Annotated in this window: 54 protein-coding genes and 3 pseudogenes (2 of these 57 cut by a window edge); 31 read left to right on the top strand and 26 right to left on the bottom strand. The window is 62.5% G+C overall.

Annotated features, from left to right (window positions below; genetic code table 11):
* The 7 genes from OGV19_RS10645 to paaY form a co-directional block, all read right to left on the bottom strand.
* On the bottom strand, window positions 1-127 hold the 5' portion of the coding sequence (locus tag OGV19_RS10645; RefSeq protein ID WP_264313927.1) for a TonB-dependent receptor. Its footprint begins 2264 nt before the window's first position; 127 of the gene's 2391 nt are visible here — the first part of the coding sequence; its start codon is at window positions 125-127; the stop codon falls past the left edge of the window.
* A 114-nt stretch (window positions 128-241) separates the two neighbouring features.
* A complete protein-coding gene (locus tag OGV19_RS10640; protein WP_264313342.1) occupies window positions 242-1090 on the bottom strand; it encodes a FecR family protein in 849 nt (282 codons plus the stop codon).
* A complete protein-coding gene (locus OGV19_RS10635; RefSeq protein ID WP_264313341.1) occupies window positions 1087-1608 on the bottom strand; it encodes an RNA polymerase sigma factor in 522 nt (173 codons plus the stop codon). Before OGV19_RS10635 ends, OGV19_RS10640 begins: the two co-directional genes overlap by 4 nt.
* Before the next feature lie 88 nt (window positions 1609-1696).
* Window positions 1697-2911 carry a type II toxin-antitoxin system HipA family toxin gene (locus OGV19_RS10630; protein WP_264313340.1) on the bottom strand — a complete coding sequence of 405 codons (1215 nt, stop codon included), beginning with the start codon at window positions 2909-2911 and terminating at the stop codon, window positions 1697-1699.
* A complete protein-coding gene (locus tag OGV19_RS10625) occupies window positions 2911-3255 on the bottom strand; it encodes a helix-turn-helix domain-containing protein (RefSeq protein ID WP_264313339.1) in 345 nt (114 codons plus the stop codon). The genes OGV19_RS10630 and OGV19_RS10625 overlap by 1 nt, the downstream gene beginning before the upstream one ends.
* A 134-nt stretch (window positions 3256-3389) precedes the next feature.
* Window positions 3390-4313 (bottom strand): phenylacetic acid degradation operon negative regulatory protein PaaX, encoded by a 924-nt coding sequence (paaX, locus tag OGV19_RS10620; RefSeq protein WP_264313338.1) that lies wholly within the window; start codon window positions 4311-4313, stop codon window positions 3390-3392.
* A gap of 77 nt (window positions 4314-4390) precedes the next feature.
* Entirely contained in the window at window positions 4391-4990 is a 600-nt protein-coding gene (paaY, locus tag OGV19_RS10615) for a phenylacetic acid degradation protein PaaY (protein ID WP_264313337.1), read from the bottom strand.
* 354 nt (window positions 4991-5344) lie between these two features.
* Here paaY and paaF point away from each other — a divergent pair, with 354 nt between their 5' ends.
* The 15 genes and pseudogenes from paaF (at window position 5345) to paaZ (ending at window position 20851) form a co-directional block, all read left to right on the top strand.
* Complete coding sequence (paaF, locus tag OGV19_RS10610; protein WP_264313336.1) at window positions 5345-6118, top strand: 2,3-dehydroadipyl-CoA hydratase PaaF; 774 nt, start codon at window positions 5345-5347, stop codon at window positions 6116-6118.
* 34 nt (window positions 6119-6152) lie between these two features.
* Complete coding sequence (gene paaG / locus OGV19_RS10605) at window positions 6153-6944, top strand: 2-(1,2-epoxy-1,2-dihydrophenyl)acetyl-CoA isomerase PaaG (RefSeq protein ID WP_264313335.1); 792 nt, start codon at window positions 6153-6155, stop codon at window positions 6942-6944.
* Window positions 6945-6946: 2 nt separating this feature from the next.
* A complete protein-coding gene (paaH, locus tag OGV19_RS10600; RefSeq protein ID WP_264313334.1) occupies window positions 6947-8464 on the top strand; it encodes a 3-hydroxyacyl-CoA dehydrogenase PaaH in 1518 nt (505 codons plus the stop codon).
* Entirely contained in the window at window positions 8457-8897 is a 441-nt protein-coding gene (gene paaI / locus OGV19_RS10595; RefSeq protein WP_264313333.1) for a hydroxyphenylacetyl-CoA thioesterase PaaI, read from the top strand. Before paaH ends, paaI begins: the two co-directional genes overlap by 8 nt.
* A complete protein-coding gene (gene pcaF / locus OGV19_RS10590; RefSeq protein ID WP_264313332.1) occupies window positions 8890-10110 on the top strand; it encodes a 3-oxoadipyl-CoA thiolase in 1221 nt (406 codons plus the stop codon). Before paaI ends, pcaF begins: the two co-directional genes overlap by 8 nt.
* Before the next feature lie 111 nt (window positions 10111-10221).
* A complete protein-coding gene (gene paaK / locus OGV19_RS10585; RefSeq protein WP_264313331.1) occupies window positions 10222-11541 on the top strand; it encodes a phenylacetate--CoA ligase PaaK in 1320 nt (439 codons plus the stop codon).
* 256 nt (window positions 11542-11797) lie between these two features.
* Window positions 11798-12787, top strand: coding sequence for a 1,2-phenylacetyl-CoA epoxidase subunit PaaA (paaA, locus tag OGV19_RS10580; RefSeq protein ID WP_264313330.1), 990 nt, complete (start codon window positions 11798-11800; stop codon window positions 12785-12787).
* 25 nt (window positions 12788-12812) lie between these two features.
* Complete coding sequence (paaB, locus tag OGV19_RS10575) at window positions 12813-13094, top strand: 1,2-phenylacetyl-CoA epoxidase subunit PaaB (RefSeq protein WP_004374528.1); 282 nt, start codon at window positions 12813-12815, stop codon at window positions 13092-13094.
* A gap of 8 nt (window positions 13095-13102) precedes the next feature.
* The gene (paaC, locus tag OGV19_RS10570) at window positions 13103-13861 is read left to right on the top strand and encodes a 1,2-phenylacetyl-CoA epoxidase subunit PaaC (RefSeq protein WP_264313329.1); all 759 of its coding nucleotides are present in this window, start codon (window positions 13103-13105) and stop codon (window positions 13859-13861) included.
* Complete coding sequence (paaD, locus tag OGV19_RS10565; protein WP_264313328.1) at window positions 13848-14381, top strand: 1,2-phenylacetyl-CoA epoxidase subunit PaaD; 534 nt, start codon at window positions 13848-13850, stop codon at window positions 14379-14381. The genes paaC and paaD overlap by 14 nt, the downstream gene beginning before the upstream one ends.
* 15 nt (window positions 14382-14396) lie before the next feature.
* Window positions 14397-15473: a 1,2-phenylacetyl-CoA epoxidase subunit PaaE gene (paaE, locus tag OGV19_RS10560; protein ID WP_264313327.1), complete on the top strand. Its 1077-nt coding sequence runs from the start codon at window positions 14397-14399 to the stop codon at window positions 15471-15473.
* A 166-nt stretch (window positions 15474-15639) separates the two neighbouring features.
* On the top strand, window positions 15640-15948 hold the full coding sequence (locus OGV19_RS10555) for a DUF485 domain-containing protein (RefSeq protein WP_264313326.1): 309 nt from the start codon (window positions 15640-15642) through the stop codon (window positions 15946-15948).
* A pseudogene (locus tag OGV19_RS10550) lies at window positions 15939-17507 on the top strand (cation acetate symporter); the annotation flags it as partial. The gene OGV19_RS10555 and the pseudogene OGV19_RS10550, both read left to right, overlap by 10 nt.
* 32 nt (window positions 17508-17539) lie before the next feature.
* Window positions 17540-18772: an OprD family porin gene (locus OGV19_RS10545; protein ID WP_264313325.1), complete on the top strand. Its 1233-nt coding sequence runs from the start codon at window positions 17540-17542 to the stop codon at window positions 18770-18772.
* Window positions 18773-18796: 24 nt separating this feature from the next.
* Entirely contained in the window at window positions 18797-20851 is a 2055-nt protein-coding gene (gene paaZ, locus OGV19_RS10540; RefSeq protein WP_264313324.1) for a phenylacetic acid degradation bifunctional protein PaaZ, read from the top strand.
* Between the two features lie 54 nt (window positions 20852-20905).
* Here paaZ and OGV19_RS10535 read toward each other — a convergent pair whose 3' ends face one another.
* The 3 genes and pseudogenes from OGV19_RS10535 to OGV19_RS10525 all read right to left on the bottom strand — a co-directional run.
* Window positions 20906-21175, bottom strand: a complete 270-nt coding sequence (locus OGV19_RS10535; protein WP_077068408.1) for a DUF6555 family protein — start codon at window positions 21173-21175, stop codon at window positions 20906-20908.
* A 137-nt stretch (window positions 21176-21312) separates the two neighbouring features.
* Entirely contained in the window at window positions 21313-21864 is a 552-nt protein-coding gene (locus OGV19_RS10530) for an ATP-dependent Clp protease proteolytic subunit (protein ID WP_264313323.1), read from the bottom strand.
* A gap of 46 nt (window positions 21865-21910) precedes the next feature.
* A pseudogene (locus tag OGV19_RS10525) lies at window positions 21911-22081 on the bottom strand (low affinity iron permease family protein); the annotation flags it as partial.
* Between the two features lie 145 nt (window positions 22082-22226).
* Here OGV19_RS10525 and OGV19_RS27785 point away from each other — a divergent pair.
* The 4 genes from OGV19_RS27785 to OGV19_RS10505 are packed head-to-tail and all read left to right on the top strand — an operon-like array spanning window position 22227 to window position 25340.
* Complete coding sequence (locus tag OGV19_RS27785) at window positions 22227-22412, top strand: PIN domain-containing protein (protein ID WP_413470154.1); 186 nt, start codon at window positions 22227-22229, stop codon at window positions 22410-22412.
* Window positions 22409-23194, top strand: coding sequence for an endonuclease/exonuclease/phosphatase family protein (locus OGV19_RS10515; protein ID WP_264313322.1), 786 nt, complete (start codon window positions 22409-22411; stop codon window positions 23192-23194). Before OGV19_RS27785 ends, OGV19_RS10515 begins: the two co-directional genes overlap by 4 nt.
* Window positions 23191-24393 (top strand): cardiolipin synthase ClsB, encoded by a 1203-nt coding sequence (gene clsB, locus OGV19_RS10510; protein WP_264313321.1) that lies wholly within the window; start codon window positions 23191-23193, stop codon window positions 24391-24393. The genes OGV19_RS10515 and clsB overlap by 4 nt, the downstream gene beginning before the upstream one ends.
* Window positions 24393-25340: a lysylphosphatidylglycerol synthase domain-containing protein gene (locus tag OGV19_RS10505; RefSeq protein WP_264313320.1), complete on the top strand. Its 948-nt coding sequence runs from the start codon at window positions 24393-24395 to the stop codon at window positions 25338-25340. The genes clsB and OGV19_RS10505 overlap by 1 nt, the downstream gene beginning before the upstream one ends.
* Before the next feature lie 135 nt (window positions 25341-25475).
* Here the strand turns inward: OGV19_RS10505 and OGV19_RS10500 are convergent, their stop codons facing one another.
* Window positions 25476-25937 carry a phosphotransferase system, HPr-related protein gene (locus tag OGV19_RS10500; RefSeq protein WP_264313319.1) on the bottom strand — a complete coding sequence of 154 codons (462 nt, stop codon included), beginning with the start codon at window positions 25935-25937 and terminating at the stop codon, window positions 25476-25478.
* Between the two features lie 206 nt (window positions 25938-26143).
* Between OGV19_RS10500 and ligD the strand changes: the two genes are divergently transcribed.
* Genes ligD through OGV19_RS10475 form a run of 5 tightly spaced genes read left to right on the top strand, consistent with a single transcriptional unit; the run spans window position 26144 to window position 31693 of the window.
* Window positions 26144-28636: a DNA ligase D gene (gene ligD, locus OGV19_RS10495; RefSeq protein ID WP_264313318.1), complete on the top strand. Its 2493-nt coding sequence runs from the start codon at window positions 26144-26146 to the stop codon at window positions 28634-28636.
* The gene (locus tag OGV19_RS10490; protein WP_264313317.1) at window positions 28636-29679 is read left to right on the top strand and encodes an acyl-CoA dehydrogenase family protein; all 1044 of its coding nucleotides are present in this window, start codon (window positions 28636-28638) and stop codon (window positions 29677-29679) included. The genes ligD and OGV19_RS10490 overlap by 1 nt, the downstream gene beginning before the upstream one ends.
* Window positions 29676-30425 carry a PIG-L deacetylase family protein gene (locus OGV19_RS10485; protein WP_264313316.1) on the top strand — a complete coding sequence of 250 codons (750 nt, stop codon included), beginning with the start codon at window positions 29676-29678 and terminating at the stop codon, window positions 30423-30425. Before OGV19_RS10490 ends, OGV19_RS10485 begins: the two co-directional genes overlap by 4 nt.
* A gap of 9 nt (window positions 30426-30434) precedes the next feature.
* Entirely contained in the window at window positions 30435-31034 is a 600-nt protein-coding gene (locus OGV19_RS10480; protein ID WP_264313315.1) for a class I SAM-dependent methyltransferase, read from the top strand.
* Complete coding sequence (locus tag OGV19_RS10475) at window positions 31031-31693, top strand: glycosyltransferase family 2 protein (protein WP_264313314.1); 663 nt, start codon at window positions 31031-31033, stop codon at window positions 31691-31693. Before OGV19_RS10480 ends, OGV19_RS10475 begins: the two co-directional genes overlap by 4 nt.
* 68 nt (window positions 31694-31761) lie before the next feature.
* Here the strand turns inward: OGV19_RS10475 and OGV19_RS10470 are convergent, their stop codons facing one another.
* The 9 genes and pseudogenes from OGV19_RS10470 to OGV19_RS10430 form a co-directional block, all read right to left on the bottom strand.
* Window positions 31762-32604 (bottom strand): non-homologous end joining protein Ku, encoded by an 843-nt coding sequence (locus OGV19_RS10470; protein WP_264313313.1) that lies wholly within the window; start codon window positions 32602-32604, stop codon window positions 31762-31764.
* A 112-nt stretch (window positions 32605-32716) separates the two neighbouring features.
* The gene (locus OGV19_RS10465) at window positions 32717-33298 is read right to left on the bottom strand and encodes a 5'-methylthioadenosine/S-adenosylhomocysteine nucleosidase family protein (RefSeq protein ID WP_264313312.1); all 582 of its coding nucleotides are present in this window, start codon (window positions 33296-33298) and stop codon (window positions 32717-32719) included.
* 52 nt (window positions 33299-33350) lie between these two features.
* Window positions 33351-34496, bottom strand: coding sequence for a carboxylate-amine ligase (locus OGV19_RS10460; RefSeq protein WP_264313311.1), 1146 nt, complete (start codon window positions 34494-34496; stop codon window positions 33351-33353).
* A 6-nt stretch (window positions 34497-34502) separates the two neighbouring features.
* Window positions 34503-35456: a methyltransferase gene (locus tag OGV19_RS10455; RefSeq protein ID WP_264313310.1), complete on the bottom strand. Its 954-nt coding sequence runs from the start codon at window positions 35454-35456 to the stop codon at window positions 34503-34505.
* The gene (locus OGV19_RS10450; protein WP_264313309.1) at window positions 35456-36790 is read right to left on the bottom strand and encodes an iron-containing redox enzyme family protein; all 1335 of its coding nucleotides are present in this window, start codon (window positions 36788-36790) and stop codon (window positions 35456-35458) included. Before OGV19_RS10450 ends, OGV19_RS10455 begins: the two co-directional genes overlap by 1 nt.
* A gap of 67 nt (window positions 36791-36857) precedes the next feature.
* A pseudogene (locus tag OGV19_RS10445) lies at window positions 36858-36977 on the bottom strand (general stress protein); the annotation flags it as partial.
* A 222-nt stretch (window positions 36978-37199) separates the two neighbouring features.
* Complete coding sequence (locus OGV19_RS10440) at window positions 37200-38483, bottom strand: NTP/NDP exchange transporter (protein ID WP_264313926.1); 1284 nt, start codon at window positions 38481-38483, stop codon at window positions 37200-37202.
* Window positions 38484-38487: 4 nt separating this feature from the next.
* The gene (locus OGV19_RS10435) at window positions 38488-39396 is read right to left on the bottom strand and encodes an aldo/keto reductase (RefSeq protein ID WP_264313308.1); all 909 of its coding nucleotides are present in this window, start codon (window positions 39394-39396) and stop codon (window positions 38488-38490) included.
* Window positions 39397-39484: 88 nt separating this feature from the next.
* On the bottom strand, window positions 39485-40366 hold the full coding sequence (locus OGV19_RS10430) for a Dyp-type peroxidase (protein ID WP_264313307.1): 882 nt from the start codon (window positions 40364-40366) through the stop codon (window positions 39485-39487).
* Window positions 40367-40563: 197 nt separating this feature from the next.
* Here OGV19_RS10430 and OGV19_RS10425 point away from each other — a divergent pair, with 197 nt between their 5' ends.
* Window positions 40564-41463 carry a bile acid:sodium symporter family protein gene (locus OGV19_RS10425; protein ID WP_264313306.1) on the top strand — a complete coding sequence of 300 codons (900 nt, stop codon included), beginning with the start codon at window positions 40564-40566 and terminating at the stop codon, window positions 41461-41463.
* Window positions 41464-41475: 12 nt separating this feature from the next.
* Here the strand turns inward: OGV19_RS10425 and OGV19_RS10420 are convergent, their stop codons facing one another.
* Window positions 41476-41943, bottom strand: coding sequence for a sterol desaturase family protein (locus tag OGV19_RS10420; RefSeq protein ID WP_264313305.1), 468 nt, complete (start codon window positions 41941-41943; stop codon window positions 41476-41478).
* A gap of 414 nt (window positions 41944-42357) precedes the next feature.
* Between OGV19_RS10420 and OGV19_RS10415 the strand changes: the two genes are divergently transcribed.
* Together OGV19_RS10415 and OGV19_RS10410 are read left to right on the top strand one after the other, a co-directional pair.
* The gene (locus OGV19_RS10415) at window positions 42358-43071 is read left to right on the top strand and encodes an MgtC/SapB family protein (protein ID WP_264313304.1); all 714 of its coding nucleotides are present in this window, start codon (window positions 42358-42360) and stop codon (window positions 43069-43071) included.
* A 37-nt stretch (window positions 43072-43108) separates the two neighbouring features.
* The gene (locus OGV19_RS10410) at window positions 43109-43615 is read left to right on the top strand and encodes a GNAT family N-acetyltransferase (RefSeq protein WP_264313303.1); all 507 of its coding nucleotides are present in this window, start codon (window positions 43109-43111) and stop codon (window positions 43613-43615) included.
* A 16-nt stretch (window positions 43616-43631) separates the two neighbouring features.
* On the opposite strand, the gene OGV19_RS10405 is transcribed toward OGV19_RS10410, so the two are convergent.
* From OGV19_RS10405 to OGV19_RS10385, 5 genes are all read right to left on the bottom strand, one after another.
* Window positions 43632-45200, bottom strand: a complete 1569-nt coding sequence (locus OGV19_RS10405) for a sensor domain-containing diguanylate cyclase (RefSeq protein WP_264313302.1) — start codon at window positions 45198-45200, stop codon at window positions 43632-43634.
* 43 nt (window positions 45201-45243) lie between these two features.
* Window positions 45244-46038: an exodeoxyribonuclease III gene (xth, locus tag OGV19_RS10400; RefSeq protein WP_264313301.1), complete on the bottom strand. Its 795-nt coding sequence runs from the start codon at window positions 46036-46038 to the stop codon at window positions 45244-45246.
* Between the two features lie 103 nt (window positions 46039-46141).
* Window positions 46142-47119: a DNA-binding protein gene (locus OGV19_RS10395; RefSeq protein WP_264313300.1), complete on the bottom strand. Its 978-nt coding sequence runs from the start codon at window positions 47117-47119 to the stop codon at window positions 46142-46144.
* 319 nt (window positions 47120-47438) lie between these two features.
* A complete protein-coding gene (locus tag OGV19_RS10390) occupies window positions 47439-49139 on the bottom strand; it encodes an ATP-binding response regulator (protein WP_264313299.1) in 1701 nt (566 codons plus the stop codon).
* Between the two features lie 202 nt (window positions 49140-49341).
* The gene (locus tag OGV19_RS10385) at window positions 49342-49923 is read right to left on the bottom strand and encodes a response regulator (protein WP_264313298.1); all 582 of its coding nucleotides are present in this window, start codon (window positions 49921-49923) and stop codon (window positions 49342-49344) included.
* Window positions 49924-50131: 208 nt separating this feature from the next.
* On the opposite strand from OGV19_RS10385, the gene bcsQ reads away from it, so the two are divergent.
* The 4 genes in view from bcsQ to bcsZ are tightly spaced (at most 54 nt apart) and all read left to right on the top strand, a layout consistent with a single transcriptional unit that may run on beyond the window.
* Window positions 50132-51097, top strand: coding sequence for a cellulose biosynthesis protein BcsQ (gene bcsQ, locus OGV19_RS10380; RefSeq protein WP_264313297.1), 966 nt, complete (start codon window positions 50132-50134; stop codon window positions 51095-51097).
* A complete protein-coding gene (gene bcsA, locus OGV19_RS10375; protein WP_264313296.1) occupies window positions 51094-53244 on the top strand; it encodes a UDP-forming cellulose synthase catalytic subunit in 2151 nt (716 codons plus the stop codon). Before bcsQ ends, bcsA begins: the two co-directional genes overlap by 4 nt.
* A gap of 54 nt (window positions 53245-53298) precedes the next feature.
* The gene (gene bcsB / locus OGV19_RS10370) at window positions 53299-55569 is read left to right on the top strand and encodes a cellulose biosynthesis cyclic di-GMP-binding regulatory protein BcsB (RefSeq protein WP_264313295.1); all 2271 of its coding nucleotides are present in this window, start codon (window positions 53299-53301) and stop codon (window positions 55567-55569) included.
* 13 nt (window positions 55570-55582) lie between these two features.
* A protein-coding gene (gene bcsZ, locus OGV19_RS10365) for a cellulose synthase complex periplasmic endoglucanase BcsZ (protein WP_264313294.1) crosses the window boundary here: on the top strand, window positions 55583-56255 show its 5' portion. The gene runs 521 nt beyond the window's last position; 673 of the gene's 1194 nt are visible here — the first part of the coding sequence; the start codon lies at window positions 55583-55585; its stop codon lies beyond the right edge, outside the window.

The following is a 56255-nucleotide window of genomic DNA, read 5'->3' as shown; positions in this document are numbered from 1 at the left end:
CACTGGAAAACAGCACTTGAGAGCCTGCCTGGCGAGCCACTGCATTCAGCGAGCTTTCCAGCGTTGACGTGGGAACATTGAATTCGACAACCATCGACGCTTGCGCGAAAGCCCCTTGGCTGGCCATCAGGGTGCTGGTCAAAATCGACACGTGCCAAGGTGCACGCAGGAAGAGCTGACTCACTTTTATTCTCCAGAAGAGGGGGTACTGAGTGATAGCCGCTTCTCAGCGCACGCAACCCTACCTCGTTGGAGAATTATTTTTTGCGCCGCGGGAGTGAATGCGTACGGTTGCGCCTTCCGTGGTCAGCGTCACCGGAAGAATGTCGGGCAGCAGTGCCAGCAGGGTTTCGGCCTGATCGGTATTGAAAACCCCTGAAACCGGTAAGCGCCCTACTTCCGGGCCGATCAGCTCGATCGGTTGGGCGTAATAGCGTTGAAGTGCCGCAACGACTTCTTCCAGCGGCGTGCCGGCGAACACCCACCGGCTTTTTTGCCATGCGGTTGCATCTTCGGCAATGCCCGCGACGACTTCATCCGGGATGCCGTGATGGACGAGCAACTGCTGCCCTGCCTGAAGCTGCGAGGTTCGGTCCAAGGCCCGCCCTTTGACTTCCACCTTGCCTTGCGCAACGCTCACGCGGACGTCGTCAGCGTACTTGTTGACGTTGAATCGCGTGCCGACCACACGTATGTCCGCGTTGCCTGCATCGACCAAAAACGGTCGATAGAGCATGGGCGAAACGTCGAATAGTGCCTGACCGCGCACCAACACCACTTGCCGGCTGAGCAAATGCCAGCTCACGCGTACCTCACTGCCCCCGTCCAGCTTGATCCGGCTGCCATCGGCCAACTGCACTGACTGCCGCTGCCCAATCAGCGTGACAAAATGCTCGTTACGGTACGCAGGGTTCTTCCACGCCACACCCGCGACCAGAGCCAACAATACAAGCGATACTGCCTTGCCGCGAGTTCGGGGTTTTCTGGCAGGTGCTCGCTCGGGTAAAGGGAAGCGCCGCTTCAGGTCCTCGCGACATGTGGCCAGCGCTTCATCGACTTCGGCATTGTCTTCAGTGCGTGGACGGCTCACGGCGCCACCTCGGTTTGCAGGTATTCACGGCAAGCGATCATACCTACACGCAAATGCTTTTCTACCGTTTTCAGGGAGATGCCCAGCCGCTCGGCGACTTCGGCCTGCGGTATCTCGTGCAGCTTGTGCATGATGAATACTGCCTGGCAGCGAGGTGGCAAGTGGGAAATGGCAGCAGCCAGCCTGTCCAGCGTCTTCGCGGCGTCGACCTGGCGCTCCTGGGATGCGGTGTTGCAGGCGACTTCGGGCAGCTCCGCCAGCGTGACGATCAAACTGCTCCGCCGACGCTCGCGACGGCAATACGAGATGGCATTGTCGTGAGCGATCTTGCGCAATAGCGCCAAGGGCTGACGCACCCCTTCTCGCTCGTCATTCTCCAGCAACTGAACGCAAAGGTCGTGAACGACTTCGCGCGCGAAAACCCGTTCACCGAAGCGTCGGCGTACATGATCGACCAGGTCGTCGTAATGACGGATCAAGGTGGCGAGCAAAGAGGGTTTTGGAGGGTCTGCCTGCACGATAGCGATAACAGAGAGGGAATGAGATGCAAGTATAAATGGGAATGCATGTCATTAGAAAGCGGTGTTACCTGCCATCGCCCTACCCTTAGCTGAGCATACGCACCGAGCTCACCGCAGCAACCGCCATCTCCAGATCGCTCCCCGCCAGCAGCTGCGCGTAATGCGCCTTCAGTTCGTGCTCCCACCCCGCCACTTCCGCCAGCAGATGCTCGGCATGCTCGCGCGTAAGGGCAAAGTGGGCGTGATGGCTGAGCAGATTTGCGCGGCTGATCTGGCTGCCCTCTCGGCCAACCGCCATGGCCAACGTCTGTGCGGGCCCTTCTTCAAGCATGGGCAGCACATCGTACATGGGCGACAGGCGCCACCCGCCGTCAAGCCAGATCACCGCATGATTGCGCGGATGATCGTCGGAGTTGCCGACCAGGGCGTTGTAGCACATGCGTTTGAACAGCTCCTGCAGATCGGCATCGGGCACACCCCGACGGCGCATTTCATCGGCCACGGCGGCATAGCGCCAATCTCGATGATGCGCCCCGTTCCACTCCGAATCCAGCAAGGTCAGCGCACTGAGCATAGGCATGCGCCGGGCGCCCTGCGCGATGGGCGTGCGGTCGAAACGTTCGATCAGCAAGGTCGAGGGGGTTTCGGCATGCAGCGCGGTTTTTGCCACGTTCAAGCCCTTCCCCGCCGCAAAGGTCATGCAGGCGTATTCAATCGAAGGCAGGTCGTAATGGTCGAAGCGATCACGCGGCTTGGCCAGAATCAGCATGCCGTTATCCTGCAACGTACGTTTTGGCCGTGCGCCGCCCAGGGCGGAACGCTGTTGGCGCACGTTGAGGGTTGCCACCGACTCGGCGTCGAGCTGGCCGTCATACACCGCCTCACATGCAGCAACGAATTTCGCCAGGCCTTTCAAGGTTGGCACCGTGCCATCGCCAAGGCCGGGAGCAGGCGTTGTTGCACCTCCTGCCATGAGGTTGCCAACGCGGTCGTTGTTCGGTGACTTGAGTAGGAAGTCGAGGGTGCCAAGCTCCTTGCCGTAAGCCCGGTGCAGCAATCTTTCGCCCCAGCCATCAGGCATGGCGTCATTGATGAAGCCGGGTATGCCGCGGTTCTTGGCGATGCCGGTGTAGGCCTCGGCGCGTAACGGGTAATTGATGGGGTCTGGTACCCAGCCGCCACGCGCGACGTGGTCAGGCGCATAGAGAAACTCGCCGAGTTTGCCTTTGAGAGTCAATCGACCAAGGGTGACGACTTCACCTGTATCCGGTTGCTCCATATAGATGTAGGCACGTGACATCAGAACGCCTCAAACTTGGGTTTCGCCAGCCGCACGCGGCGGGATGCCAGGCTTTGGTGGGCATCATCGTCATCACTGAATCGAGTGATCTGGGAGGTTTGCTCTATGCCTTCCAGCGAGGCGAAAACCGTGTCGCTGATACCCAGGCGCCACAGCACCAGCATGAACGAACGCAGGTCCACCAGTTCGGAGCCGCTTTCAATCTTGCGAAGGGTATGCGCGGAAACGCCGGTTGCCGCTGTCAGGTCAGCTTGGCGCAGTCCGAGCGCCAGGCGCCGTGCCTTGACCAAAAGGCCGATTTTACTGAGCGTATCGGCGCAAGCGACTGGGAAATAGGTCGTCATAAGACTCGCCAAGGTTAACTTTAACTAGGTTAAGGTTAACCATAGCACACTTAAAGAATATTTATAGCCAACATAATACTCACCCAGGTGAGCATTAGACACGATAAGGCTCACCTGGGTGAACCTTAAAATACCTAGGCAAGACCACCAAATCGCTTGTAGAAGCTTTCATTCACATCAGGCAATGGGCCGTCAGCCGTTTCGAGTGCACTGTTCAACCACTCTTCGGCCTTGGCAAACACCAGGCGATAGAGGTTGCGACACAGCTGGCGTGCTGCCCTGCCCTCCCAATCCCCAGGCAGCAACTCATCGGGCAACTGCGGGTCACGCAGTAGCAGCCGCCGGTACTCATGAATCAAGAGCGTGCGCGCCAGGAAGCAATCCTGGGCATCGAGTTGCGGCTGCTCTTTAAGACCCTGCCATAACGGCCTGAACAGCTGGATGAATTCACTGTACTGCTGCCCCAACTCATCGATACGCCAGCTCTCGCGCACTTGCGCGCGCATGGCCTTTGAGGCGAGCACTTCCTGGGTGTGCGTTTCAAACACGATACTGTCGTCACTGGCTTCCAGCTCGCGCAAAGTCGCAGCCAAATCGGCGCGGTCAGCGCGTGGGCACCCCATCACGTTGGGCGCCATCACGCCGAAGCCCTGCCACTCCAGCTCTTCACGCAGGGCTTTACGCTTGCCACCCTCCAGTTGCGACAGCAGCACCAGGGTCCAGGCACCATCCCATGCGGGTTGGCTGGGGCTGTAGACACGTTTGAAGGCTTTTTCGAAGCGCCGACGGCCAGTCCCGGTAAGGCTGTAATAGCTGCGTCGGCCGACCTTTTCGGCGGTCAGCCAGCCTTCTTTGGTCAAGCGGAAGATTGAGGTGCGGATCAGCCGTTCGTTGATGCCAATCGGCTCCAGCAGGTTGATCAGGCTGCCCAACCACACCGTGCCACCATGCGGTTCGATGGCATCGCCGTACAGGGTGATGATCAGCGAGCTGGCGCGGATCGGCGTCTGTTCCTGAAAACGAGTGATCAGGTTGTTCAGTGGGGCAAGATTGCTCATGGAGGAACTGTGCGCGGGGAAAGCCCCGACTATACCCGCGCGGCGGGTCACCTGGCCATTGCGTGACGCTGACAGGCTCATGCCGGGGCCTTGCCTTTGGGCCTGATGCCAGAGTCACCCATGCGCGGGCGGCCAGGCTCGGCCTCGGCCAGCGGCGGGCACTCGACCAGTGCAGTCATGCAGCGCTGGGTCAGGTGCTGGTACTCGGCAGTGCCGCGCTGCTTCCAGGCCAGTTCTTGGTCTGTGAGTGGGCGCTTGACCTGCGCCGGGGAGCCCACCACCAGGCTTTGTTCGGCGCATTCGAACCCCGCCTTGACGAATGCCGTGGCGGCAACGATGCAGCGCGGCGCCACGTGGGCACCGTCCATGACCACTGCGTTCATGCCAATCAGGGCATCTTCCCCCACCCGGCATCCATGCAGCACCGCACCGTGGCCAACATGCCCGTTGCGCTCGATGACCGTGTCGCCTCCCGGAAAACCATGCATCACGCAGGTGTCCTGCAGGTTGGCGCCTTCCTCCAGCACGATGCGGCCAAAGTCGCCCCTTAGCGAAGCCAGCGGGCCGACGTAACAGCGAGGGCCAATGATGACATCGCCGATCAGCACCGCGCTCGGGTGTACATAGGCGGAGGGATGAACCACGGGCGTCAGGCCGTCTAGCCGGTAGCAAGGCATGGCAAAGCTCCTGAAATGATTTGAAATGTGAAGTCAACTTGTATCATAAAAATTATGATCGTCAATCTTGAGTTCAACTGTATCGCTTTAGCGTTGTGCATATCTGCGTGCAAATCTGCTAGAAAACAGCGTAAATCGTGAAGATTAATCGTTAAATCACGAATCTGAATCAGCAATGAGTTTTGCGGATCCCCGACAAAAGGGATACGTCAAACATTTTTGTATGTTGATTTTGTGTATCACGTAAGGCATATACTGTTGGCACCTGGACGTGGGGCAGCCCTCGCCCCTGCAAACAATTCCAAGAAATGCCGGCCAATCGATGTGCCGTGCGTGCAGCCAGAGGAACCCGTTATGCCTCGTTATCTCGATGCGCAGGCGCCGGAACACGGCGTACGGCTCATTACCCTGCAACGGCCAGAAGCGCTTAACGCCCTGTGCACCGAACTGCTGGTGGAGCTAGCCACCGAACTGGACGCCGCCGAGCGCGATGATCAGACCTTCGCCGTGGTGATCACCGGCAACCGCAAGGCATTCGCTGCCGGTGCCGACATTCGCGAGATGGCCGAACGCGATCTGGTCGGCATCCTCAATGACCCTCGCGTCGCCTGTTGGCAAACAATCGCAGCCTTCTCCAAGCCCCTGATCGCCGCCGTGAACGGCTACGCCCTGGGTGGCGGTTGCGAGCTGATGATGTGCGCCGACATTGTCATCGCCGCTACCGATGCCCGTTTCGGTCAGCCGGAGATCAACCTTGGCATCATCCCCGGGGCTGGCGGTACCCAGCGTCTGATCCGCGCCGTGGGCAAGCCGCTGGCGATGCAGATGGTGCTGACCGGTGAAGCCATCACTGCCCAGCACGCCTTGCAAGCCGGCCTGATCAGTGAAATCACCCAGCCGGAACTGACCGTCGAGCGCGCCTTGCAAGTGGCCCGCAGTGTCGCTGCCAAAGCGCCGCTGGCGGTACGCCTGGCCAAAGAGGCGCTGCTCAAGGCCGGTGATATCGACCTTGCCAGTGGCCTGCGTTTCGAGCGCCACGCGTTCACCCTGCTCGCCGGTACCGCTGACCGCGACGAGGGTATCCGCGCCTTTCAGGAAAAGCGCCAGGCCCGGTTCAAAGGCCGCTGATCACCTTCCCATCGACTGACCAAGCGAGTCTGCCATGACCTTCGAACACATCCTGTTTTCCATCGAGGACGGCGTTGCCCTCCTGTCACTGAACCGCCCGGAGCAGCTGAACAGCTTCAATACGGCCATGCACCTGGAAGTGCGCGAAGCATTGAAGCAAGTACGCCAGAGCAACCAAGCGCGGGTGTTGCTGCTGACCGGTGAAGGCCGCGGCTTCTGCGCGGGCCAGGACCTGTCCGATCGCAATGTCGCCCCAGGGGCGCAGCTGCCTGACTTGGGCGAATCCATCGAAAAGTTCTACAACCCGCTGGTGCGCACCTTGCGCGATTTGCCGCTGCCGGTGGTCTGTGCGGTCAACGGCGTGGCTGCGGGCGCCGGTGCGAACATACCGCTGGCCTGCGACCTGGTGCTGGCCGCCCGTTCGGCCAGCTTCATCCAGGCCTTCTGCAAGATCGGCCTGGTCCCGGATTCAGGCGGCACCTGGCTGCTGCCACGACTGGTCGGCATGGCGCGGGCCAAGGCGCTGGCCATGCTGGGTGAACGCCTCACGGCCGAACAGGCTCAGCAATGGGGGCTGATCCACCGCGTGGTCGACGATGCCGCGCTACGCGACGAAGCCCTCACCCTCGCCCGCCATCTTGCCAGCCAGCCAACCTATGGCCTGGCCCTGATCAAACGCAGCCTCAACGCCAGTTTCGACAACGGTTTCGACCAACAACTGGAGCTGGAGCGTGACCTGCAGCGCCTGGCCGGCCGCAGCGAGGACTACCGCGAAGGCGTGAGCGCCTTCATGAGCAAGCGCACACCTGCGTTCAAGGGGCGTTGATCATGAGCGCACTTGACCGCAATACCCAGGTGGCCGTGATCGGTGCGGGCGCCATGGGTGCTGGTATCGCTCAGGTGGCCGCGCAGGCCGGCCACCCGGTGAAACTCTACGACAACCGCCCAGGTGCCGCTGCCCAGGCCGTCGCGGGCATCGCCCGTCAGCTCGCCCGCCTGGTAGAAAAAGGCAAGCTGCCAGCGGGGGAGCGTGAAGCGATCATCGCGCGCCTGTGCCCAGTGGACACCCTCGACACGCTGGCCGATGCCCGCTTGGTCATCGAGGCCATTATTGAAAACCTGCCAGTGAAGCAGGCCCTGTTTCACGAGCTTGAAGCGCTGTGCGCGGACGACTGCATCCTGGCCAGCAACACCTCGTCGTTGTCGATCACCAGCCTGGCCGCTGGCTTGAAGCGGCCACAGCAAGTGGTTGGCATGCATTTTTTCAACCCGGCACCGCTGATGGCCCTGGTCGAGGTGGTTTCGGGCCTGGCTACCGCCCCCGCCGTCGCCACCTGCCTTTACGACACCGCCAGTGCCTGGGGCAAACAACCCGTGCACGCCCGTTCAACGCCGGGCTTTATCGTCAACCGTGTCGCCCGGCCGTTCTATGCCGAAAGCCTGCGCCTGTTGCAGGAAGGTGCGGCCGATTGCGCCACCCTGGATGCACTGTTGCGCGACGCCGGTGGCTTTCGCATGGGGGCGTTCGAGCTCACCGACCTGATCGGCCATGACGTCAACTATGCCGTTACCTGTTCGGTATTCGAGGCGTTCTATGGCGATTTTCGCTTCCAGCCCTCGCTGGTGCAGAAGGAGCTGGTGGATGCCGGGCGTCTCGGCCGAAAAACCGGCCAAGGCTTCTATAGCTACGCCGAGGGCGCCGAGCGCCCGCTGCCGGCAGAACTGCACAGCACGGCACAGCCTGAAGGCTGTGTGGCCGAGGGGCACCTGGGCGTCATGCAGCCCTTGGTCGAGCGCTTGCGCCACAGTGGCATCACCGTGACCGAGCGTGCCGGCAGCGGCGTGATCCAGGTGGGCGATGCCACCCTGGCACTTTCCGATGGCCGCCTGGCTACCCAGCGTGCGCGCGAGGAGGGTCTGCGCAACCTGGTGCTGGTTGACCTGGCCCTGGACTACAGCAAGGCATCGCGAATCGCCATCAGCTGGTCTGCCGATACCACAAGCGACGCCCGGGATCACGCTGTCGGCTTGTTACAGCGCGCCGGGCTGAAAGTGACCGCAGTTGCCGACCTGCCCGGGCTGGTAGTCCTGCGTACTGTCGCGATGCTGGCTAACGAAGCAGCCGATGCCGTCTTGCAAGGCGTTGCTTGCGCCACCGATATCGACCTGGCCATGCGTGCAGGCGTGAACTACCCCTGCGGCCCATTGGCCTGGGCCACACGCATCGGCATTTCCCAGACCTTGCGTGTACTCGACAACCTACAAAGCAGCTACGGCGAGAGCCGCTATCGCCCTTCCCTGCTGTTGCGCCGCTGCGAAGCCCAAGGAGGCAATCTGCATGAATGAGGTCGAGCTGGCACACGCCTGTGCCGATGCGATGTTTTCCCGCGATCAGGCTACCCAGGGGCTGGGCATCAGCCTGCTCGAAGCCGGCCCTGGCCGGGCTTGCCTGCGCATGCCGGTACGCGCCGACATGATCCAGGGCCACGGCACCTGCCACGGCGGCTTCCTCTTTGCCCTGGCCGATTCGGCCTTTGCCTTTGCCTGCAACAGTTACGACCAGGCCACCGTGGCCCTGGGCTGCAGCATCGATTACCTGGCGCCGGCGCTGCGCGACGATGTGCTGACCGCCACGGCCAGCGAAGTCAGCCGCAAAGGGCGTACCGGCCTGTATGACGTACGCATCGAGAACCAGCACGGTGAGCTGGTGGCGGTGTTCCATGGCAAATCCTACAAAGTACGCGGCACGGTGCTCGCGCTGGAGACACAAGATGAATGAACACACCCTGGCCGATGCGCTGATCATCGACGCCGTGCGCACGCCGATCGGTCGCTACGCCGGCGCCTTGAGCAGCGTACGGCCCGACGACCTGGCCGCTATCCCGCTCAAGGCCCTGATCGCGCGTCACCCGGAGTTGGACTGGGCCGCAGTGGACGATGTGATCCTCGGCTGCGCCAACCAGGCCGGTGAAGACAACCGCAACGTCGCCCACATGGCCAGCCTGCTAGCGGGCCTGCCGATCGAGGTGCCGGGCACCACCATCAACCGCCTTTGCGGCTCTGGCATGGACGCCATCGGCAACGCTGCGCGCGCCCTGCGCTGCGGTGAAGCCGGGCTGATGCTGGCCGGTGGCGTGGAGTCGATGTCGCGGGCGCCGTTCGTCATGGGCAAGTCGGAACACGCCTTTGGCCGCGCGGCCGAACTGTTCGACACCACCATTGGCTGGCGCTTCGTCAACCCGTTGATGAAGGCCGAACATGGCACCGATTCGATGCCCGAGACGGCGGAAAACGTCGCCGCCAGGTTCGGTATCTCCCGCGAAGACCAGGACACCTTCGCCCTGCGCAGCCAGCACAAGGCCGCCGCCGCCCAGGCCCGAGGCCGCCTGGCACGGGAAATCGTGCCGGTCGAGATCCCGCAGCGCAAAGGCCCGGCCAAGCGGGTCGAGCATGACGAACACCCGCGCGGCGACACCACGCTGGAGCAACTGGCCAAGCTGGGCACGCCGTTCCGTGAGGGTGGCAGCGTTACGGCTGGCAATGCATCCGGTGTCAACGATGGCGCGTGTGCGCTGCTGCTGGCCAGCCCGGCAGCGGCCCGTCGGCATGGCCTCAAGGCCCGAGGCCGGATTGTCGGCATGGCTGTGGCCGGGGTCGAGCCGCGCATCATGGGCATTGGCCCGGTACCGGCAACCCGCAAGGTCCTCGAACTCACCGGGTTGTCACTGGCCGACATGGACGTCATCGAGCTCAACGAAGCCTTCGCCGCCCAAGGCCTGGCGGTATTGCGCGAGCTGGGCCTGGCCGACGACGACAAACGGGTCAACCCGAACGGCGGTGCCATTGCCTTGGGGCATCCGCTGGGCATGAGTGGCGCGCGCCTGGTCACCACCGCGCTGCACGAACTGGAAGAAACCGCCGGCCGCTACGCCCTGTGCACCATGTGCATCGGGGTTGGCCAAGGCATCGCCATGGTCATCGAGCGCCTCTGACCAACGGCTTGTTACCGAACACAACGCAGCCGGTTATGCTGCGCCCATGACACTCACGGTCCGGCTGCGAACCAGCGCCGGCCGGCGTACAAGAACAATTCGAGTGAAGCCATGAACATGTACCATGATGCCGATCGTGCCCTGCTTGACCCTATGGAAACCGCCAGTGTCGATGCCTTGCGCCAGCACCAGCTGGAGCGCCTGCGCTGGAGCCTGAAGCACGCCTACGACAACGTGCCGCTGTACCGCAAGCGTTTCGACGAATGCGGCGCCCATCCCGATGACCTCAAGTCGCTCGAAGACCTGGCCAAGTTCCCCTTCACCGGCAAGAACGACCTGCGTGACAACTACCCGTACGGCATGTTTGCCGTGCCCCAGGAAGAAGTCGTGCGCCTGCATGCCTCCAGCGGCACTACGGGCAAGCCAACCGTGGTCGGCTATACCCAGAACGATATCGACACCTGGGCCAACGTGGTCGCCCGTTCGATCCGCGCGGGCGGTGGGCGCAAAGGCGACAAGGTGCATGTTTCGTACGGTTATGGCCTGTTTACCGGCGGCCTCGGCGCGCATTATGGCGCCGAGCGGCTGGGTTGCACGGTCATACCCATGTCCGGTGGCCAAACCGAGAAGCAGGTGCAACTGATCCGTGACTTCCAGCCCGACATCATCATGGTCACGCCCTCCTACATGCTCAACCTGGCCGACGAGATCGAGCGTCAGGGCATCGACCCGCACGACCTCAAGCTGCGCCTGGGCATCTTCGGCGCCGAGCCCTGGACCGACGAGCTACGGCGCTCCATCGAGCAGCGCCTGGGCATTCAGGCCCTCGACATCTATGGCCTGTCGGAAATCATGGGGCCGGGCGTGGCGATGGAATGCATCGAAACCAAGGACGGCCCGACCATCTGGGAAGACCACTTCTACCCTGAGATCATCGACCCAGTCACCGGCGAGGTGCTGCCGGACGGGCAACTGGGCGAGCTGGTGTTCACCTCGCTGAGCAAGGAAGCCCTGCCAATGGTGCGCTACCGAACCCGCGACCTGACCCGTCTGCTGCCGGGCACCGCGCGGCCGATGCGGCGGATCGGCAAGATCACCGGGCGCAGTGACGACATGCTGATCATTCGTGGGGTCAATGTGTTCCCGACTCAGATCGAAGAGCAGGTGCTAAAAATAAAACAGCTTTCAGAGCTGTATGAGATTCATCTGTATCGTAATGGCAACCTGGACAGCGTTGAGGTGCATGTGGAGTTGCGTGGCGAATGCCAGGCGATGGATGAGGGCCAGCGCAAGCTGCTCATCGGTGAGTTGACCAAGCAGATCAAGACCTACATCGGCATCAGCACCCAGGTGCGGCTGCAGCCTTGCGGTACGCTCAAGCGTTCTGAAGGCAAGGCTTGCCATGTGTACGACAAACGGTTGGCCAGCTGATTTTTCAGCTGCCTTTTGCAGCCCCGGCTCAGCCCGGGGCTTTTTTTTGCGTTGAATCTGAAGGCCTCTTCGCGGGACAAGCCCGCTCCCACAGATCTCTCGGCAAGCCTGAGATCACATGAATCCTGTGGGAGCGGGCTTGTCCCGCGAAAAGGCCAGCATGTGATACACAAAACTCATTCGATACACATAAAACAGTTTGACGTTATGTTTTGTATCGCTTACAAATGACTCATGCCTTAGCAGGAGTCGGAACATGTACGCACAGCTAGTGGAAACCGGAGTCAAACGCGTCAAGTCGCTGGACGAGATGTCGCCCGAAGAACGCAACTTCCAGGAAAAGATCGACGCCGAGATCAAGATCGAAGCCAAGAACTGGATGCCCGAGGCCTACCGCCAGACCCTGATCCGGCAGATCTCCCAGCACGCCCACTCGGAAATCGTCGGCATGCTGCCCGAGGGCAACTGGGTCACCCGCGCCCCGAGCCTGAAGCGCAAACTGCAGCTGATGGCCAAGATTCAGGACGAAGCCGGCCACGGCCTGTACCTGTACAGCGCCATGGAAACCCTCGGCGCCGACCGCGACGAAGAAATCGCCAAGCTGCACAGCGGCAAGGCCAAGTACTCAAGCATCTTCAACTACCCGACCCTGAGCTGGGCCGACATGGGCGCAGTGGGCTGGCTGGTCGATGGCGCCGCGATCGTCAACCAGGTGGTGCTGCAGCGCACCTCCTACGGCCCCTACTCCCGCGCCATGATCCGCATCTGCAAGGAAGAGAGCTTCCACCAGCGCCAGGGCTACGAGCTGCTGCTGACCATGATGCGCCAGGGTACCCAGGCGCAGAAGGACATGGTCCAGGACGCCATCAACCGCCTGTGGTGGCCGTCGTTGATGATGTTTGGCCCCAGTGACGAGCACTCCCCCAACAGCGCCCAGTCGATGGCCTGGAAGATCAAGCGCCAGACCAACGATGAACTGCGCCAGCGCTTCATCGACCAGACCGTGCCACAGCTCGAACTGCTCGGCTGCACCGCGCCCGACCCGCACCTGAAGTGGAACGAAGCCCGCGGCCACTACGATTTCGGCGAAATCCAGTGGGACGAGTTCTACGAAGTCATCAAGGGCAACGGCCCGTGCAACCTGGAACGTGTCGCCACCCGGCGCAAGGCCATCGAGGACGGTGCCTGGGTACGCGAGGCCGCCGTGGCCTATGCGCGCAAGCAACAGAACAAGAACGCCGCCTGAGCGGCGATTGATGCGGAGATCGAAAATGTCTGTCTGGACCCTCTACGAAGTGTTCGTGCGCAGCAAGCACGGCCTGAACCACAAGCATGTCGGCAGCGTACATGCCGCCGATGCCGCCATGGCCATCGAGAATGCCCGTGAGCTGTACACCCGCCGCAGCGAAGGCGTGAGCCTGTGGGTGGTGCCTTCGGCGCTGATCACCGCCTCCTCCCCTGACGAGAAAGACCCGCTGTTCGCCCCCTCGGACGACAAGGTCTACCGCCACGCCAGCTTCTACGAACTGCCCGACGAAGTCGGACACATGTGAGGTTGGCCATGCATAACGAAGCGCTTATCCCCTACTTGCTGCTCCTGGGCGACAGTGCCCTGGTGCAGGGCCAGCGGCTCTGTGAATGGTGCGGCCATGCGCCGGCCATCGAAGAAGAACTGGCCTTGATGAATGTCGGTCTCGACCTGGTCGGCCAAGCCCGCAACTGGCTGGAGTACGCCGCCGAGCTGCTCGACGACGGCCGTGATGCCGATGCCCTGGCATTTCGCCGTGACGAACGTGCCTACCGCAACCTGCTGCTGGTCGAGCAACCCAATGGCGACTTCGCCGTGACCATGACCAAGCAATTTTTTTACGACGCCTGGCATTTCGCGGTGCTGCAGGGCCTGGCCGCGTCCAGCGATGAGCGTATCGCCGGCATTGCCGCCAAGGCGCTCAAAGAGGTCACTTATCACCTGCGTCGCTCCGGCGAGTGGGTGCAGCGCCTGGGCGGCGGTACCGACGAAAGCCGTCGCCGCATGCTCGACGCGATCCCGGCGCTGTGGCGCTTCACTGTCGAATTGACAGCGGGCAGTGACAACGAAGTTCGTCTGGCCGAGGCCGGTATCGCTGCCGACCCGCACAGCGTCGGCGCAGCCTGGCTCAAGCAGGTGTCAGCAATTTTCGATTCGGTCGAACTGCCGCTGCCCAAAGCGGCCAGCCATTTCTACCTGGACAGTCGCAAAGGCCTGCACACCGAGCACCTGGGGCTGTTGCTGGCCGAAATGCAGTTCCTGCCACGGGCCTACCCCGATGCAACCTGGTGAGCTGATCGCCAGCGACCTCGGCGCCCGCGCGGCCCGTGGCGACGACCTGGCCCGGGCGTGGGCGGTGCTGGAGCAGGTCATGGACCCGGAAGTGCCGGTGGTCAGCGTGGTCGACCTCGGCATCGTCCGCGACCTGGACTGGCGCGCCGGCCACCTGCACCTGGTGGTCACGCCGACCTACTCCGGTTGCCCTGCGACCGAGGTGATCGAGGCCGACATCCGTGACGCGCTGCAACAGGCCGGTTTTGCTGCCCCTGCTGTGGAGCGGCGCTTGACCCCGGCCTGGAGCACCGACTGGATCAGCGACCTGGGTCGCCAGCGTTTGCGGGCTTACGGTATCGCGCCACCCGAGGGCAGCACCAGCAAGCGCAGCCTGCTCGGCGAGGCGCCCCAGGTGTGCTGCCCGCAGTGCGGCAGTGCACACACCGAGTTGCTCAGCCAGTTCGGCTCCACGGCCTGCAAGGCGCTGTACCGCTGTCGCGAGTGCCTGGAGCCGTTCGATTATTTCAAATGCATTTGAGCCGTGGAGAACACCATGAGCCAGTTTCACAGCCTGACCATCAAGCAAGTGCGCAACGAGACCCGCGACGCGGTGTCCATCGTCTTTGACGTACCCGAGCACCTGCAGACGCAATTCCGCTTCACCCAGGGCCAGTACCTGGTCATGCGTACCCAGCTGGATGACGAAGAAGTGCGTCGTTCCTACTCCATCTGCAGTGCCGTTCAGGACGGCGAGCTGCGTGTGGCGGTCAAGCGCGTGCCAGGCGGGCGTTTTTCCGCCTTTGCCAATGAAGTGCTCAAGGCCGGCCAGCAACTGGAAGTGATGCCACCGTCCGGCAGTTTCTTCGTGCCGCTTGACCCTGCCCGCCAAGGCCATTACCTGGGCGTTGCCGCAGGCAGCGGCATCACGCCGATCCTGTCGATCATTGCCACCACCCTGGCAAGTGAGCCGCACAGCCGTTTCACCCTGCTTTACGGCAACCGCTCAAGCTCCGGCGCGCTGTTTCGCGACAAGCTCGAAGACCTGAAAAACCGTTACCTGGATCGCCTGAACCTGATTTTCGTGTTCAGCCGCGAACAGCAGGATGTCGACCTCTACAACGGCCGGATCGATGCCGACAAATGCGGCCAGCTGTTCTCCCGCTGGCTGGATGTCGACACGCTGGACGCTGCGTTCATTTGCGGCCCCCAGGCCATGACTGAAACCGTGCGTGACAGCCTGCAGGCCAACGGTATGGCCAAGGACCGTATCCACTTCGAACTGTTCGCCGCCGCAGGCAGCGAAGCGCGCCGCGAGGCCCGTGAAGCCGCGCGTCAGGTGGATTCGGCGCTCAGCCATATCACCGTGATCAGCGATGGCCGGGCGCTGAGCTTCGACCTGCCGCGCAACAGCCAGAACGTGCTGGACGCCGGTAACGCCATCGGTGCCGAGCTGCCCTATTCGTGCAAGGCCGGCGTGTGCTCGACCTGCAAGTGCCGGGTGATCGAGGGCGAAGTGGAGATGGACAGCAACCATGCGCTGGAAGACTACGAAGTGGCCGCCGGCTATGTGCTGTCGTGCCAGACCTACCCGGTGAGCGACAAAGTGGTGCTCGACTTCGACCAGCTCTGAAACACAGGTGCCTTCTTCGCGGGGCAAGCCCGCTCCCACAGGCACCGATCCCTCCGCTGCCGATCCGGTACCTGTGGGAGCGGGCTTGCCCCGCGAAGAGGCCCTGAGCACCGCCGCAATACCTGTGTGACCTCAAAACAACTACAACACCAAGAGATCGCTTGCCATGACCCCCGAACGCATAGAGAGCATCGCCAACCACCCCGATTTCCAGCACCTGGTCCGGCGCAAACGTCGCCTCAATGGCACCCTGACCCTGGCCATGCTGGTGATCTACTACGGCTTCGTCCTGCTGGTGGCGTTCTCGCCCAGCACCCTAGGCCAGTCGCTCAACGGCGGCGTGACCACCGTCGGCATGCTGGTGGGCGTGATCATGGTGCTGTTGTCGTTCGCCCTCACCGGCATCTACGTGCACCGCGCCAACAACGTGCTTGACCCGCTGAACGACAAGGTCAAGCAGGAGTGCGCGCAATGAACTGGACTGCCATCTCGATGTTCATGGTGTTCGTCTGCTTCACCTTGCTGGTGACCCGCTGGGCCGCCCTGCGTACCCGCTCGGCGAGTGATTTCTACACCGCTGGCGGCGGCCTGACCGGCATGCAGAATGGCCTGGCGATCGCCGGTGACATGATCAGCGCAGCCTCCTTCCTGGGCATCTCCGCCATGATGTTCATGAACGGCTACGACGGCCTGCTCTATGCCTTGGGTGTACTGGCCGGCTGGCCGATCATCCTGTTCCTGATCGCGGAGCGCCTGCGCAACCTCGGCAAGTACACCTTCGCCGACGTGGTGTCCTACCGCCTGGCCCAAACCCCAGTACGCCTGACCTCGGCATTCGGCACCCTGGTCGTGGCACTGATGTACCTGGTGGCACAGATGGTCGGGGCCGGCAAGCTGATCGAACTGCTGTTCGGTATCAGCTACCTGTACGCGGTGATGCTGGTTGGGGTGTTGATGGTCGCCTACGTGACCTTCGGCGGCATGCTGGCAACCACCTGGGTGCAGATCATCAAGGCGGTGATGCTGCTCTCCGGCACCAGCTTCATGGCCTTCATGGTGCTCAAGCACTTTGGCTTCAGCACCGAGGCGATGTTTGCCAGCGCCGTGGCCGTGCACGCCAAGGGCCAGGCGATCATGGCACCGGGAGGCTTGCTGTCGAACCCGGTGGATGCCATTTCGCTGGGCCTGGGCATGATGTTCGGCACTGCGGGCCTGCCGCATATCCTGATGCGGTTCTTTACCGTCAGCGATGCCAAGGAAGCGCGCAAGAGCGTGTTCTACGCCACCGGCTTTATCGGCTACTTCTACTTGCTGCTGATCGTCATCGGCTTCGGCGCCATCGTCATGGTCGGCACCGAACCGTCCTACCGTGATGCGGCGGGTGCGATCATCGGCGGCGGCAACATGGTCGCGGTGCACCTGGCCCAGGCGGTCGGTGGCAACCTGTTCCTGGGCTTCATCTCCGCCGTGGCCTTCGCCACCATTCTTGCGGTAGTGGCGGGCTTGGCCCTGTCCGGCGCGTCGGCGGTATCCCACGACCTCTATGCCTGCGTGGTACGCAAAGGCCAGGCCACCGAACAGGAAGAAATGCGCGTGTCACGTATCGCCACCTTGGTGATCGGCCTGCTGGCGGTCGTGCTTGGGTTGGTGTTCGAGTCGCAGAACATTGCCTTCCTTTCCGGCCTGGTGCTGGCCGTGGCCGCCTCGGTCAACTTCCCGGTGCTACTGCTCTCGATGTTCTGGAAAGGCCTGACCACCCGCGGTGCGGTGTGCGGCAGCATGGCCGGGCTGTTCTCGGCCGTCGTGCTGGTGGTACTCGGCCCTGCGGTGTGGGTCAACGTGTTGCACAACGAACAGGCACTGTTCCCGTACAGCAACCCGGCGCTGTTCTCGATGAGCCTGGCGTTCCTCGGTGCCTGGGTGTTCTCGGTCACCGACAGCTCCGCCAGAGCCCACGAGGAACGTGGCCGCTACTTGGCGCAGTTCATCCGCTCCATGACCGGTATTGGCGCCGCCGGCGCCAGCAAGCACTGACTTCGAGAACAACCATGTCGGGTACAACAACAATGAACCGCACTCGCTTCTCTTCTGCCGCTTGGCTCGCCACGCTCGCCCTGCCCTTGCCGGCCATGGCGGACTTGATCAACGACAGCCATGCACGCCTGGAACTGCGCAACCACTACATCAACCGCGACTTCCGCCAGAGCAATGCGCCCCAGGCCAAGGCCGAGGAATGGGGCCAAGGCTTTACCGCCCGTTTGGAGTGGGGCTTTACCGAAGGCCCGGTAGGCTTTGGTGTGGATGCCATGGGCCAGTTGGGCATCAAGCTCGACTCCAGCCGCGACCGCCGCAACACCGGCTTGCTGCCGTTTGGCCCGAACAGCCACGAGCCTGTCGATGACTACAGTGAACTGGGCCTGACCGCAAAGGTGCGGGTGTCCAAGAGCACGCTGCGCCTAGGCACCTTGCAACCGATCCTGCCGGTGGTGGTGTACAACGACACCCGCCTGTTGTCTTCCACGTTCCAGGGCGGCCTGCTGACCAGCCAGGAGCTCAACGGCCTCACCGTCAACGCCGGGCGCCTGAGCAAGGCCAACCTGCGCGACTCTTCCGGCCGAGACGACATAGGCTACGGCGCCGCCAGCAGCGACCACCTGGATTTCGGCGGCGGCAGCTATGCCATTACCCCGCAGACCAGCGTCAGCTACTACTACGCCAAGCTCGAAGACATCTACCGCCAGCAGTTCGTCGGCCTGGTCGATACCCGCCCGCTGGGCGAAGGCCTGAGCCTGCGCAGCGACCTGCGCTACTTCGACAGCCGCAACGACGGCGCAGAACGCGCCGGCAACATCGACAACCGCAACTTCAACGCCATGTTCACCCTCGGCGTCAGGGCGCACAAGTTCACCGCCACCTGGCAACAGATGTCCGGCGACAGCGCCTTCCCCTTCGTCAACGGCGGCGACCCGTTCACCGTCAACCTGGTCACCTACAACACCTTTACCCGCGCCGGGCTCGACTCCTGGCAGGTGCGCTATGACTACGACTTCGTCGCCATGGGCATCCCGGGCCTGAGTTTCATGACCCGCTACACCGACGGCCGTCATGCCGAGACTGCGACCGTCAGCAACGGCCGTGAGCGCGAGCGCGACACCGACCTTACCTACGTCATCCAGAGCGGCCCGTTCAAGGACGTCAGCCTGCGCTGGCGCAACGTCACTTTCCGTTCCGGCAATGGCCTGACCAATGCCGTGGACGAGAACCGCCTGATCATCGGCTACACCCTGGCGCTGTGGTAACAGCGCCCACACGAGGAGAACAGCATGTCTGACGCCCCAACCCTGCAGAGCTTCATCGCTGGCCGCTGGATCGGCCAGCACGGCGCCCAGGCCCTGCGCAGCGCCCTGAACGGTCACGTTCTGGCCTACAGCCATGAAGAACGCCCAGACTTCGCCGAAGCCGTGGACTTTGCCCGCGCCCGTGGCCTGGCCGAACTCATGGCCATGGACTTCCAGCAACGCGCAGCCCGCCTCAAGGCCCTGGCGCTGTACCTGGCCGAGCGCAAAGAGCAGCTTTACGCCTTGTCCCACCACAGTGGCGCCACACGCGCCGACAGCTGGATCGATATCGAAGGCGGGAATGCCACGCTGTTCGCCTATGCTGGCATCGGTAGCCGCGAACTGCCGTCGGGCAACCTGGTGCATGAAGGCCCGGCCATTGCGCTGGGCAAGCAAGGCCACTTCGCCGGCAGCCATATTCTGGTGCCGCGCGCCGGTGTCGCCGTGCACATCAACGCGTTCAACTTCCCGATCTGGGGCATGCTGGAGAAGTTCGCGCCGACCTTCCTCGCTGGCATGCCGTGCATCGTCAAACCCGCAACCTCGACCAGCTACCTGACCGAAGCCGTGGTACGCCTGATGCAGGAGTCTGGCCTGTTGCCGGCCGGCAGCCTGCAGCTGGTAATTGGCAGCACCGGTGACCTGCTCGACCGCCTGCAAGGCCAGGATGTGGTGACCTTCACCGGTTCCGCCGATACTGCCGCCAAATTGCGGGTTACGCCGAACCTGATCCGCAACTCGGTACCGTTCACCGCCGAAGCCGATTCGCTGAACTGCGCGATCCTCGGCCCGGACGTGACCCCGGACAGCGAAGAGTTTGACCTGTACATCAAAGAGGTGGTGCGCGAAATGACCACCAAAGCCGGGCAGAAATGCACTGCCATCCGCCGCGCCATCGTGCCCGCCAAGCACATCGACGCCGTCGCCACCCGCTTGCGCGAGCGCCTGAGCAAAGTAGTGGTTGGCGACCCGTCGCTGGAAGGCGTGCGCATGGGCGCCCTGGCCTCTCATGACCAGCAGCGTGACGTGGGCGAGCGGGTTCGCAGCCTGCTGCAAAGTTGCGATCAGCTGTTCGGCGCCAGCGACGGTTTCGCGCCGCGTGGCGAGGGTGTTGCCGAGGGGGCATTCTTTGCGCCAACCTTGCTCCAAGCGCGCGACCCGCATGCCGAAGGCGGTGCTCACGATATCGAAGCGTTCGGCCCGGTCAGCACGTTGATGGCTTACCACGACCTTGACGAAGCCCTGGCCCTGGCCGCCCGTGGCAAGGGCAGCCTGGTGGCGACCCTGGTTACCGCCGACCGTGCGGTTGCCGCCAAGGCCATCCCCGCTGCCGCCGCCTGGCACGGTCGCCTGCTGGTACTGGACCGCGAGGCCGCGCTCGAATCTACCGGGCACGGCTCGCCGCTGCCCCAGCTCAAGCACGGCGGCCCTGGCCGCGCTGGCGGCGGTGAAGAGCTCGGCGGCCTGCGCGCAGTCAAGCACTACCTGCAGCGTGCCGCCGTACAAGGCTCACCGAGCATGCTCACGGCGGTAACGGGCGAGTACGTGCGCGGCGCCGACGTGATCGAGAGCGAGGTGCACCCGTTCCGCCGCTACTTCCAGGACTTGCGAATCGGCGAGTCGCTGTTGACCCACCGGCGCACCGTGACCGAGGCGGACCTGGTCAACTTCGGCTGCTTGTCGGGTGACCACTTCTACATGCACTTCGACGAGATCGCCGCCAAGGAGTCGCAGTTTGGCAAGCGCATTGCCCATGGCTATTTTGTACTGTCGGCGGCGGCGGGCCTGTTCGTTTCCCCTGGCGCAGGCCCAGTATTGGCCAACTACGGCCTGGATACCCTGCGCTTCATCAACCCGGTGGGCATCGGCGACACCATCCAGGCACGCCTGACCTGCAAGCGCAAGATCGACCAGGGCAAGACCAGCCCGCTGGGGCAGCCGCAAGGGGTGGTGGCGTGGGACGTGGAGGTCACCAACCAGTTGGGTGAGCTGGTGGCCAGCTACGACATTCTGACTTTGGTGTTGAAGAAGCCTGTCTGACAGGCGCCGTTGGTCAGCAATGGGCTGCATCGCAGCCCATTGCCAAATCGGTTGTCAGCCGACCACTGCAGGGTCACCCACTGGCTGGTTGGGTTTGCTCCCCGAAATACGCCAGCTCACAGCCGTAATCCCATATCGCTCAGCCATCGGCCTGCTCACTTTCTTGATCTTCTCCCGCCCGAACTTGGGAATGATGCCGATGCCCGCATCACAACTTGCCCAATGCCAGGCCTCGGCATTGTCCAACCGTTCCAGACGAATGATGAAACTGCGTGGCTGACCATGCAGTTGGTAATCGATGATGTACAGCTGTGGACCAGGCATCGCAGGGGCCTCCTCTTCTCCATGGATGACCTTTTGATTGATCTGGGCAGGCCCAGAAAATTCAAAAAACTTGGCAACCTTAGGCACAAGCGGCGAAAAACGCCCTTTGATCCTCTTTTCCAGGGGAACCACCGACCTCACGCATGCACGCTCCACTGGGTGGATTGCGACTCGATGGGCAGTTCGTCGATGGCATGGATCAGCCCGCTCTCCAGCGCCTCTTTGGGCCCCAGTATCCGCGGATAAGCCATCAGGTAACGCGGCACGTCCAGCACCTCGGCACTGCCCTCGGTACGTTCTGCCACAATCTGCGCGTAGAGCCGCAGGTCGTAGTCCAGGCTCATTGCATATTCGGCCATCCTGGCATGGTCGACCGACCCATGCAGCGTCCAATGGAAGGGGTGAAACAAGAACTTGCTGAAGGCGCAGGCCGTTCGGTGCTCGCCTGCGAGAAACAGGATATTGCCCATGGATTCCACTGTCCCCAGGTTGTGGGTGTGCAACGGAATCGGCAACGCCCGCAGGAAGTTGTACAGGGTAAACCCGTAGCTGCATTCACCGCCCATGGTCGCGATGTTCAATTGCAGCAGCTCTGCACCTTGTTGCATGGCGCGCGAGCAGGTATTGATCAGGTTGCCGCAGGTGGATGAGTTGATGGGTCCGGTAAAATGGATGATATGTCTGGCCATACTAGCCTCCAGGGGTGGCGGGGCATTCCAGTGAACAGGCAAACCTTCATTGGGCTACATCGTCTTTCGCCTCTTGGCCATCGTCGCCTTGCCCGGCCATCTGCCGGTACTGCTTGCGCAGCGCGTGCAACTGGGCCGGGTCCATGTCTTCCAGGTCCAGCAATGCCTTGTGCGCCCGCTGGGTAGTGCGCAGCAGTTCGTCGATCTTGATGTGCAATCACCGGTATGCGGTGGAAACGCCATGGGCGGCAAAGTTCAACTGCGCTCATGCTCCCGTTGGTCAACCGTGCTGAACCTCAGCGCGCCGTGCCAGTCGCATTTTCAGAGTGACCTCCCAAAGAGCTGGCAATGAGGAAGGCAGCGTGAGCGAGATCCGCATCGGTATTTCAGGGTGGCGCTACAGGCCTTGGCGCAAGGATTTCTACCCCAAGGGGCTGCGCCCGGACAAGGTCCACGCGCCCTACGACGCCCGCCGCCTTCTGGAGAAGTTGAAGCTGGACTACGACCAGCTCACCGAACCTGGCGTCGAGCCGGAGGTCGAGCGTTGAACAGAACCCTGCCAGCCCCCCGCCGCATCATCGACAACGTCACCACGGTGCATAGCCTGAATGTGCTGACCATCAACGTGCACAAGGGCTTCACGGCATTTAACCGGCGCTTCATCCTGCCTGAGCTACGAGAGGCTGTACGCGCCACCGGCGCCGACCTGGTGTTTTTGCAGGAGGTACACGGCAGCCACCAGCAGCACGCAGTGCGTCACGCGGCCTGGCCAGAAACCCCGCAGTACGAGTTTCTCGCCGACAGCATGTGGCCGCAATTCGCTTATGGGCGCAATGCCGTGTACCCCCATGGCGATCACGGCAATGCCTTGTTGTCGAAATTCCCTATCAGCCAGTTCGACAACCTGGATGTCTCCATCGACGGCAATGAACAGCGCGGCTTGCTCCATTGCCGCCTGGAGGTGCCCGGGCACGCCCAGGTGCATGCGGTGTGCGTGCATCTGGGCCTGCGCGAAGCGCACCGCCAGCGCCAGGTGCGCTTGCTGCTGGACTTACTCGACAGCCTGCCGCGCGAGGCACCGGTGATCATTGCCGGCGACTTCAATGACTGGCGTCTGAAAGCCGATGCGCTGTTGTCCGAACACTTGGTCGAAGCCTTTGGCGAGCATTTCGGCACGCCGGCACGCAGCTTCCCGGCGCGTTTGCCGCTACTGCGGCTTGACCGAATCTACCTGCGCAATGCCATGCCGGCCAAGGCGCAGGTGTTGTCGAAATACCCATGGTCGCACCTCTCCGATCATGCACCCCTTGCCGCGGAGATAAGCCTGTGAACCGACCCTGGCTAGACGGCAACAGTGTGCAGCTGTTGATCAATGGCGAAGCGTATTACCCGCGCGTATTCGAGGCGATGGCCCAGGCGCGGGAAGAAATTTTGCTTGAGACGTTCATCATTTTCGATGACAAGGTCGGCCAGCAGTTGCAGCAAGTATTGATAGAAGCCGCACAGCGGGGGGTGCGCGTCGAAGTGGCCGTCGATGGTTATGGCACTGCCGACCTGCCGGATGCGTTCATCTTGGCGATGACCGAAGCCGGTGTCAGCTTCCATGCCTTCGACCCCCAGCCGAAGCTGGTTGGCATGCGGACCAACCTGTTCCGCCGCCTGCACCGCAAGATCGTGGTGATCGATGGGCAGCGAGCCTTCATCGGCGGTATCAACTACAGTGCCGATCACCTGGGCGACTTCGGCCCCATGGCCAAGCAGGACTATGCCGTGGAGGTAACAGGCCCGGTGGTCGCGCAAGTGCACGCCACCAGCCGGCGCCTGATGTCCCCCGTGCTGCAGCCCCCTAGCGAGGTGCGGCCGGTCACCGAACCTACCGGGGCAACCACGGCCGTATTGGTCGAACGCGACAATGGCCAACGCCGTACTGCGATCGAAGCGCAGTACCTGCAAGCCTTTCGTGCCGCCCGGCAACGTATCGTAGTGGCCAACGCCTATTTCTTTCCCGGCTACCGCTTGCTGCGCGAATTGCGTAATGCGGCGCGGCGCGGTGTGGACGTGACCTTGATTCTGCAGGGCCAGCCCGACATGCGCTGGGTACGCGCCCTGTCGCGGTTGCTGTACAACTACCTGCTGCGTGACGGCGTGCATATCCACGAGTATTGCAGCCGGCCTTTGCACGGCAAGGTCGCGTTGGTCGACGATCAGTGGGCGACCGTGGGCTCAAGTAACCTGGACCCGTTGAGTTTGTCGCTCAACCTTGAGGCCAATTTGTTTATCCGCGATCACGGGTTTAACCGGCAATTGCACCAGCACTTGCAGTCACTGGCCCGCGAACAGTGTAAAGCGGTGACGCTGGAGCGCATGATCCGCGGCTACTGGTGGCGGGCACCGCTGATCTTTCTGTGCTTCCACGCCATACGTCACTTTCCGCGCATCGCCGGCTGGTTTCCAGCGCATCGCCAGCGCTTGCGCTCACTGCAGCCAGAAGACCAGGCCCACGGCGATTTTCACGAGGGCCAGACGTGATGGCACGAAAACAATGGCAAACCTGGGGCAAGCGGCTGTTTACCGTATTGTTGCTGATACTGATCCCTGCCCTGCTGTACATGCTGGCGCGCAATCTGGATTGGAACGAGGTACGTCAGTCGCTGCTGGCCTACAAACCCGGTACTTTGGCCATCGGATTGGCCATTGCCTTGTGCAGCTATCTGACGTTTGCCAGTTACGACTTACTGGCGCGTGCCTACACCGGCCACACGCTGCCCGCCAGGCAGGTGCTGCCCGTGGCATTCGTGTGCTATGCCTTCAACCTCAATTTCACCACCTGGGTGGGCGGCGTCGCCTTGCGCTATCGGCTGTATGGCCGGCTGGGCCTGGACACGGCGACGATCACCCGCATCCTGACCCTTGGCCTGCTGACCAACTGGATGGGCTATATGCTGCTGGCCGGTACGGTATTTGCCCTGCGCCTGGTCGAACTGCCAAGCAACTGGGCAGTCGGTGCCACGGGCTTGCAACTGATCGGCTTTGCCTTGCTAGCCATCGCCCTTGGTTACTTGCTGGCCTGCGGCTTCGCGAAAAAACGCACCTGGCAATGGCGTGAGCATGAAGTCACCCTGCCTGGCTGGCGGCTGGCGCTGTGCCAGGTCGCCCTTGGCGCCAGCAACTGGGCGTTGATGGCCTTGCTGATCTTCTGGCTGCTGCCTGGGGAAGCCTTCTACCCGTCGATTCTCGGGATTCTGCTGATCAGTTGCGTTGCAGGTGTGGTTGCGCATATCCCGGCCGGGCTTGGCGTGCTTGAAACCGTTTTCCTGGCGTTGCTGCATGGCCAGATCCCCCAGGGCACTCTGGTAGCGGCGTTGCTTGGCTATCGAACGCTTTATTACCTGCTTCCGTTGCTGCTGGCCGTCGTGACGTACCTGATTCTGGAAAAGCGCGCCAAGGCCATGCGCCAGCGTGATAATCCAGCCTAGCGCTCTAAAATGGCCTCGGGCCGGGAAATTGGGGCTGCTGTGCAGCCCAAGGCAAGCCAGCTCCTACAGGATTCTGTGTAGGAGCTGGCTTGCCCCCTTGGCCCTAACCGACTGGCAGCGATGCATAACGAGCGCTCAGGACTTGTCCTCCTCGTCTACCACATCATCACTCCACGGCTGGCCGTCGAGTGGTGCAGACCGGGCCAGCTCCGCTTCATCCAGGCCGAAACCCCCGCCAATTTCGTTCGCATTGACCTGCCGCAACAACTGGTCAGCCGGCCCTTCGCCGTCGCCGTCTTCATACGGGTCCCGGGCACCCGTCTCATCCAGCAAGGTATCCGGGCTCATGTCGTCATAGGTGACATTGTCTTCGTGGAGGCTGTCGCTCAGTGCTTCGCCGCCCGTCATGCCGCTTTCGGCGACGCGCTGTGGCGTAAACGCCTGCGCATCTTCACGGGCAGGTCGCTCATTGCCCACCCACCCTTCGCGTTCGTCATTCCGGTCACTGAAGTCCAGCTCATGGACACTGCCCATGCGGTCTTCGGTGTCGTCGATTTCGGTAGGTGTGTAAGGCTTGGGTTGATCGGGGCGAGACATGTGCGTTCTCCATCAGTGGGCTACACACGGTCGACTGCACCCACCGGGGGAAATTCAGAGTTTTCATGCCAGAAACGGCCTCAAGCCATCAGAATATTCACCCGCATCAGCGCAGAGGACGTTTCAGTCGAGTATTACGGAAATTTTGAACTCCCTTGTCACCGCCCTCTCCCACCTGAAGAGCCCCCGCGATTCAGGACCCCGCCATGGCCAAGCCCCTGCAGGAGTATCAGCGCAAGCGCGATTTCAACGCCACGCCCGAGCCCAGTGGTAAACGTGGCCGTGGCCGGCAGCCGCATGCCCTGCAGTTTTGCATCCAGAAACACGACGCCGGCCACCTGCACTACGACTTTCGCCTCGAGCTCGATGGCACCCTCAAGAGCTGGGCCATCCCCAAGGGCCCGTCACTGGACCCGAAGGTGCGGCGCTTGGCCGTGCACGTCGAGGATCACCCGCTGGACTACGCCGATTTCGAGGGCACTATCCCGGAAGGCCACTACGGCGCGGGTGATGTGATCGTCTGGGACCGTGGCATCTGGGAGCCTGAAGGTGACGCGCAGCAGGCCTACGCCAAGGGCAAGCTGCGTTTTCGCCTGCAGGGCGAGAAACTCAGTGGTGTCTGGAACTTGTTTCGCACTCACCTGGCCGGCAAGAAAGAGCAATGGATGCTGGTCAAGTCGCACGATGAACAAGCCCGTAGCGAGGCTGATTACAGCATCGTCGAGGCCCAGCCTGACAGCGTGCTCAGCGAGCGCACCCTGCTCCCCAGGCGCAGCAAACCTGCCGAAAAAGCGGCACCGCGTACACGCAAGCGCAAGGCAAGCGCACAAAAGGCTCCGTTGCCCGACACACTGCAACCGCAGTTGGCCACCCTGGTCGACTCGCCACCTGCAGGTGACTGGCTGTACGAGGTCAAGTTCGACGGTTACCGGATCCTCGCACGCATCGACGGCGATGACGTGCGCTTGTACACCCGCAACGGCCATGACTGGACCGCCAAGCTACCCCATCAGCACGCGGCGCTGCGCAAGCTTGGCCTCGACTCGGCATGGCTGGACGGCGAGATGGTGGTCAACGACGAGCACGGCGTAGCCGACTTCCAGGCCCTGCAGAACGCGTTTGACGTCGAGGACGATCAGCACATCCTTTATTACCTGTTCGACCTGCCCTTTCTGGGGGGCCAGGACCTTCGCCAGTTGCCACTGCAAGCGCGGCGCAAAACCCTGCAGCAGTTGCTTGAGCGTGACGACTCACCATGGCTGAGGTTCTCTGAAGGATTCGATCAACCGGTTGACTCACTGCTTGACAGTGCCTGCCGCATGAAGCTCGAAGGCCTGATCGGCAAGCGCGCCGACAGCCCTTACACGGGCCGCCGCAGCGCCGACTGGATCAAGCTCAAGTGCCAGCAACGCCAGGAATTCGTGATTGTCGGCTACACCGACCCCAAAGGCAGCCGCAGCGCGTTTGGTGCCTTGCTGCTGGCCGTGCACGACGACAGCGGCGAGCTGCGTTATGCCGGCAAGGTCGGCACAGGCTTCAGCGCTGCCACCCTGGGCACTCTTCATGCGCGGCTCAAGCCATTGGAAACCGCCAAGCCGATGCTAAGCAACCCGCCAACCGGCGCCGAAGCCCGGGGCGTGCACTGGCTCAAGCCGACGCTGCTGGCCGAGGTTGCCTACGCACAGATGACCCGAGACGGTGTGGTGCGTCATGCGGTGTTCCACGGCCTGCGTGATGACAAACCCGCGGCTGCTATCGACCTGGAGCAGGCCATGCCTGGCAAGTCCGTGACCAAAAGCAAGGCTCAGCACACGCCCGAGGCGCCGGGCGAACTGCGCCTGAGCCATCCTGACCGCGTCATCGATGCCACCCGCGCAACCACCAAGCGGCAAGTCGCCGAATACTATGCGCAGGTCAGCCCATGGATTCTGCCCCACCTGAAAAACCGCCCCGTGGCGCTGGTACGCGCCCCCGATGGCCTCGAAGGTGAGCTGTTCTTCCAGAAAAACGCCGGCCAGTTGCACATCCCCACTATGGTCAGCTACGACAAGAAACAGGCAGGTCATGCCGCCATGGTCATCAACCGCGCCGATACCCTGCTGGGCGCGGTACAGATGAACATGCTCGAACTGCATACCTGGAACGCCACCGACAAAGACTTCGACAAACCCGACCGCTTCGTGCTCGACCTGGACCCCGACCCGGCGCTGCCGTGGAAGGCCATGCTGGAGGCCACACAACTGACCCTGACCCTGCTCGACGCGCTTGGCCTCAAGGTGTTTCTCAAGACCAGTGGCGGCAAGGGTATCCACATTGTCGTGCCACTGACCCGAAGGGCCGGCTGGGACGAGGTGAAGGACTTCAGCCATGCGATCGTCAATTACCTGGCCAATCTGTTTCCCGATCGGCTCAGCGCCGTGTCGGGCCCGAAAAACCGGGTCGGGCGAATTTTCATCGACTATCTGCGCAATGGCAAAGGCGCTACCACCGCTTGTGCCTATTCCTTGCGCGCGCGGGAGGGCCTGCCGGTGTCCGTGCCGATCTGGCGCGAAGAGCTGACGCAGCTCAAAGGTGCCAACCAATGGCACATCGGCAACCTCCACGAACGCCTGAGCGAAGTGGACGACCCCTGGGCCGATATGGGCAAGACCCGTCAATCGATCACCGCGCGCATGCGCAAGCAGATAGGGCTGGGCTGATGAGCATTATTCAGGGCTTTGAACTGAACACCCTCGACCGCCTGTTGCGCGCCTTCACCGAAAGGCCGCAGGCGCTGAACCTCGATACCCAGCTCCCCGCGCTGATGCAGGCGCTGCAGGCCGATCACCTTGACCTGCTGCCCCTGCCCGGCCAAGGCAACACGCTACGCCGGTGGCAGAGCCTGGCACGTATCGCAGGCTGTGACATGGCCTTGGCCAAGCTCTACGAGGGCCATACCGATGCCTTGGCGATTCTTGCCGAATGCGGCGCCGCGCACCTTGCGCAAGCAGGTATCTGGGGTGTCTGGGCAGCCGAACCGCCGGATGCCCGCGCGCGTATCATCGAACGCCAAGGCGAGCATGTGCGTCTCTCTGGTCGCAAAGCCTGGTGTTCAGGGGCCTTGCAGATCGACCGTGCGCTTATCACCGCGTGGGGCGATGACGAACAACCCCAACTGGTGGCGATAGAGCTGTCGCACCCAAGCCAAGGCTTGAACATCGAGCACTGGCAGGCTGTGGGCATGGCTACCACCGCGAGCGTCGAGGTCGAGTTCAACCATACACCCGGCATCGCCATCGGAAGGCCGGGGCAGTATGTGTCGCGCCCCGGCTTTTGGCACGGCGGTGCGGGCATAGCGGCGTGCTGGTACGGCGCCGCCGAGGCACTTGCGGACTACTTGCGTGAACACTGTCGCAACCCGCGTCCAGACCCCCATGCCGACGCGCACCTGGGGGCTGTAGACGCCGCCTTGTCCGGCGCCAGGGCAGCGCTGCGCGAATGCGCGGCCTGGATCGACCGCCAGCCGAGCGCAGATGCCAGTTTCGAAGTGCGGCGAACCCGCGCGCACGTCGAGCAGGCCGTCGAGCAGGTGATCCATCACGTGGGCCGGGCCTTGGGCGCCTCGCCGTTTTGCCGCAGCAGCCACTTTGCCCGCTTAAGCGCCGACTTGCCGGTGTTCCTGCGTCAAAGCCACGCCGAGCGTGACCTGGCGGCCCTCGGACAGCAGTTGGCTAACCTGCCAGCAGGAGCCTGGCAGCTATGAATCTGATCCAGTCAAGTAGCGGTACACCCTGGTCGGCCTGGCAACATGCAGCGCACCTGGCCAGGGCCACCTGGATCGACCCCAAGCAACTGTGCCCGCCGGGCCGTCGCCTGGTAATGATCGCCCCCCACCCGGATGACGAAATTCTCATGGCGGGTGGTTTGCTGGCCGGCTTTCACGGACGTGAGGACGACCTGGTGCTGATTTCGGCCACCGATGGCGAGGGCAGCCACCCAGGTTCCAGGCACTGGACAGAACATCGCTTGCGCCGACAGCGACCGCTGGAAAGCCGTCACGCACTGCAACAGCTCGACCTGGACCTCAACCGGCTGGACTGGCGCAGGCTGCACCTCAAAGACGGCGCGCTACCCCGCGACGAAGCCTTTCTAGTCAACCACCTGAGCCAGTTGCTCAAGCCTGACGACCTGCTCATGGCGACCTGGCGCAACGACGGCCATTGCGATCACGAAGCGGTCGGCAGGGCTGCCGCGCAAGCCTCGATGGCGCGCAAGGTGCAATTGGTGGAGGTGCCGGTCTGGGCCTGGCACTGGGCGCAACCCGACGACCCGCGCCTGCCTTGGCCACGGGCTCACCGCGTGCAGCTGGATGAAAGCCGCCTGGCCCGCAAGCGCAAGGCCCTGGCCGCACACACCAGCCAACTGGAGCCGGATGACGGCCAACCGCCCGTGCTGCCAGCCCATTTGCAGGATTGTTTGCTGCAGCCTTTCGAACTGGTGTTTTTGTAAGGAGCCGTGATGAGCCTCGACGCACACTACTTCGCCGACCTTTATGCCAGCAGCGAAGACCCCTGGGCCTTTCGCACCCGTTGGTACGAAAAGCGCAAGCGCGAGCTGGTCATGGCCAGCCTGCCCCGCCAGTGCTATCAGCGCGTGTTCGAGCCCGCCTGCGCCAATGGCGAGCTCAGCGCCTTGCTGGCCGAGCGTTGTGCCGACCTCTTGTGCCAGGACCTGAACCCAACTGCTGTGGGCCTGGCACAGCAACGTCTGGCGAACGTGAGCCACGCCTCGGTTGAGCTCGGCAGGCTACCGGGTGATTGGCCGGGGGGGCAGTTCGACCTTATCGTACTGAGTGAACTGGGTTACTACCTAGACCCCACAGACTGGCTGCAGGTGATTGAGCAATCGGCCGCGAGCCTGAGCGACGACGGCGGCCTGCTGGCCTGCCACTGGAAACACCCGATTGCGGGTTGCCCGCAGGAGGGGCGTGAAGTACATCGCATGCTGGCCAAGTACCTGCCGCTGTACCCGGTCTATCGCCATGAGGAGGCGGATTTCCTGCTTGAATACTGGTCCTGCCAGCCCAGCGTGGTCGACCTTGACGAGACGTGCTTATGATTGCGGTGGTCATTCCGGCCCACAACGAAGCGCGCCGCCTGGGTCGCTGCCTCAAGTCCGTGCGGGCCGCCGCCGCTCAGGCCGAGCTGGCGGGTTATCAGGTCGAGATACTGGTGGTGCTGGACCGCTGCAGTGATGGCAGTGCGGCGGTGGCCGGGCGCCATGGTGTGCAGACATTGGATGTACACGCCGGCAACGTCGGCATGGCGCGCAGTGCCGGCGCGGCGCAGATGATCGAACAGGGTGCGATCTGGCTGGCCTGTACCGATGCCGACAGCCAAGTGCCGCCCCATTGGCTGCTGTCACAACTGGCGTTTGGCGCTGACGTGGTCTGTGGCACCGTGCATATAGAGCGCTGGCAACCCTGGCAGAAAGCCGCGCTAAGGCGGTTGTACTTAAGCCGATACCAGGCGCGCGAAGGGCACCGGCATGTCCACGGCGCCAACCTTGGGGTCAGCGCGCAGGCGTACTTGCGTAGCGGCGGGTTCCAGCCGCTGCCGGCGCATGAAGATGTTCAGTTGGTGCGCGACCTTGAAGCGCAGGGCGCGCAGATCTCGTGGACGGCGCGGCACAGTGTGGCAACCAGCAGCCGACGAGACAGCCGGGCTCGGGAAGGGTTCGGGGATTTGCTGGCAAGCCTGGAGGGGTCAGCGTCCTGAGAGCGGCCTTTGTAGGAGCGGCCTTGCCGGTCCGGCGCCCCGGCAAGGCCGCTCCTACAAAGGTTTGATCAAGAGGCCTTTCGGGTCCGCTTTGCAGGCTTCTTGTCTGCCACAGGCTTTTTCTTGCCACCCAGGCTGCGTTTGAGCAACTCGGTAAGGTCGATGATATCGGCACCTTTCTCGGCGCTGCCGCCCTCGCCCTTCTCCACCACGCTGATCTTGCCTTTGCTGGCTTTCTCTTCGACCAGGTCCATGATGGTCTGGCGAAACGCATCCTGATATTCATCAGGCTTCCACGCGCCGCTCATGTCTTCGACCAACCGCTTGGCCATGTCCAGTTCACGTTTGTCCACCTTGGTCTCGGTCACGCTCTTGTCCAGCTCCAAGGTCTCCAGCCCACGCACTTCCTCAGGCCAGCGCAGAGTGATCATTACCAGTGCATCGTCCAGGGGGCGCAGCAGCGTCAGGTGCTGACGGGTATGCAACACCACTGTGGCCAGCGCCACCTTGCCAGTACTGGCCAGCGTTTCGCGCAGTAACGCGTACACCTTGCCGCCGCGGCGGTCGGGGGCCAGGTAATACGGCGTATCGAAATGTTGAAGGGGAATTTCACCGGCATCGACGAACGAGAAAATATCGATGGTCTGGGTCGCTTCTGGCCGGGCCGTGCGGATCTCTTCCTCGCTGATCACCACATAGCGGCCTTTTTCATACTCCACACCTTTGACGATGTTCTCTTTGTCGATTTCCTTGCCTGTAACCTTGTTGACCCGCTTGTACCCGACCGGCTCCATGCTGCGCTTGTCCAGCCAGTCGAAATCGACCCGCTCGGTGCGCACCGCGGTATTGAGCGAGACAGGGATGTGCACCAACCCGAAACTGATCGCGCCTTTCCAGATTGCCCTGGCCATCGTTAAGCACCTCCGGACAGGCCCCGCGTCTTTCGGGGCCTCTACTTGAAGTGACTGCGACGCGCTGGGAAGGTTTAGTCAGGCTGCCCTGCGGCGGGCAGCGACCTGGTGCTTAGCTGAACAGCACACGCTTGAAGGCCTCGGCCGCCAAGTGCACCTGTACCGACCAGTCCCCTGCCGCTTCGCTGCCCGCGTCGTCGGAAATGTACTTGAGGCAGACGAAGGGAATGCCTTCGTCACGTGCGATCAGGGCCAGCACGTAGGCTTCCATATCGACGATATCGTAGGGTGCCTCGCCGTGGCTGACTTCGAAACTGTCACCACTGCCACAGGTGCCCAGGGCGAGCCCAGGGATTTCCTCACCGTGTTCGAGCAGCACCGGAATGTCTGACAGCGGCGTCTCGTAGCGGGCGAAGCCCAAGGGTGTCACATCCATGTCGCGCTGTACGAAACGGGTGCAGCACACCACTTCGCCTTTTTTGTAGCGTTGGCTGCCGGCAGACCCGAGGTTGACGATCAGCTTGGGCTTGCGCTGGGCAATCGCCTTGGTCAGGGCAATGGCGGCATTGACCTTACCGATGCCGGTAAACACAGTGTTCACCTCGGCAAACACATTGCCGGCCTCTGCCTCGAGGGCGAAGACGAAAAGGGTGTCGGTCGGGGTGATTTCGGGAAATTGCTTGATCAGCATCATTGCGCAGGACGTTCCGAGTGGCTGCAAAGGGCCTGGCCATTTTCGGCCAACCCTATCTTATTGCAACCCCAGCAACTGACAACGCAGCACTTCCTTGCGCCATCACCTGCTCGACCACGGCCTGTAACGCTTGTGCAGCGCTTTTGCCATCTGCGTGTGCCTGCGCCATGCAGTGCAGTTGTCGGTCCGCGCTAGTGCCTTCGCGCAGAATGCGCCGGGCATGCTGGAAAGAACGCTCGGCGTCTGCAGTGTCGACCGGCAACTGGCCCTGCAACTGCGCCAGCCAACCTTCGGCGGTAACGGGCTGTTGCTCGTGAGTACCGATGAATTGGCCCTGGCGCCCGTAGCGCATGGCTCGCCAGTAATTTTCCTGCGCAACCCAACGCAGCGCTCGATTGAAAGGTGTGCGCTCATGCCTTGGCTGCAGGCTGTGTTCCACCAGATGGCGAAACAACCCAGCGATGCTCAAGGCGTCTTCCAGGCAAGGGCAGCCATCACAGATACGCAGCTCCACCGTTGGAAAGCGCCGCGAAGGCCTTATCGCCCACCAGAAATCGCCGTCGGCAGCCAGCGACCCGGTGCGCTGCAGCAAGGCCCGGTAGCGTTCGAAGGCCGACCAGTCGGGCAACGGTTCTGGCAGCCCCATATGCGGCCACTCGCCACAGATCACCCGGCGGTAGCTCATGTAGCCGGTAGCCTGGCCCAGCCACAGCGGCGAGGATGTGCTCAGGACCAGCAACAGCGGCAGCCAGCCCACCAACCGATTGATCAGTTGCATGCGATCACAGTCCAACGGCACCCCCACGTGCACATGCAGGCCATTGAGCAGGCTGCGCCGTGCCACATGCTGGTAGTCGTCGAACAGCTGACGGTAGTGTACCGAGGGGGCAGGTTTTTGCCGCAACCAAGGCGCATTAGGGTGGCTGGCGGCGCTATACAGGCCCACCCCTTGCATCGACAGCACTTCGCTCAGCCGTTGCCGGGCATGCAAGAAAAATTCACGCGCCTCGAACAAGTTGGCGAATACGGGCGAAGCTACCTCTACCTGGCTACGGAACATCTCTTGGGCAAAGTACGGCCCCAACACCTCGCGACAGTGCCTGGCCAGGCTCGGCGCAGGCATCGTGGGCACCTTGCCCGTGGCCAGTTCCACCAGCAGGTATTCCTCTTCAATGCCAAACGTGCAAGGACGGTGCATGCTGTTTCAGCCGTTACGGGTGACAGTAAGTGCAACAGCGCTAATGCGCTCCACGTGCTCATAGCCGTGCTCGGCAAGCTGCTCGCCGAACACGTCGGGGTCGATTTCCCGGTAGACCCAGGACCATTGCGGGCCTGCCAGGCGCAGGCGAACGGCCTCAAGCAACGCATCACGGCCTTCAACAATCGCAACCCCGGTATAGAGCAGCAAGGTGCCCCCAGCGCTCAGGCGCTCGCGGGTCTGCTCGACGATACGCAATGACAGCTCGGCGCCGAGCGCCCCCCCGCCGTGCCGGTAAGTGCGCGCACTGAGGTCGAGCATGTAGGGTGGATTTGCCACGATCAGGTCAAAGGTGCCGGTAACACCGCCTAGCAAGTCACTGGGCTCCACAGACACATTGCTGATACCCGCCAAGGCCGCGTTGATAGCGGTATAGCGTAGCGCCAGCGGATTGATGTCCACCGCGCTGACCTGTGCATGCTGCGCAGCGCGGGCGATGAGCAATGCCCCGATACCACTGCCGCAGCCGATATCGATCGCATGTTCTATGCGCGTCGGGCAGCGCTGCAGCTGGTCGTGAATGACGCGGGCAAAGCGGTAGCTGTCAGGGCCGAAAAAGACCGCGTCACTGGCATGTGTCGGGTAGGCCGAGTGAAGCAGCAGCAGGTCATCCAGGCTTGACCAACGCACCTTGCTGATCATCAGTTCGCCGCGTTGACCCAGTGCCTGCGCACGCTGCATCTGGTGCAGTTCGTCGGCCGAGAGCAGCGAAGGCGTAAACGGTCGGCTCCAGCCGAACACGTCGCGCAGGTTCCTGGCCTGCCTGGCACCCTCGCGGGCGTTGTTGCGGGCATGAGTTGCCGGCGTTACGCAGGTGAAGTGATAGCCGTCCGCACGCAAGCGCTTGCCTAACTGCAGCAACGCCTGGTCGGCCTGGGCCTGATCTGGGGCGAGCATCATCAATGACACCCTTCTTGAACCAGGCCGGTGGCGTTCACGAACGCCTGGGTGGCCAATAACCCCTCCGGCGACGCGTGACGGTTGCCGGCCATGCGCTGCACCAGGGCATCCAGGGGCTCTGCCCCCTGGCTGGCAATAGGGCTGTCGTCCGGTGGCAGGTTGATGTCCCAGCTACCCGGCATCACGCGCCGATGGTTGGCCTGCCAGTCGTCAGCGATCCAGTCGTGCCACAACTGCTTTTCGTAGGCTGTAAATACGCCGAACATGACCGCTGCAGGCCCGTCGATGAGTTTCCACCAGCGGCTGTTCACAGGGTTCTCTGCACGCCGGATCCAGCCTTGGGTCTGCAGCGCATCGACGAAGGCCGCAATGCCACCCGGTTCGGCCAGCCATTGATTGACGGTGCGTTGTTGCAGGCGGCAATGGTCGGAGTGCATGAATTGCCCATACTGGCGCTTGCGCTCCAAGGCGGCGAACAACTGGCCCTGGAGGTCGAATTCGGCGACCAGGGTGGTAGCCGCGATGCCTAAGTCGTTCAACCGGTAACCGTGCCGCACACGCTGATAAAAGCGCTGCTGATGCTCTGCCGGGCAGAGTTGCCGCAACGCCTGGATGGACAGGTGTGCATGGCCACTGGCGGCGTTATCGATGGTCACATGCAGTTGGAAATAGTGGCCGTCAATGCCCAGCTCAGCCAGTTCATACGTGGTGATCAGCAGATGCAGGGGTGGCTGCTCATAGCCCAGGTTGTAACCCAGTACTTCGGGCAAAAACGCATCACAGTGCTGCCCCAGAGCCAATTGCAGGGCGCCTTGCAAATAGCGGCTGTCATCCAGCTGTGGCAGATCCAGGCAGCCAAGCCGGCTCAGTAGCCGTTGGTAGATCAACACGTGATTGCAACGTGGATCACCATTACCCAGCTCTTCCAGGTACGTACGGATCAGCCCATGGTAGCGCGGGTCGCGCCAGTGCTTCAGGGTGCCGTGCAGCCAGGCGCCATCCACCGCTTTGGTCGGCGCAATTTGTTGCAGGAACCACAACGCATGGGCGCGGTTGCTGAAAAACCGACGTGGCCCACCTTGGCGGCGCTGCTGTAGGTATTGGGCATAGGCCTGTGCTACCTCAGCGGCATGCTGTGCGCTCCACGCGGGGAGCTCTGAGGGGTGTGCCGGGAGGTCGTCCGGGCAATGCTCGACGCGGGCTATTTGCTCATCCAGCCACGCAGCGCTTGTGGCATCGTGACCTTGCAGCAGGTTCTGGTAGCGTTGTTGCAGGCTATGGCTTGCGGTCTTGGACCGTTGTTGGGCAGTGCTCTTGCAGGTCATCACTGTCATGCCGTGCCCCTCTGAATGCAGTGCCAGGTTGCCCCGGCACTGCGGATCCCTCGGTTACCAACGACTGTTACGAACGGCCGCCTTTGCGGCTGGTGTCGTGGGGCATGTTGCCCCCGGAAGACTGGCCGCCTTTACGTCCGGCTTCAGACGCTTTTTCACGGTCGTTGGCGAAGTTGCCTGGGTTTTTGCTGCCGCCTTGGCTGCCCTCTTTACCCTGGGTGCCGGTGCGGCTGTTCTCTTTGTTAGCCATGGTCTTCAAACCTCGTATGACTTCAGGATGCACGGCACTGGGCCGTACATAGGTTCGGAGTTCAGCGATATCGAGGGATTCGTTTTATTGCCACAGGTTCGGACCGGTGGCGTTAAATAAGCGGCGGCTGTGTATTTGGCGCGCCAGGCGACGCCGAGGCTACTCGCTATCAGGCGTATCGAGCCGTACTTGTCGCCGGCCCAGCCAACTGCCCGTGGCCGCCCACCCCATGGCGATCGCTGCCCCGATCAACATCGCCAGTTGCGGGTGTTCGGCCATGACATCCAATGCCCGCTTGACCCAGCCGCTCAGCGCGTCCCCGCCGCGGTACACCACGGTGTCGATGAAGTTCTTGGCCTTGTACTTGTCCTCTGCCGGCAGCACGGTGAAGAGCATCTCGCGCCCTGGCCGGACCAGCGCATACTCACCCGCCCTGCGCACCACCATCACCACCACGAAGGCGGCGAACACCGGCGCCAGTGCCAGCCAGACAAACCCTGCGGCCATCACCAGCGGGACCGCCACCAGCAACACGCCTACGCCCATCCGCCGCGCCAGGCGCCCGGTCAGAAACACCTGGGTGAGAATCGCCAGGGCCTGGACCACGGTGTCGATCAGGCCGAACACCTGGGTCTGCCGGGTGCGGTCGGTAAAGGTCTCGCTGACGATGCGCGCCTGTTCGAAGTACAAGAACGTGCTGACGCTGGCCAGCAAGAGCACGAACAGCGCGATGCCCAGCAGGTAGGGCGAGCGCAGCACCGCAGTAGCCCCCGCGAAGGGGTTGCCACCCAGGGGCTTGGACGTCGAGCGCTGCAGATGCGCTGGCAGCGGATGGCGACCCCGCCAGCGCTGCAAGAAAAGCGCTGCGCCCGCACTGCCTAACAAGAACAGCCCAGCCAGTACAAGCAGGCCGGCGTGCCCCAGCGGCCCCACCAGCACGGTGCCCAGGATCGGCCCGCTGAGCCCGCCCAGGCTGGCACCTGCCGCCAGCAGGCCAAACAGCCGTTTGCCTTGTGCGGTGGAAAACAGGTCGGCGAGCACGCTCCAGGCCAGCGAAATGGTCAGCAGGTTGAATACTGACAACCAGATGTAGAAAGCTCGCGCATTCCACACGTGGTCAGGGGCCTGGGCAAATAGCGCGGCGAACAGCAGCAGGTTGCTGGTGAAGAACCCATAGGTCCACGGCAGGATATGCCGCCGCCGCACGTTCGATGCCAGCCACCCGAACAACGGCAGGCAGGCCAGGGTGGCGACGAAAGTGCCGGTAAACAGCCATTGCAGGTTGTCTACGCCGCCAGCCACGCCCATGGTCTCGCGCACCGGGCGCAGCATGAAGTAGCCGGTGAACAGCAAGTAGAACAGCGACAAGCCGGCCACCACCGCCGGCCCTTCGCCCGGCTGGATGTTCAGCCCCGTGTCCAGTCGCCGCCGCCAGCCTGCCATGGCGTCAGGCAAACTGCTTGATCAGCGCCTGTTGCTGCGCCTGGCTGAGCAGCGGCATGTGCCCGGCCTTGAGCTGGTCGAGCTGGCGATCAGGGCGGCTGGTGGCGGGAATCACCGTGGTCACCGCCGGGTGGCTGATGGCGAACTTGAGAAACAGCTGCGCCCAACTGCCGATGCCTGCTTCGGCGGCCCAAGCGGGCAAGGGCTGGTCCTTGACCCTGGCAAACAGCCGGCCATCATCGAACGCTCGATTGATCAGCACGGCGACGCCCTTGTCCTGGCACAGTGGCAGCAGTTCACGCGCGGCGTGAGGCGCGTTGACCGAATAGTTGATCTGAATGAAATCCAATGGCTCGCTGCGCACGATCCTGGCCACTTCATCCTGGCCGCTGTTCAGGTAATGGGTGATGCCGACATAGCGGGTCTTGCCCTGCTGCTTGAGCTCGCGGGCATAGGGCAGTTGAGTCTGCCAGTCACGCAGGTTGTGGATTTGCAGCAGGTCGACCTTGTCGGTCCGCAGGCTGCGCAGGCTACCCGCCCACTGCGCTTGCGCGTCGGCGCGGCTGTCGGCGGCGATCTTGGTGGCAAGGAAGCACTGCGGGTGCCAACCACCATCTTCCAGCAACTGGCCCAGGATGCTGTCGGCGCCGCCATAGTTGGGCGAGGTGTCGATGACCTTGCCGCCCCCTTCGAAGAAGGCTTTGAGCACAGTACTGAGCTGCTGATACCCGGCTGTACCGGCTTCAACCTCGAAGCTGCCAGAGGTCCCGGCACCGATCACCGGCAAGGCTTCACCCGTGGAGGGGATCTTGCGGGTCAGCAGCCCGCTTGCTGCGCTGGCGTGCAACCAGGGGTTGGCGGCCAGCAGTCCCAAAGCTGCACCGGCGCGTAGGACATCACGACGTGCGTACATAGAAAGCTCCCGTCATGAATCGGAAACTTTCAAGGCTAGCCGCCCTACCCCGCGCCGGCGAGTGATTCTGTATCTGGATATTTAGCGATCAGGCCGGCAACAGCAAGCGCAGGTCCAGGCCCTCCTCACCCATGGGCGGACACCAGTAATAGCCGCCGGTCAGTGGTCGGCTGAAGCGGTAGAGGCCGTCGATAATGCCGTCTTCCAGGCCGCTCATGCGCCGCAGTTGCACTTCGAAAGCATCGAAGCTGTGGCCCAAGGCAACGAAGGCAAGGCCTGCGCCACGGGCGTCGGCCCAGGCGACCGAACGACGGACCATGAACGCCTCAGGTTCGAAGCTTTCCTGGGCGGTGCGCTTGACGTGCGCGGACGCTGGGGCATCGTCGAGCTCTTCGTTATCGCTCAAACGACGACCGATGATGTTGTCCTGGTCTGGCTGGGGCAGTGACTTGAAGTACGCCAGGTCATGCTTCCACAGCTGGAACGCGGCAAAGCTGGAGCCCTTGAGGCCGGGTTGTTCGTCGTCAGCGATGGCGGCTTGCACGGCGTCTTCGTCCACCGGGTTCTCGGTGCCGTCTTCGTAGCCGGTCAGGTCGTGGCCGCCCCGGTGCAAAAAGCCATCGACGCTGTCTGCCAGGCGCAGCGCGGGTGCCACTGCCTGTTCCAGGGCCTGGGCGCGCAGCAGCAGGTCACCGCGCTCGTTACCCCGCAGCCACAGCCACAGGGCGTGTTGGGTGCTCGGGTTCTCCACGGCGGCATCCAGCAACGGGAAGGCACGCAAGCCCGGCACTTCACGGCCCAGGGCCTTGGCCAGGGTCGCACCGACGCCCAGGATCAGCTGTTGCCCATCGACCTGTGACAGCAAGGCGTCGAGTGCAGCGGGCAGCGCTTCGGGCGTGTGCAGCGTGAAGAACAGGTGGCGGGCGTGGGCCGGCACCGGCGTGGCAAGCAGACCTTGCTGAAACGACATGACAGGCTAATCCTTGGTAAAAGCGCGCATGCTACTGCGCCGGGACGCCCATCGCAACGCGGCATGCAGCCGCTGAGGGTGGTCAGACCGTTAACAAAAAGTTACCAAGAGGTGGCGCTTTGCAATTAGCTATCGATACAGCGCCACCTACACTCCTCGGAATACTTCGTGCGCCCCCCTGATCCGAGAGCCTCTTCATGACTGCCTCGCCCCTGCTCACCGCGTTCCTGCCCCTGGCTTTGGGCATCATCATGCTCGGCCTCGGGCTGTCGTTGACCCTGGCCGATTTTGCCCGTGTGGTGAAATACCCCAAGCCCGTGGTGATTGGCCTGGCTTGCCAGATTCTGTTGCTGCCGCTGGTGTGCTTCCTGATCGCCAACGGTTTTGGCCTGGAGTCTGCCCTGGCGGTAGGGCTGATGTTGCTGGCGGCCTCCCCTGGCGGTACCACGGCCAACCTGTTCAGCCACCTGGCCCACGGCGATGTGGCGCTGAACATCACCCTGACGGCGGTCAACTCGCTGATCGCGATCCTCACCATGCCGCTGCTGGTGAACCTGTCGTTGAGCTGGTTCATGGCGTCGGACCAGGCCATCCCCTTGCAGTTCGCCAAGGTCTTGCAGGTGTTCGCCATTGTCCTGCTACCGGTGGCGCTCGGCATGCTGATCCGCCACTTTGCACCCCGTTTCGCTGGGCGCATGGAAAAGCCGATGAAGTTGGTGGCGGCGCTGTTCCTGGCCTTCACCATCATCCTGGCGTTGGCCAAGGATTGGCAGACCGTGGTCGAATACGCCCCGGTAGTAGGCCTGGCGGCACTGGTGTTCAACCTGCTGAGCCTGGCCGTGGGCTACTGGGTACCCCGGCTGTTGCGGATTCCCAAGCGCCAGGCCATTGCCATCGGCATGGAGATCGGCATCCACAACGGGACCCTGGCAATCGCTCTGGCCTTGAGCCCGTCGTTGTTGAATAACGCAACCATGGCAGTGCCGGCTGCGCTCTACAGCCTGATCATGTTCTTCACGGCGGCAGGGTTTGGCTGGTGGGTGAGCCGCGGGCACGTGGCAGAAGCCCCCGAGGCTCAGGGTGATGCAGTCAACTGACCGCTGTGCCGGTCAGCGGCGGTTGCGGCGGTCCCGCAGCTGGCGCTTGAGCACTTCAAGGGGCGGTGCGTAGAAAAAGCCGAACGACACACTGCCTTGCCGGCCTTTGACTGCATGGTGAAGCCGATGGGCGCGATGCAGCCGCTTGAGGTAGCGGCTGACTGGCTGCGGTTTCTGCGGCCAGTGGCGATGAAAGAAGCCGTCGTGGGCCAGCACGTACAGCACGCCATACCCTGCCACGCCCCCGCCCACCCATTGCAGCGGGGCGTACCCCGCTTTGCCCAGCGCAACCAGCCCGGCAGCGATCAGCCCGAGCGCCAGCAGGTACAGGTCGTTGGTCTCAAGCATGCCCAGGTGTGGTTCGTGGTGCGAACGATGTAGCCACCAGCCCCAACCATGCATGATGTACTTGTGAGCCAGCGTGCCGACGCCCTCCATGGCCACCAGTGTGCCGACCAACATGGCAAGATTGAACAGCATGTAACGGTCCGGGTGGTGGCAAGGGAAGGCGCAAGGGTACCGACTGCGCGCTTTTTTTTCTATGTAGCCGTGACGGGCTGTAGGCACTTTCTTGATGAAGCCGTTGTCATGTTTTTGCCCTTGACCTCGCCTAGCTCGCGGCGTAAGGTCCGCGACGCAATTTCGCATCCCTGAACAGGAGTCCTGCATTGGACAGTAGCCCCAGTCGCTTGCGACAGGCCCACTCGGCGAGCTAGTCCGGCAGTGTCCTGCCACTGTCTCGCTGTATTGGCGTGATGGTGGATCTCTCCAGCCCTTGTGGCTGAAGCCTTCCTCTTTTCCTACCCTTCGTGGTCCTGCGCATTTTCTGGTTATTCAACCACGCCTACTCGTGATGGCGTTCATGCGGGCATGTGCCCGTGGAAGAGGTTTGCTATGGATTGGAAAGTCTTTCTGCTGCGCGTCAGCATTGCCCTGCTGCTGGGCGCGTTGATTGGCGCCGAGCGTCAACTGCGTCAACGCCTGACCGGCTTGCGTACCAATGCGCTGGTCAGCACCGGTGCCTGCCTGTTCGTGCTGATGACCCAGGCAGTGCCGGGCATGGCCCCCAACGATGCCTCGCGCGTTGCCGCTTATGTGGTGTCGGGGATCGGTTTTCTCGGGGGTGGCGTGATCATGCGCGATGGCTTCAACGTGCGCGGCCTGAATACTGCCGCCACCCTGTGGTGCACGGCCGCCGTTGGCGTACTGTGCAGCCTTGGCCTGTTGCTGGAGGCGACACTGGGCAGCCTGGCGGTGTTGTGCGCCAACATCCTGCTGCGTGATATCGCCCAGCGCCTGGACCGCCAGGACATCGTGCCGGCGACTGAAGTAGAACAACGCTTCGAGGTGCGCGTGGTCTGTCGTGCCGAGGATGAAATCCAGGTGCGCAGCCTGATGCTGCACAGCCTGGGCGATCCGGAACTGCGCCTGCAGTCGTTGCACAGTGAGGACTTGCCCAACCCGGCGCGCCTTGAAGTCCGCGCCGAACTGCTGGGCAACCCACAGGCGCCCGCCCAACTGGAGCGGCTGGTCAGCCGGGTGAGCCTGGAAAAGGGTGTAAGCTCGGTGCGCTGGCAACTGCAGCCGCAGGTGACGGCAGCAGACTAACGGCCAGCCACCCGACGACGGCTTGCAGGACCGACTTGTGAACATACGCCCTACCCTTACCCGCGACATCCCCTGGCTCGCCGAAGTCGAGCAGTCAGCCGCTCAGGCCTTCGCCCAACTGCCAGCGCTGGCCTGGCTGGCGCAAGGCGCTGTGCTGGACAGCACAGCGCATCAAGGTTTCGTCGACGCAGGCGCAAGCTGGCTGGCGGAGGGTGACGCGGGGCAGATTCTGGGCTTTGCCTGCGCACAGAGGCAACAACAGGCCTTGCACATTCATGAGATATCCGTGCGCCGGGAGGCCCAGGGGCAAGGTATCGGGCGCCTGCTGCTGAACCGGCTGGTCAACGAGGCGCGTGTAGCAGGCGCTCGCGAACTGACCTTGACCACCTTTGCCGACGTGCCCTGGAACGCGCCTTTCTATGCGCGCTATGGGTTCGAGGCAATTGCTGAGGGCCTGCTGTGCCCGCGGCTGCGCACGATCCTGGCCAGCGAAAATGCCCACGGGCTCACGGGGCGTTGTGCGATGCGCCTGAGCATCGATTGAGCAGCGCTGGCCCGACTCATGGGTCTGCACCCACCACCACACTGCTCGCCACGCAGTATCCATCTCGCCCCTGCCGCTTGGCCTGATACAAGGCGCCATCCGCCGCCGCCATCAGGCGCTCGGGGGTGACCGTTTCTCGGGCCAGGTCGCCAATCGCAATCCCCGCGCTGAATGACACTCGCCCCAGCGGGCTGCCACCATGCTCGATCATGTGCCTGCGCAGCATCTGCTGTATTTCCTGAACGACAAGCTCGGCGCCAGGCCCATCGGTATCGGGCAGCAACAGCGTGAATTCCTCGCCACCGTAGCGCACGGCCAAGTCTGCCGGGCGCCTCAATGCCTGTTGCAACAGCTCGGCGAAACGCCGCAGGCATTGGTCGCCGGCAAGGTGCCCGTAACGGTCGTTGTAAGCTTTGAAGTAGTCGAGGTCGAGCATGACCAGCGCCACTGGATAACCTTGCCGACGTGCCCGCCGAATTTCCGCGTCGAACACCGCATCCAGCCGCCGGCGGTTGCCAAGCCCGGTCAGGCTGTCGGTCAGCGCCAGGGATTTCAAGGTCTGGTGCGCCTGGTGCAGCGCGCGTTCTATGACAATGCGCTCGCGCAACTGGCGCAAGACCACCCCGCCGAACGCCGCCAACCCCACCAGCAGCATAAACAGGACAGCCACCGACTTGATCGCATCTTGCCGCCAGGGCGCCACGATCGACTCCCGCGACAGACCCGCTTCCACCACCAGCGGATAACTCGACAGCGCCCGGTAGGCATACAACCGGGGCGTGCCATCCACGACCGCCACCGCCTCGGTCACCCCTTCGCTGGCATACGGCAAGTGATTGCGAAAGATCTCGCTGTTGGCCAGTGTCCGCCCCACCATCCTGGAAACAAACGGCCGGCGAACCAGAATGGTGCCGTCGCGCTTGGCCAGGACCAGTGCGCCGCGCTCGTCGATCTTGAAATCGCCGTAGTAGCGCACAAACCAGTCCACCTTGATGGTCCCCAGCAATACCCCGGCAAAGCGCCCGTCGCCATAGTCCAGGCGCCGGGAAATGGGAATGATCAGGTCGCCGGTCGAGCGGCTGCGCACCACCGAGCCGATGCGTACCTGGCGGTCGCGATGGGTGCGGTGGTAAATGAAATAGTCGCGGTCGGCATTGTTGGCGCTGGGTGGTATCGCTGCCTGGTCGGTGACCAGCCAACTGCCATCGGGGCCATACACGAACAATCCGTGCAACTGCGGCATGAGCGATTTCTGCTGAGCCAGCAAGGCATGTAGCCGTGGGCGATCGATGTGCGCGAAACCGTCACCTTCCAGGCGCTCGGCCAGGGACGCGGTGACGACATCCACCTGGCGAATGGCGTCCTCAGCATGCTGGGCCGTGGCCCGGGCAAGGTTGGTCACCATGTTCTCGGCGTTGCTGAAGGCGTGGCGGTAATCGCGCCAGATTCGCCAGCCTTCTACCATCACGAAGGCCAGCATCACCACCACCATGAACGTCAGGACCAGGCGGAACAGCGCCACGGCGCGGCCCTCGCTGGTTACCGCGAAGTGCCCCTCGTCATCCTGTTTCCTGGCTGCGCACATTGAGTTTCCTTGCCATACCACATTCGCCGCTTATGACTATAGTTCAGCGCCGTTTTCGCGAAGCCAACTCGATCCATACCGGGGCATGGTCGCTGGGCTTGGGCTCGTTGCGGACCCAGGCATCCACCCCTGCGGCCTTGAGGTAAGGCGCGAGTTGCGGGTTGAGCAGCAGGTGGTCGATACGCAACCCGGCATTGCGCGGCCAGTGGTTGCGAAAATAGTCCCAGAAGGTGTAGACCCGCTCATCAGGGTGCAGATGACGCAGCGCATCGGTCCAGCCCTGGCTCAGCAAGCGCTGGTAGCAGTCTCGGGACTCAGGTTGCAGCAGTGCGTCTTTGAGCCAGGAACGTGGGTTATAGATGTCGAAATCGGTCGGCACGACGTTGAAATCACCGGCCAACACCACCGGATGACCGCTACCGAGCAGGGTGGCGGCATGTTCGATCAGGCATTCGAACCAGCGCAGCTTGTAGGCGAACTTCGGCCCAGGTTGCGGGTTGCCGTTGGGCAGGTACAGGCAGCCGATGACCAGCCCCTGCACGGCAGCCTCCAGGTAGCGGCACTGGTCATCATCCTCCATGCCGGGTAAGCCGCGGCGTACTTCCAGTGGCGCGCTACCCCGCGCGAGAATGGCGACACCGTTCCATGAAGGCTGTCCCTGGTACAGGCAGCCGTAGCCCACCGCTTCCAGCGCTTCACGAGGGAACTGCTGATCGGGCGCCTTCAGCTCCTGCAAGCAGGCGATGTCGGGCTTTTCTCGCTCCAGCCAGGCGATCAACGCCGGCAATCGACTGCGAATGCCGTTGATATTGAACGTGGCGATCTTCAACGCTTTCATGCGTCGGGGCCCCCAGCACGGCGTCTTCTGCTGCGTTCAGTGTTCATGTGCGTGGCGCCTCGCTACCCGCGTTGAATGTGAGAGCCCTGCCCTCGGCCAACGTTCAACCGGGTGCCTTTACCTGCTGCGCTTTCAATGCGTCGTCCCGCAGTTGCAGTTCATCTTCCAGGTGCTGCAACTGACGGACCTGTTCGGCATACAGCTCGCGCTTGTCTTCGAGGATCTGCGCTTGCACATCCAGTTGACGGCGCATTTCCTCACTTGCGCCCTGGGCCTGGGCCAGGATGGTACGTAGGCCCTGGATCTGCGCATCGCGCTGCTCAAGGAGTTCGTCCCGTGCCTTGCGTTCGCTGGTGGCTTGCCGGTGTTCACCCAGCAAGCGCTCGTTATCACGGTGCAGGTGGGTCAGTTCATCCTGCTTGACGATCATACCCTGCTGCAATTGGCGCACCTCCACTTGCAGCTGCTGCAGCTGCGCTTCGTGCCGGCGTTGCTCCTGCTCACGTTGTTCGCGGCTGGCAGTGCGGTAATGCTCCAGCGCATCGCGGGCATGGCGATGTTTGTCTTCCAGAGAGCGAACCTGCTCTTCCTTGTCGTTCAGGCGCAATTGCAGCTCGCCCAATGACTGGTTGAGGCTGGCGCTGCGCAGTTGTTCTGCCTGCAGGGTGCTTTGCGTGGATAGCAGTTTCTCCGATTCGGCTACCAGTGCCGCGTCCTGGATTTTCTGCTGTTGATGCGCAGCGGCCAGGGCCTCTTGAGCCAACTGCAATTGCGCTTCGAGGTGTTCACGTTGCTGGGTGAAAACGCTTTCGGCCTCCTCGATGCGTATATCCGCCTCTTCCTGCAGCTGAGTTGCCAACTGCCCGACAAACCTTCCAATCGCATCGCTCAGCCCTGGGGTGCCCGCAGACGCCACGGTTTGCTGGCCATTGAGCTCCTTCAGGTAGCGATGGATCGTGCTTTTCGAGCCGGTATTACCCAGCTCGATACGTACCGCATCGATGCTGGGATTTTCCCCGCGGGCGATCAGCGCCTGACGCGCCTGCTGCACTACAACCTTGTTGATACCGCCCCGGGCCATGCTTGCTCCTACGATTTTGTAATGTGGTACGTAATATGTAATTACGTACCAATTTTTGACTGGAAAGCGACCATGCTTCAAGAACTATCTGACATGGAGTAATCACGGCTTATCGCATGTTAAGCGTTAAAAAGGCGGTTTTTGAGTGGTAAACGCGTACAGCAGCGCGCTGGACTGATTTGGAGGGATATTGCGGGCGCGTCAGGGCGCCCAGCGCTGGAGACAGCGAAGGCAAGGCGCGAAAGAATTGGCAGTGGCTTGGGCAGATGACGACCGCTAGGGTCTGCAGGAGGGCTGTTCTAGATGTTGGTGACTTTGATCAGGTCTGCGCCGAGCAGGCGTACTCGTCGCTTCTGCTCACCAAGGCTTGATGGAGCTGCCGAGGCGAAACGGGCTTATGCAGCAGCGGAATGCCGCTGGCCCGCGCCTCTCTCAGGCGTTCAGGTGCGGTGTCTCCGGTAATCAGCAGCGCTGGCAGCGTGGGCCCGAAAACAGCGCGCACCTTGCGTATCGCATCAGCGCCGGTCTTCTCATCACGCAGTCGAAAATCGCTGATCACGACCTGAACCGGCCAGCCGGCCAGCCGCTGCATAGCGGCGTCATCCATGCTTTCCTCGGTGCGGCAATCACAGCCCCAGTCACTCAACAGGTGTTCCATGGCCTGGCGAACGATCGCATCATCTTCAATGACCAACACGCACAGCCCCTGCAACCGGGTACCGCAACTTGGTTGAATCTCCAGGCTGTTGAACGCGTACTCGCGCGTGCACCGCTTGGCGAGCGGCACACGGATGCGAAAAATGCTGCCTCTGCCAGGCTCTGAAACCAAGCTCATGGCATGGTTGAGCGAACGCGCCAGGCCATCGGTAATCGCCAAGCCAAGCCCCAGGCCTTTGGTGCGGTCCCGTTCCGGGTTACCCAACTGGTGGAACTCACGGAAGATTTCTGTCTGGTGCGCCGCAGCGATACCGATACCGGTATCCACAACTTCAATCGACACATGGTCACCACGTTGGCGGCAACCGATCAGCACCCCACCGCGCTCGGTGTAACGAATGGCGTTAGTAATCAGGTTACGTAGCATCAGTTCCAGCAACGCAGGGTCCGAATCGACTGCCAGTGCGGTTTCACGGCTTCGGTAAACGATCCCCTTGGCATCCGCCTGCCCGCCCAGCTCGATTTCGAGTTTGTGAAGCAGCGGTTGCAGCTGGAACGTACAGTGCTGCGGCTCGATCACGCCCGCTTCGATACGCGAAAAGTCGAGCAGGATGTTCAGCATCTGAGCGGCAGCCTGGCTGGCGGCTCGCGCATTACCCAGGACTTTGTGCTGGACCTCGGACAGATCGCTGGAAGCCAGTACCTCAAGGAACAGTTCCTGGGCATGAACCGGTTGGCGAAGGTCGTGGCTGGCCGCTGCAAGAAACTTGGACTTGGCCTGGTTGGCCTCTTCCGCCTTGATCCGGGCTTGCTGCAAGCGCCCTACCAACTGCAGGTTTTCGAAACGTAACGCGATCGACTGCCTGGATGTCCTCTGCACAATCAGGGCCTGGCCGAACTGACCGGCCACGAACAACGTACAGCCAACGGCCAGTACGTTGTAGGCGTTGCCATCAATCATCAGCAAGCACGCATTGATCACCACCAGTTGCGTCAGCTGCATGCTGGCATACAACGGAAAGACCGGTGCCAGCAACGACACCGCGTTACCGCTGACACCTGCCAGCGAAGCCATCACCAGCAGTTGCTCCGGCAGCGAGCCATGGCCCATCTCGATCCAGGCGAGTGCGCCCCAGGCGAACCCTTCGAACACCTTGATCAGGCACATGTGCCTGATCAGCCGCTGGGCATTGTCTGGTGTGACGCCGGCCTTTAACCCGCGGATGGCATAGACCACGCACAGTACACGCCCGGCCGTGACCAGCCCAAGCCAGGCCAGCAGTTGCCACCTGTGCTGCGGCGAGTCCAGCGCGCCCACCAGCACCACGGCCAACGCCAGGCCCAGGAACAACGAGTTCTTCATGCCTTCAAACACCTGGCGCACCTGCTCCACGCGAATACGCGTCGCCTGGTCGAGGCCCTGAAGATTGTCGTCTGCGTGATCGTCCCTGAGTAAAATCTGTCGAGTCCTTTCTTTGTGTGAGAAGTCAAACGCGAAGTGCTTTGGAATCTACTTCCGTCACGTGTACGAAGGCAAGTGCGCCATCACAACGGGGTTGAGCCCCTCAATCGACCAGTTTCAGGCGCTGGGCACGGAAAGCGGCTTGCGAACGGCTGGAGACCTCCAGCGCCGCCAGCAGCGCCTGGACATGGCCACGCACTGTGTTCTCGGACAACCCCAACTGCTTGCCAATCGCCTTGTTCGGCAAGCCACGGTGGAGCAAGCGCAACACTTCGAGCTGTCGGGGTGTCAAGGGCGGAGGCTCGCTAGCCGGGGGCAACCCGATACCCAGAAACTGCCCCACCAGCTCCAGCATGTGAGCCGGTTTTTCTGTTTTTGAGATGAACGCTCGGGCACCCAGGGCTTTCACGGCCTCAGCCACGTCGTCCGGATGAGCGGCAGACACCACGACCAACTGCGCTTCAGGCCAGCGCTCACGCATCAGCGGCATGCCTTCCAGCCCGCTCAGGCCCGGCAGCTGCAAATCCAGCAGCACCAGGTCAGGTTCGTCGGTCAGCGCAAGGGCTTCGTCCAAAGCCCCCGCTTCGATGATTTGCACATTCGCCAGCCCCGTCGACAGCACCATGGCGATGCCTGAACGGAACAGAGCGTGATCGTCTACGAGTAACAGGCGAAGGGTTTTCATAAACCCAATGAAACCTGAGGACAACCGACGGCGCAAGCAGTCCATCTGGACTATGGCGTGCTGCGCCGGCAACCGCATAGCCTTTAGGGAAAGTGCCATGCCGCTTGCGCATCGGCCAACAACACGACGAAGGAACGTATGAATACGCCCATCTGTGGTCTCTCACGCTCACTCCGCCAGCCGTTATCGATTGTTCGAGGCCAGCCCTATGCCGCGCGCTGATGACATTGCCAATCTGTTCCAGTGCATCGGTGTCAGCCCAAGCGGCTACCGGGAAATGTCGAGCCTGCTTGGCACTGCCCGCACGCTTGAGAGCCTACCCGTAGACATTTCCCGCCCTGGCTTGGCCAACGCTCTCCCCCAAAACGCAGCGCCCCAGGCCAAGCGAGCCGTGCAGGCGCAGGTTGTGGTGGTTGCGTCCGCTAACGGCGGGGTCGGTAAAAGCACCGCCGCAGCCGCATTGGCCATGGCCTTCAACCGGGGCAGCCGCACCTACGCCATCGACCTGGACCCGCAGAACGCGTTAACGCGCCATTTTGCATTGCGCACCAGCAAACCCGGGCTGGTGCAGTTCCAGCAAGGCAGCGCCACCTGGCAGGAGATCGTCCACAACAACGCCCTTGGGGGCTTATGCCTTCCCTTTGGCGCTTGTACCCACGAGCAGCAGCGTGAGTTCGAACGAACCCTGTACGACAACCCCGATTGGTTGGCCTGCCAGCTCGCGCAACTGCACACCAGCCCTCGCGATACCTTGGTTATCGATACCCCGACTGGCAGTTCGGTATACCTCGACCAGGCACTGGCCATCGCCGACCTGGTGCTCATGGTGACAACACCCGCTGCGGCCAGCTATCACGCCCTCCCGCGCCTTGAACACATCCTCAAGGCGCGGCAAACCGGGCAACCTCGCGTGCCTCTGCGATACGTCATCAACCAGTTGGACACCACCCGTGACTTCAGCCAAAGCATGCTCGCTGCCTTGCGCAAGCGCTTGGGCGCAGACCTGCTGGGCGTGATCCAGCATGACCATTTCCTGGCCGAGTCGATGCCCAGTGAGCGCCCCACACTGGGCAGCTTGCCCTCTACCAAGGGCGGTCTGGACCTGCTGGACCTGGCGCGTACGCTGCAACTCGCCCTCAGCCAGCCCCAGCTTTCGCAACTGAGTACCTCATGAACCTGCCCGCCCCGACGCCATCCCGTGATGCGCGACCCGACCGCTGGCTCGATCACCTGGGTGACCGCGCCAAGCCTTACCACAAAGCCCTGGTGATACTGCTGGGCACTATCGGCCTGGTGCTGCTGACCAGCATCATCAGTGCGCCACTGGACCTCTACAGCCAGTGCTTGTTTGCCGCTGCGTGTTTCTGTATTGCGCTGCTGCTGCGCAAGCTGCCAGGTCGCCTGCCGGTACTGGCACTGGTCGTGATGTCACTGATCGCTTCATTGCGCTACATGTACTGGCGCCTCACCGAGACCCTGGGCTTTGAAGACTGGCTGTCAGCCTGTTTCGGTTACGGCCTGGTGCTGGCCGAGCTCTATGCGCTGGTGGTGCTGCTGTTCGGCTATGTACAGACCGCCTGGCCATTGCGCCGCAAGCCACACCCCCTGAGCGACACACCGGCGGACTGGCCAACGGTCGATGTGTTCATTCCCACCTACAATGAGTCGCTTGATATCGTTCGCCTGAGCATCTTCGCTGCCCAGGCGATGGACTGGCCTGCTGACAAGTTGCGTGTACACGTGCTCGACGATGGCCGGCGCGACGAATTTCGCCAGTTCTGTGCCGACATCGGGGTGAATTACCTGACCCGTGCCGATAACCAGCACGCCAAGGCCGGCAACCTCAACGCGGCGCTCAAGGTCACCGATGGCGAATACGTTGCTATTTTCGACGCCGACCACGTACCCACGCGCTCTTTCCTGCAGATCGCCATGGGCTGGTTCCTGCGCGATCCAAAGTTGGCAATGCTGCAGACACCGCACTTTTTCTTCTCGCCCGACCCCTTCGAGAAGAACCTCGACACCTTCCGCGACGTGCCCAATGAAGGTGAGTTGTTCTATGGCCTGGTGCAGGATGGCAACGACCTGTGGAATGCCACGTTCTTCTGTGGCTCGTGCGCTGTGCTACGGCGTTCGAGCCTTGAAGAAGTGGGAGGGGTCGCGGTGGAGACCGTCACCGAAGATGCCCACACAGCCCTCAAGCTGAACCGCGCCGGCTACAACACCGCCTACCTGGCGATCCCTCAGGCCGCAGGCTTGGCCACCGAGAGCCTGTCACGGCATATCAGCCAACGCATTCGCTGGGCGCGCGGCATGGCCCAGATATTCCGCACCGATAATCCGTTGCTGGGCAAAGGGCTGAATCTGGGGCAGCGCATCTGTTATGCCAACGCCATGCTGCACTTTTTCTATGGCCTACCTCGCCTGGTGTTCCTGACGGCGCCACTGGCCTACCTGGTGTTTGGCGCAGAAATCTTCCATGCCTCAGCGCTGATGATCACCGCCTATGTGCTGCCTCATCTGTTTCACGCCAACCTGACCAACTCGACCATTCAGGGGCGTTTTCGCCATTCGTTCTGGAACGAGGTTTATGAGACGGTGCTGGCCTGGTACATCATGCCGCCCGTGCTGATGGCCCTGGTAAGCCCCAAGTTCGGTGGTTTCAACGTCACCGACAAAGGCGGCATCATCGACCGCGGCTTCTTTGACTGGCGCCTCGCCCGCCCCTATCTGGTGTTGCTGCTGTGTAACCTGACCGGCCTGGGCTTTGGCGTCCACCAGTTGATTTGGGGTGACCCTTCGACCCGCACCACGGTGCTGATCAACCTGGCCTGGACCCTCTACAACCTGGTCATTACCAGTGCTGCGGTTGCCGTCGCCAGCGAGACGCGCCAAGTGCGCCGTGAGCCGCGGGTTCAGGCAAGGCTGCAGACCCGGGTCATCTTGCCCGATGGCCGCCAGTTCTTTTGCCACACCCTGGACTTCTCCCAGCGAGGCATTGGCCTGGAACTGCCGCCGCACATCAACCTGGCGTGTGGCGATCGCATTCAGGTTGGGCTCATTCGCAACCAGCAAGTCGTGGACTTCGAAACCACGGTCGTGTTCAGCAATGACCGCGCGGTCGGTACCGAATTTGCGCCGCTGACCCTGCAACAACAAAGCGACCTGGTGCGCCTGACCTTCGCCCGTGCCGACACCTGGGCCGGCAACTGGGGCAACGGCGAGCCTGACTCGCCGCTTAGCGCACTGCGCACAGTCAGCCGCATTGGCATGGGCGCACTGCTGGCCCTGTTACGCAATAGCGCCATTCGGCGCACCTAGCAGGCCATCGCGAACCCGCCAAAGCCTCGTCAAAAAAAAGCATCTGGAACTACCATGACCCTACATACCCCGCGCCGGACTGACGTGCGCAGCTGTCTTCGCCTTGCCGTGCTGGCCGGCTCAAGCCTGCTCGGCCTGAGCACTCACGCGGCCCTAGCGCTGGCCGAGGAGCCCGCTGCAACGTCCCCAGGCAGTGCCAGCTACAACCTCACGCTCAAGCAACTTGGCCGCCTCGACACCATCAACCTGCAAGGCACCGAGTCCTCGGACGGTGTGAGCTTCGGTGTGCGTGCCGACCAGGTGGTGACGCATGCCCGGCTGCTGCTCGACTACAGCTACTCACCTGCACTGCTGGCAGACCTTTCGCAGATCAACGTGCTGGTCAACGACGAGGTTGCCGCCAGCCTGGCGCTGCCCAAAGAAGGCGCCGGCAAGCCACAACAGCAAACGGTCGATATTCCTGCACCCCTGATGACCGAATTCAACCGCTTGCGCCTGCAGTTCATTGGCCACTACACCACAGGCTGCGAAGACCCTCTGCACAGCAGCCTGTGGGCCAAGATCAACACGGCCACCGAGCTGCAGGTGCAGGTCGCGCCCATCCGCTTGCAGGATGACCTGTCGATTCTGCCACTGCCCTTCTTCGACCGTCGCGATTCCCGTCAAGTGGAGCTGCCGGTCATCTTTGCTGCGCCCCCTTCGGTGGGCGCCCTTGAGGCGGCCGGTACGCTGTCTTCCTGGGTCGGTGCGCTGGCCGCCTACCGTGGCGCCAGGTTCCAGGCCAGTGTCGGGCAATTGCCAGCACAGGGCAGTGGCATTGTCCTGGCGCTAGCAAGCAAGCCCGTGCAACTGGGCGAGCTTCAGCTTGCCGAAGCCAAAGGCCCCACCGTGAGCCTGCTTAGCAACCCCCGTGACCCGTTTGGCAAGCTGCTGGTAATCACTGGCCGTGACGAGGCCGAGCTCAAGCTGGCGGCCAATGCGGTAGCACTGGGCAACAAGGCACTGGACGGCGCCAGTGTGCTCATCAACCACATAGAACCCCTGGCACCCCGTCGCCCCTACGATGCACCAAACTGGTTGCCGACTGATCGCCCGGTGAAACTTGGCGAACTGATCGCACCCGAGCGGCTTAGCGTCTCGGGCTACAACCCAGGCAGCATCAACATCCCTTTGCACTTGCCGCCTGACCTGTTCAGCTGGCGGGAAACCGGCGTACCGCTGAACCTGAAGTACCGCTACACGCCGCAGCAGCGCTCCACCAACTCGTCGCTGCTGGTGAGCTTCAACGACGCCTTTGCCAAATCGATGCCCCTGCCCTCACTCGGCAACCTGGGCGAAAGCGACCTTTCTGCCTGGCTGAAAAAGGATGCAAGCCTGCCCCGAACGTCGACAGTGCTGCTGCCGCTGGCCAACGCCACGCCGCGCTCACAGCTGCAACTGCGCTTCATGTACGACTACATCAAGGAAGGGGAATGCCGCGACATCATCATCGACAACATGCGCGGCCTGATCGACCCGGAATCGACGGTTGACCTGCGCGGCTATGACCATTTTATCGCCTTGCCCAACCTTGGCGTGTTCAACGACAGCGGCTTCCCTTTCACCCGCCTGGCTGATTTGTCGCAGACTGCCGTGGTCATGCCCGAGGGCAGCGCTGAGCAAGAGTGGAGCACGTTGCTGACCGTGCTCGGGCGCTTTGGCCGCTCTACCGGATACCCCGCCACAGCCGTGCGCGTAGTGGATGCCAGCACGGTGCAAGCGGTTGCCGACCGCGACCTGCTGGTGATTGCCTCCGGTAACAACCAACCGTTGCTGGAACAATGGGCCAAGCACCTGCCGGCGATCACCAGTGGGGCGCGTCCGTACTTCTCTTTGTCGGACCTTGGCTTGCAAGTACGCGACTGGATCACGCCATCGGCCCATGCGCAAGAACACAAGGCGCAACTGCAAGTGAACTACTCCGGGGCCAACCGCAGCACCTTCCTCAGTGGCTTCGAATCCCCGCTTAGCGCTGGCCGCAGTGTTGTGGTGATCGCGGCAGGCAGGCCCGAATCGTTGGCCGACGCCACTGCCGCAATGCTCGGTGGCGACCAATACCAGGACAGCATTCAGGGCAGCCTGGCGGTTATCAATGGCGTGAAGATCGACTCATTGGTGGCTGAGGAGCAGTACTACGTTGGCAAACTCGGGGTGGTCAAGTATGTGCAATGGCAGCTTGCCCGGCATCCCCTGCTGATGCTGCTGGTCATGTTGCTGGGCCTGGCGGTGGTCAGCTCGCTGCTCTACCTCGCCTTGCGTGCACGTGCGCGCAAGCGTCTTGCCTAAAGGGGCTCTGGTGATGATCCAGCGAACCTGGCACGCCCTGGGCGCATCCCTGCTGGCACTAGCCCTGGCGCTGCCCTCTGCCGCACAGGCCGCCTGTGCGGCAGACTGGCCGCTGTGGCAGGGCTACGCCGAACGGTTTGTACAGCAAGACGGGCGTATGCTCGGCTCGAGCATGAAGCCTGACCAGAGCAGCTCCGAGGGGCAGTCTTACGGCATGTTCTTCGCGTTGGTGGCCAACGACCGAGAACGCTTCGCGCAGTTATGGCAATGGAGCCAGGATAACCTGGCCGCTGGCGACACCCAACGCAACCTGCCTGGCTGGTTGTGGGGCGCCAACGAAAAAGGGGACTGGACGGTACTGGACCGCAACTCGGCCAGCGATGCCGACTTGTGGATGGCCTATGCCCTGCTCGAAGCCGATCGCCTCTGGCAGGCACCCCACTACCGCACCGCAGCCCTGCAGCTGCTGGACAACCTTGAACGGACGCTGGTACGGGATGTCCCTGGCCTGGGGCGCATGCTGCTGCCCGGCCCGGTGGGTTACGAACACCCCGACCAGCTCTGGCGCTTCAATGCCAGCTACCTGCCATTGCCCTTGCTGCGTTACTTCGCTCAAACCCGGCCAAACGGCCCCTGGGACGACATCGCCAAGAGCACGGTAAGCATGCTTGCCGACCCTGATATCA

It is taken from the genome of Pseudomonas putida, from assembly GCF_025905425.1.
In the GTDB taxonomy this organism is placed as follows: domain Bacteria; phylum Pseudomonadota; class Gammaproteobacteria; order Pseudomonadales; family Pseudomonadaceae; genus Aquipseudomonas; species Aquipseudomonas putida_AF.
Note: the sequence above shows the minus strand (reverse complement) of the source record. Positions and strands in the feature narration are given on the sequence as shown.

Excerpts from the sequence above, each read along its gene's own strand:
- OGV19_RS10480 (WP_264313315.1), top strand. The coding sequence starts at position 30,435 with ATGAGCCTCGACGCACACTACTTCGCCGACCTTTATGCCAGCAGCGAA.
- OGV19_RS10625 (WP_264313339.1), bottom strand. The coding sequence starts at position 3,255 with ATGACGACCTATTTCCCAGTCGCTTGCGCCGATACGCTCAGTAAAATC.
- OGV19_RS10395 (WP_264313300.1), bottom strand. The coding sequence starts at position 47,119 with ATGGCCCGGGGCGGTATCAACAAGGTTGTAGTGCAGCAGGCGCGTCAG.
- paaX (WP_264313338.1), bottom strand. The coding sequence starts at position 4,313 with ATGAGCAATCTTGCCCCACTGAACAACCTGATCACTCGTTTTCAGGAA.
- OGV19_RS10505 (WP_264313320.1), top strand. The coding sequence starts at position 24,393 with ATGGCACGAAAACAATGGCAAACCTGGGGCAAGCGGCTGTTTACCGTA.
- bcsB (WP_264313295.1), top strand. The coding sequence starts at position 53,299 with ATGACCCTACATACCCCGCGCCGGACTGACGTGCGCAGCTGTCTTCGC.
- paaF (WP_264313336.1), top strand. The coding sequence starts at position 5,345 with ATGCCTCGTTATCTCGATGCGCAGGCGCCGGAACACGGCGTACGGCTC.
- OGV19_RS10500 (WP_264313319.1), bottom strand. The coding sequence starts at position 25,937 with ATGTCTCGCCCCGATCAACCCAAGCCTTACACACCTACCGAAATCGAC.
- paaE (WP_264313327.1), top strand. The coding sequence starts at position 14,397 with ATGAGCCAGTTTCACAGCCTGACCATCAAGCAAGTGCGCAACGAGACC.
- OGV19_RS10420 (WP_264313305.1), bottom strand. The coding sequence starts at position 41,943 with ATGCTGTTCAATCTTGCCATGTTGGTCGGCACACTGGTGGCCATGGAG.
- OGV19_RS10485 (WP_264313316.1), top strand. The coding sequence starts at position 29,676 with ATGAATCTGATCCAGTCAAGTAGCGGTACACCCTGGTCGGCCTGGCAA.
- paaY (WP_264313337.1), bottom strand. The coding sequence starts at position 4,990 with ATGCCTTGCTACCGGCTAGACGGCCTGACGCCCGTGGTTCATCCCTCC.
- OGV19_RS10470 (WP_264313313.1), bottom strand. The coding sequence starts at position 32,604 with ATGGCCAGGGCAATCTGGAAAGGCGCGATCAGTTTCGGGTTGGTGCAC.
- xth (WP_264313301.1), bottom strand. The coding sequence starts at position 46,038 with ATGAAAGCGTTGAAGATCGCCACGTTCAATATCAACGGCATTCGCAGT.
- OGV19_RS10455 (WP_264313310.1), bottom strand. The coding sequence starts at position 35,456 with ATGATGCTCGCCCCAGATCAGGCCCAGGCCGACCAGGCGTTGCTGCAG.
- OGV19_RS10630 (WP_264313340.1), bottom strand. The coding sequence starts at position 2,911 with ATGTCACGTGCCTACATCTATATGGAGCAACCGGATACAGGTGAAGTC.
- OGV19_RS10415 (WP_264313304.1), top strand. The coding sequence starts at position 42,358 with ATGGATTGGAAAGTCTTTCTGCTGCGCGTCAGCATTGCCCTGCTGCTG.
- OGV19_RS10390 (WP_264313299.1), bottom strand. The coding sequence starts at position 49,139 with ATGAAGAACTCGTTGTTCCTGGGCCTGGCGTTGGCCGTGGTGCTGGTG.
- paaB (WP_004374528.1), top strand. The coding sequence starts at position 12,813 with ATGTCTGTCTGGACCCTCTACGAAGTGTTCGTGCGCAGCAAGCACGGC.
- bcsA (WP_264313296.1), top strand. The coding sequence starts at position 51,094 with ATGAACCTGCCCGCCCCGACGCCATCCCGTGATGCGCGACCCGACCGC.
- paaK (WP_264313331.1), top strand. The coding sequence starts at position 10,222 with ATGAACATGTACCATGATGCCGATCGTGCCCTGCTTGACCCTATGGAA.
- OGV19_RS10555 (WP_264313326.1), top strand. The coding sequence starts at position 15,640 with ATGACCCCCGAACGCATAGAGAGCATCGCCAACCACCCCGATTTCCAG.
- paaZ (WP_264313324.1), top strand. The coding sequence starts at position 18,797 with ATGTCTGACGCCCCAACCCTGCAGAGCTTCATCGCTGGCCGCTGGATC.
- paaH (WP_264313334.1), top strand. The coding sequence starts at position 6,947 with ATGAGCGCACTTGACCGCAATACCCAGGTGGCCGTGATCGGTGCGGGC.
- OGV19_RS10430 (WP_264313307.1), bottom strand. The coding sequence starts at position 40,366 with ATGTCGTTTCAGCAAGGTCTGCTTGCCACGCCGGTGCCGGCCCACGCC.
- OGV19_RS10530 (WP_264313323.1), bottom strand. The coding sequence starts at position 21,864 with ATGGCCAGACATATCATCCATTTTACCGGACCCATCAACTCATCCACC.
- OGV19_RS10475 (WP_264313314.1), top strand. The coding sequence starts at position 31,031 with ATGATTGCGGTGGTCATTCCGGCCCACAACGAAGCGCGCCGCCTGGGT.
- OGV19_RS10465 (WP_264313312.1), bottom strand. The coding sequence starts at position 33,298 with ATGATGCTGATCAAGCAATTTCCCGAAATCACCCCGACCGACACCCTT.
- OGV19_RS10425 (WP_264313306.1), top strand. The coding sequence starts at position 40,564 with ATGACTGCCTCGCCCCTGCTCACCGCGTTCCTGCCCCTGGCTTTGGGC.
- paaA (WP_264313330.1), top strand. The coding sequence starts at position 11,798 with ATGTACGCACAGCTAGTGGAAACCGGAGTCAAACGCGTCAAGTCGCTG.
- paaI (WP_264313333.1), top strand. The coding sequence starts at position 8,457 with ATGAATGAGGTCGAGCTGGCACACGCCTGTGCCGATGCGATGTTTTCC.
- OGV19_RS10405 (WP_264313302.1), bottom strand. The coding sequence starts at position 45,200 with ATGTGCGCAGCCAGGAAACAGGATGACGAGGGGCACTTCGCGGTAACC.
- OGV19_RS10460 (WP_264313311.1), bottom strand. The coding sequence starts at position 34,496 with ATGCACCGTCCTTGCACGTTTGGCATTGAAGAGGAATACCTGCTGGTG.
- paaC (WP_264313329.1), top strand. The coding sequence starts at position 13,103 with ATGCATAACGAAGCGCTTATCCCCTACTTGCTGCTCCTGGGCGACAGT.
- OGV19_RS10450 (WP_264313309.1), bottom strand. The coding sequence starts at position 36,790 with ATGACAGTGATGACCTGCAAGAGCACTGCCCAACAACGGTCCAAGACC.
- OGV19_RS10545 (WP_264313325.1), top strand. The coding sequence starts at position 17,540 with ATGAACCGCACTCGCTTCTCTTCTGCCGCTTGGCTCGCCACGCTCGCC.
- ligD (WP_264313318.1), top strand. The coding sequence starts at position 26,144 with ATGGCCAAGCCCCTGCAGGAGTATCAGCGCAAGCGCGATTTCAACGCC.
- paaD (WP_264313328.1), top strand. The coding sequence starts at position 13,848 with ATGCAACCTGGTGAGCTGATCGCCAGCGACCTCGGCGCCCGCGCGGCC.
- OGV19_RS10435 (WP_264313308.1), bottom strand. The coding sequence starts at position 39,396 with ATGTACGCACGTCGTGATGTCCTACGCGCCGGTGCAGCTTTGGGACTG.
- OGV19_RS10535 (WP_077068408.1), bottom strand. The coding sequence starts at position 21,175 with ATGCCTGGTCCACAGCTGTACATCATCGATTACCAACTGCATGGTCAG.
- OGV19_RS10385 (WP_264313298.1), bottom strand. The coding sequence starts at position 49,923 with ATGAAAACCCTTCGCCTGTTACTCGTAGACGATCACGCTCTGTTCCGT.
- pcaF (WP_264313332.1), top strand. The coding sequence starts at position 8,890 with ATGAATGAACACACCCTGGCCGATGCGCTGATCATCGACGCCGTGCGC.
- OGV19_RS10490 (WP_264313317.1), top strand. The coding sequence starts at position 28,636 with ATGAGCATTATTCAGGGCTTTGAACTGAACACCCTCGACCGCCTGTTG.
- OGV19_RS10440 (WP_264313926.1), bottom strand. The coding sequence starts at position 38,483 with ATGGCAGGCTGGCGGCGGCGACTGGACACGGGGCTGAACATCCAGCCG.
- bcsQ (WP_264313297.1), top strand. The coding sequence starts at position 50,132 with ATGCCGCGCGCTGATGACATTGCCAATCTGTTCCAGTGCATCGGTGTC.
- paaG (WP_264313335.1), top strand. The coding sequence starts at position 6,153 with ATGACCTTCGAACACATCCTGTTTTCCATCGAGGACGGCGTTGCCCTC.